56 protein-coding genes, 2 rRNA genes and 1 other RNA gene (2 of these 59 only partly in view) are annotated in these 57,671 nt (G+C 37.7%); 24 read left to right on the top strand and 35 right to left on the bottom strand.

What is annotated here, in order from left to right; translation table 11 throughout:
- From R2800_02370 to R2800_02360, 3 genes are all read right to left on the bottom strand, one after another.
- On the bottom strand, positions 1 to 1,525 hold the 5' portion of the coding sequence (locus R2800_02370; GenBank protein MEZ5015867.1) for a TonB-dependent receptor. The gene continues 731 nt to the left of window position 1, outside the view; only the first 1,525 of its 2,256 coding nucleotides appear in the window; it begins with the start codon at positions 1,523 to 1,525; the stop codon falls past the left edge of the window.
- 6 nt (positions 1,526 to 1,531) lie between these two features.
- Positions 1,532 to 1,888 carry a heavy-metal-associated domain-containing protein gene (locus R2800_02365; GenBank protein MEZ5015866.1) on the bottom strand — a complete coding sequence of 119 codons (357 nt, stop codon included), beginning with the start codon at positions 1,886 to 1,888 and terminating at the stop codon, positions 1,532 to 1,534.
- Between the two features lie 62 nt (positions 1,889 to 1,950).
- The gene (locus R2800_02360; GenBank protein MEZ5015865.1) at positions 1,951 to 2,361 is read right to left on the bottom strand and encodes a hypothetical protein; all 411 of its coding nucleotides are present in this window, start codon (positions 2,359 to 2,361) and stop codon (positions 1,951 to 1,953) included.
- A gap of 63 nt (positions 2,362 to 2,424) precedes the next feature.
- Between R2800_02360 and R2800_02355 the strand changes: the two genes are divergently transcribed.
- On the top strand, positions 2,425 to 2,817 hold the full coding sequence (locus R2800_02355) for a hypothetical protein (GenBank protein MEZ5015864.1): 393 nt from the start codon (positions 2,425 to 2,427) through the stop codon (positions 2,815 to 2,817).
- On the opposite strand, the gene R2800_02350 is transcribed toward R2800_02355, so the two are convergent.
- Both R2800_02350 and R2800_02345 read right to left on the bottom strand, forming a co-directional pair.
- Positions 2,814 to 3,434, bottom strand: a complete 621-nt coding sequence (locus R2800_02350) for an SGNH/GDSL hydrolase family protein (protein ID MEZ5015863.1) — start codon at positions 3,432 to 3,434, stop codon at positions 2,814 to 2,816. The genes R2800_02355 and R2800_02350 overlap by 4 nt on opposite strands.
- A gap of 93 nt (positions 3,435 to 3,527) precedes the next feature.
- Complete coding sequence (locus tag R2800_02345) at positions 3,528 to 4,214, bottom strand: alpha/beta fold hydrolase (GenBank protein MEZ5015862.1); 687 nt, start codon at positions 4,212 to 4,214, stop codon at positions 3,528 to 3,530.
- A 167-nt stretch (positions 4,215 to 4,381) separates the two neighbouring features.
- On the opposite strand from R2800_02345, the gene R2800_02340 reads away from it, so the two are divergent.
- Entirely contained in the window at positions 4,382 to 5,617 is a 1,236-nt protein-coding gene (locus R2800_02340; protein MEZ5015861.1) for a DUF6600 domain-containing protein, read from the top strand.
- Positions 5,618 to 5,726: 109 nt separating this feature from the next.
- Positions 5,727 to 7,001, top strand: coding sequence for a sugar MFS transporter (locus tag R2800_02335; protein ID MEZ5015860.1), 1,275 nt, complete (start codon positions 5,727 to 5,729; stop codon positions 6,999 to 7,001).
- A gap of 66 nt (positions 7,002 to 7,067) precedes the next feature.
- Here the strand turns inward: R2800_02335 and R2800_02330 are convergent, their stop codons facing one another.
- The gene (locus R2800_02330) at positions 7,068 to 7,724 is read right to left on the bottom strand and encodes a hypothetical protein (GenBank protein MEZ5015859.1); all 657 of its coding nucleotides are present in this window, start codon (positions 7,722 to 7,724) and stop codon (positions 7,068 to 7,070) included.
- A 147-nt stretch (positions 7,725 to 7,871) separates the two neighbouring features.
- Between R2800_02330 and R2800_02325 the strand changes: the two genes are divergently transcribed.
- Together R2800_02325 and R2800_02320 are read left to right on the top strand one after the other, a co-directional pair.
- On the top strand, positions 7,872 to 8,618 hold the full coding sequence (locus tag R2800_02325) for a methyltransferase domain-containing protein (protein MEZ5015858.1): 747 nt from the start codon (positions 7,872 to 7,874) through the stop codon (positions 8,616 to 8,618).
- Positions 8,608 to 9,189 carry a phosphatase PAP2 family protein gene (locus R2800_02320; protein ID MEZ5015857.1) on the top strand — a complete coding sequence of 194 codons (582 nt, stop codon included), beginning with the start codon at positions 8,608 to 8,610 and terminating at the stop codon, positions 9,187 to 9,189. The genes R2800_02325 and R2800_02320 overlap by 11 nt, the downstream gene beginning before the upstream one ends.
- Here the strand turns inward: R2800_02320 and R2800_02315 are convergent.
- Together R2800_02315 and R2800_02310 are read right to left on the bottom strand one after the other, a co-directional pair.
- Positions 9,186 to 9,920 carry a DUF4476 domain-containing protein gene (locus R2800_02315; protein MEZ5015856.1) on the bottom strand — a complete coding sequence of 245 codons (735 nt, stop codon included), beginning with the start codon at positions 9,918 to 9,920 and terminating at the stop codon, positions 9,186 to 9,188. The two genes, R2800_02320 and R2800_02315, sit on opposite strands and share 4 nt — an antisense overlap.
- 70 nt (positions 9,921 to 9,990) lie before the next feature.
- Positions 9,991 to 10,734: an RNA methyltransferase gene (locus R2800_02310; GenBank protein MEZ5015855.1), complete on the bottom strand. Its 744-nt coding sequence runs from the start codon at positions 10,732 to 10,734 to the stop codon at positions 9,991 to 9,993.
- Positions 10,735 to 10,766: 32 nt separating this feature from the next.
- Between R2800_02310 and R2800_02305 the strand changes: the two genes are divergently transcribed.
- Complete coding sequence (locus R2800_02305) at positions 10,767 to 13,199, top strand: BamA/TamA family outer membrane protein (GenBank protein MEZ5015854.1); 2,433 nt, start codon at positions 10,767 to 10,769, stop codon at positions 13,197 to 13,199.
- 33 nt (positions 13,200 to 13,232) lie between these two features.
- The gene (gene rocF / locus R2800_02300) at positions 13,233 to 14,180 is read left to right on the top strand and encodes an arginase (protein ID MEZ5015853.1); all 948 of its coding nucleotides are present in this window, start codon (positions 13,233 to 13,235) and stop codon (positions 14,178 to 14,180) included.
- Between the two features lie 55 nt (positions 14,181 to 14,235).
- Here the strand turns inward: rocF and R2800_02295 are convergent, their stop codons facing one another.
- Together R2800_02295 and R2800_02290 are read right to left on the bottom strand one after the other, a co-directional pair.
- Positions 14,236 to 14,715, bottom strand: coding sequence for a hypothetical protein (locus R2800_02295; GenBank protein MEZ5015852.1), 480 nt, complete (start codon positions 14,713 to 14,715; stop codon positions 14,236 to 14,238).
- A gap of 10 nt (positions 14,716 to 14,725) precedes the next feature.
- On the bottom strand, positions 14,726 to 17,356 hold the full coding sequence (locus tag R2800_02290) for a valine--tRNA ligase (GenBank protein ID MEZ5015851.1): 2,631 nt from the start codon (positions 17,354 to 17,356) through the stop codon (positions 14,726 to 14,728).
- Between the two features lie 152 nt (positions 17,357 to 17,508).
- Between R2800_02290 and R2800_02285 the strand changes: the two genes are divergently transcribed.
- Positions 17,509 to 19,107, top strand: coding sequence for a T9SS type A sorting domain-containing protein (locus R2800_02285; protein ID MEZ5015850.1), 1,599 nt, complete (start codon positions 17,509 to 17,511; stop codon positions 19,105 to 19,107).
- A 109-nt stretch (positions 19,108 to 19,216) separates the two neighbouring features.
- Here the strand turns inward: R2800_02285 and rnpB are convergent.
- From rnpB to R2800_02250, 7 genes are all read right to left on the bottom strand, one after another.
- Positions 19,217 to 19,583, bottom strand: an RNA gene (gene rnpB / locus R2800_02280) — RNase P RNA component class A.
- A gap of 133 nt (positions 19,584 to 19,716) precedes the next feature.
- Positions 19,717 to 20,367 carry a hypothetical protein gene (locus R2800_02275; GenBank protein MEZ5015849.1) on the bottom strand — a complete coding sequence of 217 codons (651 nt, stop codon included), beginning with the start codon at positions 20,365 to 20,367 and terminating at the stop codon, positions 19,717 to 19,719.
- A gap of 39 nt (positions 20,368 to 20,406) precedes the next feature.
- Entirely contained in the window at positions 20,407 to 21,222 is an 816-nt protein-coding gene (locus R2800_02270) for a hypothetical protein (GenBank protein ID MEZ5015848.1), read from the bottom strand.
- Between the two features lie 59 nt (positions 21,223 to 21,281).
- On the bottom strand, positions 21,282 to 22,232 hold the full coding sequence (plsX, locus tag R2800_02265; GenBank protein ID MEZ5015847.1) for a phosphate acyltransferase PlsX: 951 nt from the start codon (positions 22,230 to 22,232) through the stop codon (positions 21,282 to 21,284).
- Positions 22,233 to 22,257: 25 nt separating this feature from the next.
- Positions 22,258 to 22,461, bottom strand: coding sequence for a 50S ribosomal protein L32 (rpmF, locus tag R2800_02260; GenBank protein MEZ5015846.1), 204 nt, complete (start codon positions 22,459 to 22,461; stop codon positions 22,258 to 22,260).
- Positions 22,462 to 22,473: 12 nt separating this feature from the next.
- A complete protein-coding gene (locus R2800_02255; GenBank protein MEZ5015845.1) occupies positions 22,474 to 23,034 on the bottom strand; it encodes a DUF177 domain-containing protein in 561 nt (186 codons plus the stop codon).
- Between the two features lie 154 nt (positions 23,035 to 23,188).
- Positions 23,189 to 24,094, bottom strand: coding sequence for a DUF58 domain-containing protein (locus tag R2800_02250; protein MEZ5015844.1), 906 nt, complete (start codon positions 24,092 to 24,094; stop codon positions 23,189 to 23,191).
- Between the two features lie 141 nt (positions 24,095 to 24,235).
- Here R2800_02250 and R2800_02245 point away from each other — a divergent pair, with 141 nt between their 5' ends.
- From R2800_02245 to R2800_02205, 9 genes are all read left to right on the top strand, one after another.
- Complete coding sequence (locus R2800_02245; GenBank protein ID MEZ5015843.1) at positions 24,236 to 24,484, top strand: hypothetical protein; 249 nt, start codon at positions 24,236 to 24,238, stop codon at positions 24,482 to 24,484.
- A gap of 63 nt (positions 24,485 to 24,547) precedes the next feature.
- Positions 24,548 to 25,498: a hypothetical protein gene (locus R2800_02240; GenBank protein ID MEZ5015842.1), complete on the top strand. Its 951-nt coding sequence runs from the start codon at positions 24,548 to 24,550 to the stop codon at positions 25,496 to 25,498.
- A 28-nt stretch (positions 25,499 to 25,526) separates the two neighbouring features.
- A complete protein-coding gene (locus R2800_02235; protein ID MEZ5015841.1) occupies positions 25,527 to 26,609 on the top strand; it encodes an RluA family pseudouridine synthase in 1,083 nt (360 codons plus the stop codon).
- 142 nt (positions 26,610 to 26,751) lie between these two features.
- Entirely contained in the window at positions 26,752 to 26,973 is a 222-nt protein-coding gene (locus tag R2800_02230) for a twin-arginine translocase TatA/TatE family subunit (protein MEZ5015840.1), read from the top strand.
- Between the two features lie 65 nt (positions 26,974 to 27,038).
- Positions 27,039 to 28,166 carry a lytic transglycosylase domain-containing protein gene (locus R2800_02225; GenBank protein ID MEZ5015839.1) on the top strand — a complete coding sequence of 376 codons (1,128 nt, stop codon included), beginning with the start codon at positions 27,039 to 27,041 and terminating at the stop codon, positions 28,164 to 28,166.
- Positions 28,167 to 28,242: 76 nt separating this feature from the next.
- Complete coding sequence (gene rpsT / locus R2800_02220) at positions 28,243 to 28,497, top strand: 30S ribosomal protein S20 (protein ID MEZ5015838.1); 255 nt, start codon at positions 28,243 to 28,245, stop codon at positions 28,495 to 28,497.
- 165 nt (positions 28,498 to 28,662) lie between these two features.
- The gene (locus tag R2800_02215; protein MEZ5015837.1) at positions 28,663 to 29,049 is read left to right on the top strand and encodes a BlaI/MecI/CopY family transcriptional regulator; all 387 of its coding nucleotides are present in this window, start codon (positions 28,663 to 28,665) and stop codon (positions 29,047 to 29,049) included.
- Between the two features lie 17 nt (positions 29,050 to 29,066).
- Complete coding sequence (locus tag R2800_02210; GenBank protein MEZ5015836.1) at positions 29,067 to 31,109, top strand: M56 family metallopeptidase; 2,043 nt, start codon at positions 29,067 to 29,069, stop codon at positions 31,107 to 31,109.
- Between the two features lie 255 nt (positions 31,110 to 31,364).
- On the top strand, positions 31,365 to 31,499 hold the full coding sequence (locus tag R2800_02205; GenBank protein MEZ5015835.1) for a hypothetical protein: 135 nt from the start codon (positions 31,365 to 31,367) through the stop codon (positions 31,497 to 31,499).
- Between the two features lie 134 nt (positions 31,500 to 31,633).
- On the opposite strand, the gene R2800_02200 is transcribed toward R2800_02205, so the two are convergent.
- The 4 genes from R2800_02200 to R2800_02185 form a co-directional block, all read right to left on the bottom strand.
- Positions 31,634 to 32,401 carry an exodeoxyribonuclease III gene (locus R2800_02200; GenBank protein ID MEZ5015834.1) on the bottom strand — a complete coding sequence of 256 codons (768 nt, stop codon included), beginning with the start codon at positions 32,399 to 32,401 and terminating at the stop codon, positions 31,634 to 31,636.
- A 10-nt stretch (positions 32,402 to 32,411) separates the two neighbouring features.
- Positions 32,412 to 32,870: a heme-binding domain-containing protein gene (locus R2800_02195; protein MEZ5015833.1), complete on the bottom strand. Its 459-nt coding sequence runs from the start codon at positions 32,868 to 32,870 to the stop codon at positions 32,412 to 32,414.
- A gap of 80 nt (positions 32,871 to 32,950) precedes the next feature.
- On the bottom strand, positions 32,951 to 34,972 hold the full coding sequence (locus R2800_02190; GenBank protein ID MEZ5015832.1) for a S9 family peptidase: 2,022 nt from the start codon (positions 34,970 to 34,972) through the stop codon (positions 32,951 to 32,953).
- A gap of 29 nt (positions 34,973 to 35,001) precedes the next feature.
- Positions 35,002 to 36,504 (bottom strand): Ig-like domain-containing protein, encoded by a 1,503-nt coding sequence (locus R2800_02185; protein ID MEZ5015831.1) that lies wholly within the window; start codon positions 36,502 to 36,504, stop codon positions 35,002 to 35,004.
- Between the two features lie 192 nt (positions 36,505 to 36,696).
- On the opposite strand from R2800_02185, the gene R2800_02180 reads away from it, so the two are divergent.
- Complete coding sequence (locus R2800_02180; protein ID MEZ5015830.1) at positions 36,697 to 37,239, top strand: glutathione peroxidase; 543 nt, start codon at positions 36,697 to 36,699, stop codon at positions 37,237 to 37,239.
- 8 nt (positions 37,240 to 37,247) lie between these two features.
- Here R2800_02180 and R2800_02175 read toward each other — a convergent pair whose 3' ends face one another.
- From R2800_02175 to R2800_02150, 6 genes are all read right to left on the bottom strand, one after another.
- Positions 37,248 to 37,577: a hypothetical protein gene (locus R2800_02175; GenBank protein MEZ5015829.1), complete on the bottom strand. Its 330-nt coding sequence runs from the start codon at positions 37,575 to 37,577 to the stop codon at positions 37,248 to 37,250.
- A 121-nt stretch (positions 37,578 to 37,698) separates the two neighbouring features.
- Positions 37,699 to 39,180 (bottom strand): acetyl-CoA carboxylase biotin carboxylase subunit, encoded by a 1,482-nt coding sequence (accC, locus tag R2800_02170; GenBank protein ID MEZ5015828.1) that lies wholly within the window; start codon positions 39,178 to 39,180, stop codon positions 37,699 to 37,701.
- 38 nt (positions 39,181 to 39,218) lie between these two features.
- Entirely contained in the window at positions 39,219 to 39,620 is a 402-nt protein-coding gene (locus R2800_02165; GenBank protein ID MEZ5015827.1) for a DUF983 domain-containing protein, read from the bottom strand.
- 90 nt (positions 39,621 to 39,710) lie between these two features.
- Entirely contained in the window at positions 39,711 to 41,525 is a 1,815-nt protein-coding gene (gene uvrC / locus R2800_02160; protein ID MEZ5015826.1) for an excinuclease ABC subunit UvrC, read from the bottom strand.
- 14 nt (positions 41,526 to 41,539) lie between these two features.
- On the bottom strand, positions 41,540 to 42,112 hold the full coding sequence (locus R2800_02155; GenBank protein MEZ5015825.1) for a hypothetical protein: 573 nt from the start codon (positions 42,110 to 42,112) through the stop codon (positions 41,540 to 41,542).
- Positions 42,113 to 42,153: 41 nt separating this feature from the next.
- A complete protein-coding gene (locus R2800_02150; protein ID MEZ5015824.1) occupies positions 42,154 to 42,735 on the bottom strand; it encodes a YqgE/AlgH family protein in 582 nt (193 codons plus the stop codon).
- 155 nt (positions 42,736 to 42,890) lie between these two features.
- Here R2800_02150 and R2800_02145 point away from each other — a divergent pair, with 155 nt between their 5' ends.
- Both R2800_02145 and R2800_02140 read left to right on the top strand, forming a co-directional pair.
- The gene (locus tag R2800_02145; GenBank protein ID MEZ5015823.1) at positions 42,891 to 43,625 is read left to right on the top strand and encodes a ZIP family metal transporter; all 735 of its coding nucleotides are present in this window, start codon (positions 42,891 to 42,893) and stop codon (positions 43,623 to 43,625) included.
- 14 nt (positions 43,626 to 43,639) lie between these two features.
- Positions 43,640 to 44,518, top strand: a complete 879-nt coding sequence (locus tag R2800_02140; protein MEZ5015822.1) for a TraB/GumN family protein — start codon at positions 43,640 to 43,642, stop codon at positions 44,516 to 44,518.
- A gap of 13 nt (positions 44,519 to 44,531) precedes the next feature.
- On the opposite strand, the gene R2800_02135 is transcribed toward R2800_02140, so the two are convergent.
- The 5 genes from R2800_02135 to R2800_02115 all read right to left on the bottom strand — a co-directional run bounded on the left by R2800_02135 (position 44,532) and on the right by R2800_02115 (position 51,445).
- The gene (locus R2800_02135) at positions 44,532 to 44,927 is read right to left on the bottom strand and encodes a response regulator (GenBank protein ID MEZ5015821.1); all 396 of its coding nucleotides are present in this window, start codon (positions 44,925 to 44,927) and stop codon (positions 44,532 to 44,534) included.
- 3 nt (positions 44,928 to 44,930) lie between these two features.
- On the bottom strand, positions 44,931 to 46,022 hold the full coding sequence (locus R2800_02130; protein MEZ5015820.1) for a hybrid sensor histidine kinase/response regulator: 1,092 nt from the start codon (positions 46,020 to 46,022) through the stop codon (positions 44,931 to 44,933).
- Between the two features lie 5 nt (positions 46,023 to 46,027).
- Positions 46,028 to 48,229: a 7TM diverse intracellular signaling domain-containing protein gene (locus R2800_02125; GenBank protein MEZ5015819.1), complete on the bottom strand. Its 2,202-nt coding sequence runs from the start codon at positions 48,227 to 48,229 to the stop codon at positions 46,028 to 46,030.
- A gap of 127 nt (positions 48,230 to 48,356) precedes the next feature.
- Positions 48,357 to 50,657 carry an Rv1355c family protein gene (locus tag R2800_02120; GenBank protein MEZ5015818.1) on the bottom strand — a complete coding sequence of 767 codons (2,301 nt, stop codon included), beginning with the start codon at positions 50,655 to 50,657 and terminating at the stop codon, positions 48,357 to 48,359.
- Positions 50,658 to 50,737: 80 nt separating this feature from the next.
- Positions 50,738 to 51,445 (bottom strand): hypothetical protein, encoded by a 708-nt coding sequence (locus R2800_02115; GenBank protein MEZ5015817.1) that lies wholly within the window; start codon positions 51,443 to 51,445, stop codon positions 50,738 to 50,740.
- Between the two features lie 416 nt (positions 51,446 to 51,861).
- Between R2800_02115 and R2800_02110 the strand changes: the two genes are divergently transcribed.
- Both R2800_02110 and R2800_02105 read left to right on the top strand, forming a co-directional pair.
- Positions 51,862 to 52,326, top strand: coding sequence for a response regulator (locus R2800_02110; GenBank protein ID MEZ5015816.1), 465 nt, complete (start codon positions 51,862 to 51,864; stop codon positions 52,324 to 52,326).
- A 64-nt stretch (positions 52,327 to 52,390) separates the two neighbouring features.
- Positions 52,391 to 53,164, top strand: coding sequence for a glycosyltransferase family 2 protein (locus tag R2800_02105; protein ID MEZ5015815.1), 774 nt, complete (start codon positions 52,391 to 52,393; stop codon positions 53,162 to 53,164).
- Here the strand turns inward: R2800_02105 and R2800_02100 are convergent.
- On the bottom strand, positions 53,161 to 54,198 hold the full coding sequence (locus R2800_02100; GenBank protein ID MEZ5015814.1) for a glycosyltransferase family 4 protein: 1,038 nt from the start codon (positions 54,196 to 54,198) through the stop codon (positions 53,161 to 53,163). The two genes, R2800_02105 and R2800_02100, sit on opposite strands and share 4 nt — an antisense overlap.
- Before the next feature lie 105 nt (positions 54,199 to 54,303).
- Here R2800_02100 and R2800_02095 point away from each other — a divergent pair, with 105 nt between their 5' ends.
- Positions 54,304 to 54,714 (top strand): hypothetical protein, encoded by a 411-nt coding sequence (locus R2800_02095; GenBank protein MEZ5015813.1) that lies wholly within the window; start codon positions 54,304 to 54,306, stop codon positions 54,712 to 54,714.
- Positions 54,715 to 54,724: 10 nt separating this feature from the next.
- On the top strand, positions 54,725 to 55,603 hold the full coding sequence (gene rluF, locus R2800_02090; protein ID MEZ5015812.1) for a 23S rRNA pseudouridine(2604) synthase RluF: 879 nt from the start codon (positions 54,725 to 54,727) through the stop codon (positions 55,601 to 55,603).
- A 146-nt stretch (positions 55,604 to 55,749) separates the two neighbouring features.
- Here the strand turns inward: rluF and rrf are convergent.
- Positions 55,750 to 55,857 (bottom strand): 5S ribosomal RNA (rrf, locus tag R2800_02085).
- Between the two features lie 106 nt (positions 55,858 to 55,963).
- Positions 55,964 to 57,671: ribosomal RNA gene (locus R2800_02080) — 23S ribosomal RNA — on the bottom strand (it continues 1,158 nt past the right edge of the window).

The raw sequence follows: 57,671 nt of genomic DNA, 5'->3' as shown, positions 1-57,671 counted from the left end.
AGATATTGGCAGTACGTTGTGCCCTACCTACTGATGCGCGTATTGCTGTCAGCTCAAAAGGGGCATAGCGAACATGTAATCGCGGTGTTAAAAAGCCACCAAATATATTGTGATAGTCACCTCGCAAACCTGCTACCACATTAAATATAGAAAGGTGATTATAAGTATACTCTACAAAAGCACCCGGCACGAACTCATTACGAGTGAAATTCCTTAACTCAAACTGTTCGTCATAGTTATCTACCAACGCACTAGCACCTGTCTTTAAAATATGGTTCGTATTATTCAGGATGGTTTGGTAGATCAAATTAGCATAGAAGCTGGTTTGGTTCGCATCATAATTACGTTTGCCATAAAGACTGGCTTGTTCATGACGTGTACCTGACAACTGTAGCCCCACACTTGTTCCCGGCTTTTTAAACACTCTACCGATCTTTGCCCAACCTTCGTAACGTCTTATATTCATTTGATAGCCCCATGGATTACCTGCTACTTGCTCTGTACCCTTATCAAAATTCAGCTGCCCTCCAATTTGGTCTAGATAAGTACCCTTCACACCCGCTTGCATTTCCCAACCATTGGGGTTGAAGTAAAACCACCTGTTGATACCGATATAGCTACTGTTCAATGGCTGATCCATAAAACCATCACTATTCATATCGTTCTTGCGCCAACGCCCACTAGCATGTGCGAAGAAATTGGTAGAGAGTTTTTTATTGAACTTATGCTGGTATATCACATTAGCTTCACTTCTACCTTGTACATTCTGATATAGATTAACATTCCACTTTTCGGCCTTCTCTGCAAAAGGCTTTTTTAGCTCTATATTGATCTGACCGGCAAGACCTTCGTAACCATTCACTACACTACCCGTACCTTTACTCAACTGCATACCTTGCAGCCAAGTACCCGGCGTAAAGGTTAACCCTGTTACAGAAGACAGACCTCTCACATCAGGAATATTCTCTCTGGTAATTAATGTGTATGGCCCAGCAAGACCAAGCATTTGTATTTGCTTATAACCAGACACTGCATCGGTAAAAGCAACGTCTACAGAAGGTGTGGTTTCAAAGCTTTCACTTAAGTTACAGCAGGCTGCTTTTAGAAACTCTTTTTCACCTATTTCTTCTGTTTTACGAGGGTCTAGCAAACTAAGCTCATTACCTTTTCTACGGTAGGTTACCACAGCTTCTTCCAGTTGCTTTACAGTTTTTAGTATTACCCCTATTTGGTTAGCTCCTGGCTTTAATGCTACAGTGTCTGCTACATAACTTAGTTGACTTACGATTATGGTCTTATTGGCTTCAGGGATGGACAATCTAAAGGTTCCATCGGCATCAGTTTGAGTACCTATAGCTGTATTAGGCACCCTTACAATAGCTCCTGCAAGTGGCACTTTTTCGCCTTTAACTTCTTCGAAAATAGTACCGTATACTGCCCGCTCCTGTGCAAAGACAGTATTAGTATATAAGATGCTCATCAGCATTATTAGTGCTGACCAGCTTATTTTATCAATGATTCTCATTTTGTTCTATTTATCTTCACTACAAGTGCCCGTTCTGTAAAGGCAACAAGCTGGCAATTTTGAATAATCCTCTTCTTTAGCAGTAAATCCTTCAGAATCGTGGCCTGAATCGGCAACGCTCTTTAAGATATGCTCCTTTGAGGTTTTAGAAGGACGGTAGGTTACTGTAAGCATTTTGGTCTTCTTGTCCCATTCTGCTCTTTTAACACCTTTTACATAAGCTGCTTTTTCGATGCGTTCTTCACACTCACCGCAATTGCCACTTACCAAATAGGCTTCTGTAACAATATCCTTCTTCTTGTCTTGTGCCAACAAGGAAGTAGAACAAATGATTATAGAAAGGAAAATTATTAATTGTTTCATTTTTACATTTTACTGGTTCATTAAAATAAGAATAACATGTCAAAAAAATTGAGATTCTTACCTTAACCGTAAAATGTAAAACTAGTATTTAACTTATATAGAGGGATATTCTGCCATAACCCTGGCGGGGCATTAGCATTATAAAACAACCCTTTTACCTCGCATTGTTTATATGTAAAATCATATAAACAATTATGCTGTGGAATAATAGCTATATCTAAGAAACTGAAATCTTGATAAAAGCTTGGCGTGCTTTGATAATCCTGCGCTATCTTAGCTTTAATAACTTTATCACTGCAGCAACCATGACTTTCAGGCATTTTATCACAGCCATCATCTCCACAACTATCTGCCTTCATAGCGAAGACATTCCAAGAATCTAACTTCTGACCACAATAATGCAACTGTATGATCACTCCTGATGCAGCGATCATGTAGATGAAAAGTAATGGTATGGATATGAGCTTTCGCACTATTTGCAAAGGTACTAACTAATACGTTAATGAAATAATAAGACCGTTTTGTAACTTTCCCGCATGAGAAACCCATTTCAAATAGGTGATATAAAAACATTTACACACACTGTACTTAAAGCAGATAGTGCCACTTTTGAAAGTGGTGAGGTGCACCCTGTTTATGCCACATTTGCCCTAGCAAGAGATGCAGAATGGAGTGGACGCCTCTTTGTTTTAGAAATGAAAGAAGAGGACGAGGAAGGTATAGGCACAAAAATAACCGTTAACCATCACTCCCCTGCTCTTATAGGTCAGGAAGTTGTCTTTACGGCAACTCTTGTATCTGTCAATAAAAATGAAGTAATAACAGATTATACCGCAAAAGTAAAAGGCCGCCTGATAGCAGACGGCACTCAAATTCAAAAAATAGTTAATAAAGAAAAGATCAATAGACTTTTTCAAGCCTTAACTTAACCCTTCTTTAGCTCTGCGCCTATCATAGCCGACAAGTGCTTTGCCCATATAGCATACTCTTTTGCAGAGTAGTGTAATTTATCTTCTACTAAATACTCTTCCTGAGTACCATGCAACCTTGAACTTTCTGTTATCTCCAAATAGTTACACTTATACTCTGATGTTATTGAACGCTTTACTTTATTAAAGGCATCAATATCCTTAGCTATAGCTTCTCTATCTTTCCCTTCGGCAAAAGGAGTTACCCCCCAATCAGGAATAGATAATACAAATACTCTATCAGGATTTCCACCTGCAAAAGCAATTGCCTGCTTTAATAAGTCGGTATACTCTTCTTTGAAGTTATCCGTACTTCTTCCTCTGTATTGATTATTAACTCCTATAAGTAAAGTAACAAAAGAGAAAGTATCGGTAATGTTATGCTCTCGGATAGAAGTAGCAAGCTCGTCGGTTGTCCAGCCAGTAGTAGCAATTACTACAGGATCGGTAATATCAAGACCAGATCTTCTAAGGTTAGCGGTTGTTTGGCTAGGGAAATTATCGGCAAAAGGAACCTTTTCGCCTATTGTATAAGAATCCCCTAAAGCTAAGTATGTGTACATTGATTTTGTTTTCATTTTTGCATTGGCACCTGCCCGTACAAATAAGACGGCGCAAGATACAATAAAGGTGATAACAGTAAACCTATTTATTAATATTTGATATAACAACTAGCTAAAATGTTTTTTTATCATCAACCCCAAAAACCCTATATCTACCTGCTCTATAGGATGTTGAGTATTAGGCAGCACACCCATATGAGCATTGGGTAAGTTTTTATACACATCCAAAGTTTCCTCAAGTGTCACCATTTTATCCTTATCCCCAATCAATATTAACACGAAGTTATTAACCAATTTGTAATCCTCTATTGACATGGCATTCTGCTCTCCCAAACCTTGCAACATTTCTTTGGTCTTTTCTAATACTTCCTCCCAACTATTGGGTGCATGTCTCTTAGCCAACGTTGCGGCAAAAGCAGGCACTTTCTCTTTAATGACCAAGGCGTTCATCATCTTCGACTCTTTTTCAGCCGTAGGTACATCCCAATAAAACTTAGTAGCTAATGTCACTATTTTGCCTACCCTATCAGGATAATGTTTAGCCATATATAAGGCCACATAGCCCCCCATACTATAACCAAAAATATCAATGCTTTGTATTTGCTCTTTATCAAGATAATCCACCACTTCTTTAGCGAATAAACCTATAGAAAATGGTTCTTGAGGAAATGGCTGACCACCATGACCCGAAAAATCAAGTGTATGTACATTGTAGCTATCTGCTAATATTTCTTTCAATGGTAATAACTGGTCGGACGCGCCTATTGCGCCGTGTAGTAGTAATATCGGTTGCATTTTGTGAAGATAAAGAAAGAGAAATTACACTCCCAAACCAATACATATACTTAACACTCATCTGTTAAAAACAGCCCGATCCTTTAACAAAATACCCTGTTTAACAGTTCTTTGGGAAAAAGAGGAATCAGTTTTGGATTACCCTAGTTGAACAAAAACAAAGTGTTATGACCAGATATATTAGACTAGCAGGAGTATTGATGACAGCTCTTTTATTAGTAGCATTCATTACCCCAATAGAAAAAGCAAAGGCACAACCTAACGTTTCTGTTTCCTTCAATATGTTTTATGACAACCTTTCTCCTTATGGAGATTGGATAGACTATCAAGGTAATGGATATGCATGGATACCAAGAGGTGTAGGCAGAGATTTCCGCCCTTATTATACTAATGGTAATTGGGCAATGACAGAGTATGGTAATACCTGGGTATCTGACTATGATTGGGGCTGGGCACCCTTCCACTATGGTAGATGGACCTATGACAACTATTATGGTTGGATATGGTTACCGGATACACAATGGGGACCTGCTTGGGTAACTTGGCGTAATGGAGGTGGTTACTATGGTTGGGCACCTATGGGACCAGGTGTAACTGTAAATATGTGTGCAGGACCAAACTTTCAAGTACGTAGCGACTGGTGGGTATTTATACCAAATAGATACATACACACAAGAGGTTTCCAAAGATATTATAGAGGCCCTCAATACAACACTACTATCATTAACAATACCACCATCATTAATAACACATACAGAAACGCTTATGTGTATGGCCCTCGTAGAGCTACAATACAAAGACATACAGGAAGAAACGTTCAAGTATATGCGCTACGTAATGGCAATAGAGCTGGAAGAGCAAGGGTTAGAAACGGTGCATTAAATATGTACAGACCAAATGTAGGCCAAAGACAAGCTAATACGCGCCCTAGAAACGTAGTAAGTACTAGGAATGGTAATAGAGGGCAACAAGGCGTAAGACAAGGACAGAGAAGAACAGTTGCTACTCCACCACAGCAAAACAGACAACATGCTGCTGTGCCTAACAGAAATAATGGACAAAGAGTAGCACAGCAACAAAACCGTCAACAAAAAAACATAACACAGCAAAGACAACGTAGCTGGCAACAACAAAATACGAACAGACAACCTTCGGCGGTTCAAAACAGAGCAGGACAAACACAACAACGTTCTTATAGAAACACACAAAGAACAAGACCAGCATCACAAAGTAGGCCTACTGCACAAAGAAGCAATAGCTATAGCAGAACGAGACAAGCTACTCCACCTGCTAGGGCGCAAAGACAAAGTAGACCAACAAGCCAAAGAGCTACTGCACCTGCAAGACAATCAACTCAAAGGAGTTCTGGAGGTGCATCAAACAGGAATAGAGGAAAAAGATAAATAGCGATGATCAAAAGAGTCCCGATTTTTCGGGGCTTTTTTTTGCCCCTTATAAACTATTGAGCAATTAGTGTATTTTAGTTCTTTATCCATTTTCAACTTGTAACTCATGAATGATAAAGGCAAAAGCTCTTATATTGTTTCCATTTTTTTAATCGGGATACTATTTTTCATTTTTGGTTTTATCACATGGCTGAATGGAACCTTAATTCCTTTCTTAAAAACCACTTGTCAGCTAACTAATACGCAAGCGTCATTAGTCACCTTTGCTTTTTTTATATCCTACTTTATAATGGCGATCCCGTCATCGATCATTTTAAAGAAAACAGGTTTTAAACACGGCATGGGACTTGGCTTACTTATCATGGCTGTAGGTTGTATCATTTTCATACCAGCTGCGTTGCAGCGCAACTACAGCTATTTCTTATCAGGACTATTTATACAAGGTCTTGGCTTAACAATACTTCAAGCGGCAGTGAACCCATATGTAACCATTATAGGCCCTATAGAAAGTGCTGCTAAACGTATCAGCATAATGGGGATTTGTAACAAGGTAGGTGGTGCTCTAATCCCTTATATACTAGGAGCTGCATTATTAAAGAACATGGGGACGCTTAATAAAGAGCTAGAAGGCTCTATTAGCGGTGCAAGAAAAGAAGAGATACTGGACATGTTGGCCACTAGGATCATCAACCCTTATATTATCCTTACTGTCGTATTGGTCATTGTTGCCATATTTATACGTTTTTCTCCCCTGCCCAATGTGAGCAATGAAAATGAAGATACTAGCGACCAAACCAACAAGAGACCTTTAACCAGCTATACTTATTTATTCTTAGGCGCTTTTGCCATATTTGCCTATGTAGGTGTAGAAGTACTAGCAGGCGATTATATTATCAGCTATGGCAACTATTTGGGGCTCCCTTCCGACTTTGCTCCTTACCTCACTTCGTTTACGCTATTCTCCATGATAGCAGGCTATTTAATGGGTGTATTACTGACTCCTAAATACCTCTCTCAAGAAAAACTATTGAGAATATGCCTTATACTAAGTTTGGCACTCATAACGGGGGTATTGCTAACCAGTGGAAAAGTTTCTGTAACCATGCTTTTCCTTTTAGGCTTCACCCATGCTATAATGTGGCCAGCCATATGGCCTATGTCTATTAAAGACTTGGGAAGGCATACAAAAACAGGATCAGCCCTATTGATAATGGGTATTGCAGGTGGAGCTATTATACCTCTTATTTACGGATGGCTTAGTGACATGAATGGAGGCAATCTAAAACAAGCCTTCTGGATTATGATACCATGCTATCTCTATATCTTATTCTTTGCCATAAAAGGACATAAGATCGGACATAAACCTTCTAATGAAGAATAACACCAAAAGAAAAGAGGATTGTATTGAACAATCCTCTTTTTATAATATCAAATTAGATAACTACTATTAACCAGGTATGCGAGCAACATATTTGGTCATTTCCTTTATCTGTGCTACCACCTCAGGATTCTTAGGCTTACAAGCTTTTGCTTTATTAAAGTAGAACTTAGTGCCTTTAAAATCGCGACGTTGCATAGCAATACCAGACAGCTGAAGATAAGCTGTTGCTTCACTATCCTTATCCGGCAAACCGATTTTTACCGCTTTACGCATATTCTCCGCTGCCTCTTTCAAATTGCCCTTTTTAAAAGCAATTGATCCTAGTTGCAAATAAGCTGTTCCTTCATATTCTTTTTCAGGCATACCTGCTTCAAGCCCTTTTTTCAAATCGGCCTCAGCTGCTTCATAATCATCAGACATAGTAGAGAAGTTAGCCTTCAGCATATAATATGAAGAACGCACTGGCTTATAAAGCAATTTAGGGTTCTTCACTTTTGCCAACATAGCTTGCGCTCCTTCAATATCCCCATCTTCCACAAAACCTTGCACCAAAGTCATTGGCCCTATTAGGAAATGTGCTACTACCATTAATATAGCCACCAACAAAGGAATCCAAGCTACCCACCATGTAACCTCAAAACCTAAATAAAGACCTAAAAGTAATAGTGCACCAGCTAACGGCAAACGAAAATTGACGATAAAACGACGTATGTTCCTATTCATGTATTTTATTCTATTGGCTGCAAATATAGCTTTTCATTACGACAGCCTAAATATCTTATTTAAATTAAAGAGTATTCCTCTAAATAGTACATAATAAAAGGCTTTTCCACTATTTCGTATTATTTTCGTTGTTCGTCAATACTTTATATGGAACAAAAGAATTGGTTTGAAAGCTGGTTTGGCTCTCCTTATTACAAGGTCTTATATCAAAACAGAGATAAGCTAGAGGCTCGTGCATTCATTGAGAATATCATTGAATACTTGGAACCTTTACCCTACAGCAATATGCTAGATATAGCCTGTGGTGAAGGAAGGCATGCCATACAACTTGCTGAGCATAAGTTTGATGTAACAGGGATCGACCTTTCGCACCGTAGTATTGAAAAGGCTAAAGAATCAGAAAGAGAGGGATTACAATTCTTCATCCATGATATGCGCTTCCCTTTTTATATCAACTATTTTGATTATGCCTTCAACTTCTTTACCAGTTTTGGCTATTTCAACAAAGACAGAGACCACCATATGGCAGCCAAGTCTTTTGCAAGAGCATTGAAACCAGGTGGACTATTAGTGATCGATTACCTCAATAGAGAATATACGGTTAATAGTCTTGTACAAGAAGAAACAATAGAGCGTGGAGGCATTAGCTTCAACATAAAAAGAAGACTAGAGCGAGACCATATTATTAAAGACATCTCTTTCAAAGACAATGAAGGCAAGGAGCATTGCTACAATGAGTCGGTAGCAGCATTTTCCCTTTCCGACTTTATAAAGATATTCAAAAAGGCAGGGATGAAACTAGTGAGTAATTTTGGAGATTATCAACTGAACAACTATGATCCAAGCACTTCTCCCAGACTAATCATGATATTCAAGAAGCAAAATGTGGGATAGTATTTATACACTACTTTTAAAAATAGACTACTGGCTATGGTATTATATTAATGCTATAGGCCACAATAGTTTTTTGGATGCTATTGTCCCCTATTTTAGAAACCAATGGACATGGGCACCTTTATATCTATTCTTGCTCATTTTCATGCCACTCAATTTTAGAAAAAAAGGCCTAATGTGGTTGGTGTTTTTTCTAATGACCTTTGCTTTTTCAGACTATATAAGCGGTAGTTTACTTAAACCGTTTTTCCATAGAATACGCCCTTGCAACAACCATTATCTTATAGCAATGGTACATAATATTGTGCCTTGCGGTAGCGGATATAGCTTTCCTTCCTCTCATGCAGCTAATCATTTTGCATTGGCCATATTTAGTGGGTATACATTAAAACATTTTGGTAAATGGATATGGCCTGTAGCTCTTTTTTGGGCATTCTCTGTTGCCTATGCGCAAGTATACGTAGGCGTCCATTTCCCAGGAGATGTTATTGGAGGCGGATTATTAGGACTAGTTTGCGGTGTAGTCACCAGTAAAGTATACAACAGAGTTTACTCCCTAAAGGACTACTAACGCTGTTTCTTTATATAGTCATGCAACTCATCTGTTGAGCTGGAAAAATTGAAGGCATCATCAAGTTTCCAATAACTTTCAGGATTAAGCACTTTGTTATAAGACCATTTGGCAAAGTCAAGTCGGCTACTCTCAAAGCTCAACCATGTCATCATTGTTTTTACATCCATAACATAATAACGCTCATCTTTCAAAGCCCTCTTTAGCATTTTCAATTTATCTGTATCTGTAACCTTACCTTTCACAAGTGTTTCAAGCTCCTTTATATCATTCATGCTCACAGCTTCATCACTCCTATTCACCCGCTCGTCAGTAGGTTTATCATGTTTAGGCGGCACATTTTCATCTACACTATTTGCATTATCATAATCTACATAAAGATCACTTATATCCTCAGTACGAATACGCATTCTTCTCGTATTAGCATCTACCACACAGTACATCATAACACCTGGCTTTACCCTTACAGAACCTGTATAGATCAACTTCGCCCTACCTCCTCCTTTGCGATACTCTATAAATTCATATACCCGAATATTATGCCAGCCCGCTGGGAGATTCCCTAATGTAAGCGACTTGCCATGTCTATCATAGTTTCTCCCGTCTATGGATATTGTAATAGGCCTATTATCATTAAATCTTATTTTTATAGCACTGCGCATGCGCTCAGCTGCTAGTACTTGTGAAACTGACAAGAGAAATACCAATAAGAAAATGGATGCTTTTTTCATATCACTAAGTATTGAAACTATAAATTAGAGATTATACCTCTTATTATCAAACAAGCAACGATTCTTTAACTTAAGCTTGTGTTAGCAAGGCACATACTATACCTGCCGAGACCCCTGCATTTAAAGATTCTGCTCCTCCTAGCTTTGGTATCGTAATCTTATGTGTTGCCTTTTCAATTAAAACAGAATCCAACCCTTTAGATTCATTTCCGATCAAAATAACTCCCTCCCCTTTCTTTTCAACAGTATGTATATTCTCTCCATTCAATACAGCAGCATATATAGGCCTATTTACATTGTCTAAAAAAGAAGACAACTCTTCTGTATAAACATTCACCCTAATATGAGCACCCATAGCAGATTGTACCACTTTAGGATTATATATATCTACACAGTCAGGTGACGCCACTATATTGTCAATACCAAACCAATCGGCAATACGCATTATTGTTCCCATATTGCCTGGGTCCTGCAGCCTATCCAATGCTATACTCCACCCCTTAAGGGTTTTCAGATCCAGTTTCTTGGGTTTCTGAGGCAGTACTAACAATATGTCCTTAGCGGTAGACAAACTAGACATTGCCGCTAGTTCATGCTCTTTTACAATAATCAATTCAGCCTCATTGTGCTGCTGAACAAGCTCCGCATGTTCAAAATACCAACTTTCTGTAACAACGACCATATCAATAGCCTGAGTAGACTTTAACCACTCTTTAGCTATTTTGTCTCCTTCCGCTACAAATTGGTTGCATTCTTTACGGTATTTTTGCTGCGATAACGCGCGAATATATTTACTTTGTGCCTTTGTAAGCATAAGTACAAATCTAAACAATTGTATGCACGTACATGAGTATTAATAAAAGATCATACAGGCTATTTTCTCCTTTGGTCTTACTCGCCATTATCTTTGCAAGTAGTTGTAACCTAACAAAAAGCTTAGATAAAGGAGAGTATTTGCTCAAAAGCAACTCTATTCAGCTAAAATCAAACGAAGGCATTTCCGAAAAAAATGAATTACAAGACGACTTAGGTAGTCTTGTTTCTCAAAAACCAAATACCAAAGTATTAAATGTATTTCCTTACAAACTATGGCTATACAACCTTCGGTATAAAAAGTATCAAAAAGACGAAAATAATTTCCAACTAAAATCAAAAACTGTAGAAAGGCCTGTTATTTATGACAGTACCGCCGCTAAAAAGTCGAGAGAATACATGAAGCAATACATGTATCAAAAAGGTTATTTCTATTCTACAGTAAAGGACACGGCTATCCTCAATCCCAAGACAAAAAAAGCCAAAGTAACCTATACTGTTAATGCAGGATCAAGCTACCTGATCAAGAATATAAACACAAAAATATCCGATAGTAACATTAGAAATATTGTACAACAATCCATTGACAATACTATATTAAAAAAGGGCAAACATTTTTCCTTTGGCCTTGCAGAGCAGGAAAGAAACAGGATAGTTACAGAGTTAAGAAATCAAGGTTATTATCATTTTTCAAATGATAATGTATCTTTTCAAATAGACACTTTAGAGAAGGACTACTTAAAAGATGCAGACAACCCTTTCGAAAGTGCTATCAACTTCATAGCAACACAAAAGGAGAACAAAAAACCTACTGTAGACATACAGATACAAATAGATACCGGAGAAAATAAAAAGTCTTTTAGTAGATATGGTATCAGCAATGTTATTGTTGTACCTGATTTTCGAGATCAAGAGGACTTATACGACAGCACAATGCATGTTGTAAAAAAGCATAACATCACCTTCAGATATCGTGATTATTACATAAAAGAAAAGGTTATTGCTAACCATACCTTCTTGCAAGCAGGTAGGTACTATGCACAAAAAGATTACGACAAAACAGTAAGTGAACTTAATCAACTGGGTATTTTCCAATCGGTAAGAGTGGTTATAAAAGTTGACACAACCATAGGCGACTGGATCACATGTTATGTATTAATGAACCCCGGCGACAAGTACGAAACCAGTACCAACTGGGAGATATCAAGTGGTACAACTTATGATGTCGGCTCTGCACTTACCCTAAGCCTTAGAAATAAGAACTTTGCCAAAGGTGCAAACTTACTCACGGTTTCATTATCAGGAGGTTTAGAAAGCTCAATGGATACTGCCGCTAGCAAATCTTTTTTCAATCGCTTCTACTTACTATCTCAATCTGCCGGCACCAATGTTAGTATCGAGTTCCCTAAATTCTTATTACCTATTAGCACTAAAAGATATAGCATAAGAAATGCACCACGTACAAATATAAGCGTAGGTGCTAGTTTATTTGATAGGATAAATAACTTTAGACTGATCAACATTTCTTCAAAGTTTACGTACAAGTGGAATGAAACAAATACCAAAACATGGGAAGCATCTCCTGTATTCCTAAATGTTATTAGACTCCCTGAAGAATACAAATCAACAGACTTCAAAAAGCGTTTAGAAGAAAGTGAGTTTTTAGCAAATAGTTACCGTGAAACGTTAATTGAAGGAGAGAGTGCCACATGGACATTTACCGACAGAGTAAAAAAGAAAGGAAGAAGTTATTCCTATGTTCAAATAGGGCTTGAAGAAGCAGGCGCATTAATGTCTGGACTGTCAGGCTTGAATCTACTAGGTCAAAAACTTGATACATCTTTCTCTCAATACCTAAAGCTAGACTTCAACCTACAACACTTTTTCAAACTTAGAAGTTCCACTTTAGCCTTCCGTTTTCATGGAGGTGTAGGTGCTCCGTACAACAAGTCCAAAACCTTACCTTATATCAAGCAATATTTTGTTGGTGGTGCATATGGCATGAGAGGATGGCGTGCCAGACAATTAGGGCCCGGCAACTATTACAACCCCGATCTTGAAAATTCGTCAACAGCTTTTATAGACAATACTGGCGATATAAAATTAGAATTAAACGGAGAATATCGTTTTGAGGTAATTGAAGTATTTGCAGGTGTAATGATGCTTCACGGAGCACTATTTGCAGATGCTGGAAACATTTGGTTAGCACAACCTTCAACTGGTTTTGAAGGTGGAGATTTCCAATTCAACAAGTTCGCCTCAGACCTTGCTGTAGATGGAGGTATAGGACTACGCCTTGACATTGCAGGCTTCTTCCTAGTACGTTTTGATGTGGCTACTAAATTGAAAAACCCTGCCACTGCTACTAATGGCAACGGGTGGGCAATAAAAGATTTTGACTTTGGCAATCCTGATTGGAGAACCAAAAATGTAATAATGAACTTTGCTATAGGTTATCCATTCTAATGGTTACCCTGCAATTAATATATTTGTGCTGATATGCGGAATATTAAAATAATAGAAGTAAACTCGGAAATAGGAGCAGGAACAAGAGGCGCAAGTCTTGGTATAGAAGCTATGAAAGTGGCTGCGCTTGATTTCATGAGTAGTTTTTTTGTCAATTTTCCTTCAGAAAAAATAGAAACAGAGAACCACCTACTTTACGAACCTATCACTTCTCCATACGCTAAACGAATACAAGGTATCAACACCATGTATGATCGTGTTTCTCAATCAGTAAAAGAGACGTTGAATTCAGGGCTATTCCCTCTTGTTTTGGCAGGGGATCATAGTACTGCTGGAGGTACTATTGCAGGAATAAAAATGGCTTACCCTAAAGATGAGCTAGGTGTAGTTTGGATAGATGCACACGCAGACTTACATACGCCATACACTACTCCTTCAGGCAACATGCATGGCATGCCTTTAGCAGCATCACTAGGAGAAGACAATATAGAATGTAAGGTGCACAACCTTGATAAAGAGACTGCTTCTTTATGGGATAAACTAAAAAATATTGGCGACATCAATCCTAAAATAAAGCCCGAAAATATTGTCTTTATTGCATTAAGAGATTATGAAGAACAAGAGAAAGAGATCATAAAGAAATACGGCATAAAAATAATTACCGTACAAGAGGTAAGAAGAAAAGGTATAGAGAACGTAGTAAAAAACACCTATCTACACCTAGCTCATTGCGAACATATATACGTATCTTTTGATGTAGACTCTTTAGACAGCTCTATCTCCAGAGGTACAGGCACACCTGTGAGCAATGGTCTAAAACTTCGTGAAGCCGACGATATGATCGCTGCTTTTGTACAAAACCGTAAACTATGTTGCTTAGAAGTAACAGAAGTAAACCCTACGTTGGATTCGGAGAATCTTATGGCAGAAATGGCCTTTAATATATTGCAAAGAAGTGTAAACCTTCTACTTGTCAACTAATAAAAAAGCTCCCTTTATGGGAGCTTTTTTATTCAAGTATATTTCATGACCAAAATTATTTGGTCAATACAATTCTCATCGGCTTACCATCTATAGCTTTACCTTCAGGAGATGTAGCTTTGATCTGATCAAAATAGATAGTATCACCATACTTTGTTCTATCTGTAATTGCACCTAGCAGCCAGCTTGTCATAGTATCTCCATAACAGTATTCTGATAATAGATCCGTTACCCACATTAAGTTTCCTACGGAGTCTTCATATAAGTTACGCTCACCGTATGTAAACAGATAACCGTGAATTTGATATGCTCTACCATTAGAATCTCTTGCAGTAATCTTAGTAGCTAATAAAGAATCAAAGACGTAGTGAGGTATTGCGGTATCCTTTATATTGGTATTACCTAAATATACAGGTACTTTGTACACCTTCTTTTTCTTCTTTTCTTTATCCTCCTTATTGTCTTTCTGAGCAGATACACTATAGACCACCCCCAAGGACAATAACAACGTTAATAGATAAACAGCTTTTTTCATTTTCTTAAAGTTACAATAAACTAAGACTTTCTTCAATAGCTTTCATCTTTGCTTCTGCATCTGCTTTTTTGCTACGCTCAATCTCTACTACTTCAGGTTTAGCATTCTGTACAAAACGTTCATTACTCAACTTCTTCTCTACACTCATCATAAACCCTTTCAAGTAATCTAACTCCTTCTGTAGCTTCTCTTTCTGTACGGCCACATCTACTTCTGCATTAGCTTCGATATATAGCTTATCAGTACCCACTACTACAGAAATCGTGCCTTGTTTAGCCTCTTCTGTAAATCCTATATGCTCTGCATTTATTTGCCTGCGTAGTATTTCCTGAACCAAATCATAGAAAGAATTATGCTGCGTATCGATCCATAGCTTTATAGTATCCTTAGGCTTCAGCTGGTTTTTATTACGAGCATCTCTTATACTGGTAATAATTTGCTGTAGCATACTACCCTCTTTCAACATCTCTTCGTTCACAGTATCGTGTACTGGTAGCTGCCTTACTATTAGGTCATTACCATCCTTTCTAGATCTAAGAGCATGATATATCTCTTCGGTAACGAAAGGCATATATGGATGCAATAGCTGCAATAACTCTTCAAACAAATCAACCGTACGCTGATAAACATGGTGCGATATAGCTTCATCTTGCGCTGGTTTTACCCATTCTAAATACCAAGAGCAGAAATCATCCCATATCAAGGAATAAATGGTCTTCAAACCTTCACTCAACCTAAAGTCTTTAAGCAACTCTGCAATTTGCTGTGATGCTTTTGCAATGCGCTGCTCCATCCAATCCAATGCAAAATGTAGATCTCCGTCTTCAACACTATCGTCTGTTCTGCCTTCCCAGCTCTTTATTAGCTTCAAGGCGTTCCACATTTTATTAGAGAAATTGCGGCCTTGCTCAAGAGTACTCTCATCATACAACAAATCGTTACCTGCTGGCGACGATATCATTACACTAAACCTAACAGCATCAGCACCATGATCTTCAATTAATCCAAGCAAGTCAGGAGAGTTACCTAACTGTTTACTCATCTTCCGCCCTTGCTTATCTCTTACAATGCCTGTAAAGTATACTTGATCAAAAGGTTTCTTTCCTAAAAATTCATACCCTGCCATAGCCATACGCGCCACCCAGAAGAAAATGATCTCGGGAGCGGTAACTAAAGTTTTTGTTGGGTAATAATAGTTGAGTTCCTCGTTATTAGGATCTTCATTCCAACCAAATACTTGCATAGGCCATAACCAGCTACTGAACCATGTATCCAAAACATCATCTTCTTGTCTTAGCTCAGGCTTTTCAGCAGCTAAATCGGGTTTCTGCTGTTTATATTGCTCATGCGCTTCTTCCGCAGTTTTAGCCACATAAATGGTATTCTCACTATCATACCAAGCAGGTATACGCTGCCCCCAAGAAAGCTGACGGCTAATACACCAATCCTTGATATTCTCCATCCAGTGACGATACAAGTTTTTAAACTTAGCAGGATGAAACTGTATCTCATCATTCAATACATTAGCTAAAGCAGGTTTAGCCATCTCTTCCATATTGCACCACCATTGCATAGATAATCGTGGTTCAATAACAGCATCCGTACGCTCAGAGAAACCTACTTGGTTACTATAATCTTCTTGCTTTACTAAATGCCCCGCTGCATCTAGATCCTTTACTATTTGCTTACGCACCACAAAACGATCCTGCCCTACATACATACCTGCAGCCTCACTTAAAGTACCATCCTCATTCAAGGTATCAATTACTTGTAGGTTGTGTTTCTGACCTAGATTATAGTCATTGATATCGTGTGCAGGTGTTACCTTAAGAGCACCCGTTCCAAATTCTATATCAATGTAGTCGTCAAAGATGATAGGAATCTCCCTGTTCACTAAAGGCACATAACATTTACGGCCTTTCAAATGAGCATAACGCTCATCCTCAGGATGCACACAAATAGCAGTATCCCCCAATATAGTTTCAGGACGTACTGTCGCTATTGTAATATATTCTTCCTTATCTCCATCAAGCTTATACCTTACATAATAAAGCTTAGAGTTGGTTTGCTTATGTATCACTTCCTCATCACTAAGTGCCGTCTTCGCCATCGGGTCCCAGTTGATCATCTTCACACCGCGATATATCTGGCCCTTGTTATACAGTTCAACAAACACTCGTATTACAGCAGCGTAATACTCCTCATCCATGGTGAAATGTGTACGATTCCAATCGAGCGCACAACCAAGCTTTTTAAGTTGTTGCAGAATAATACCACCGTACTTCTCTTTCCACTCCCAAGCATATTCTAAAAACTCTTCTCTAGAAAGCTTATTCTTATCTATACCACGCTCTTTAAGCATGTTTACCACCTTAGCCTCTGTTGCAATAGAAGCATGGTCAGTACCGGGCACCCAACAAGTATTGTAGCCCTGCATTTTGGCTCTACGAACTAGTATATCCTGTACAGTATCATTCAAAGCATGCCCCATATGCAGCACACCTGTAACGTTTGGCGGAGGAATGACGACGGTATATGAAGGGCGCTCGTCAGGTACTGATGTGAAGTAGCCTGAATCATTCCAATGCTTATACCATTTTTCTTCAGCAGCGTTGTGTTGAAAGTTCTTTGTCAATTCCATAAAAATTATTCTGTAGTCTATTCTTTTTTGAACAACTGCAAATATAACATCTATATCCCTAAGCCAAGCACTAGTATTGAATTACAATGTAATTTCTACGCTAGTTATATTTATAAATATTCTATAAATTACAGTCAAATCATACGACACTAATGAAACTACGTATTTTAGCTACTCTGGCTATCACTGTCACTTCCATTACTGCAAATGCGCAAACCCCTGTTTGGAGTACAGATATAGCACCTATTCTGAATAATAATTGTGCTACTTGTCACCGCCCCGGAGGTATAGGTTCTTTTAGCCTATTAACCTACAATGATGCTGTGAACAAAGCTTTGGCTATAGCTGGAGCTGTAAACACAGGCTATATGCCTCCTTGGCCTCCAGATGTAAACTATAACAGACTAGCACATGAGAGAGTACTGGCTCAATCGGATATTGATAAAATTGTGAAATGGGCTAATGGTGGCACTCCACAGGGAGACCCTAACTTAGCGCCACCAACGCCAACATTTAACCCAGATGGTGATTTACCAGGCACACCTGATTTGGTAACCCAAATACCAACATACACCTCAACGGCTACTACAGGAGACATCTATCAATGTTTTGTAGTACCAAGTAATCTAACAGCAGATAAGTTCATTACCGCTTTTGAAGCTATTCCCGGCAACAGAGATATTGTACACCATGTACTGGTTTATGCAGACACTACGGGTACTTGCGCCAACCTTCAGGCCAACTCTTCTGACCCTGTAGGCTACCTTAACTTTGGTGGTGTGGGTACTGATAAGGCTATACTTTTAGGTATATGGGTACCTGGCACACAACCTACTCAAATGCCTAAAGGCTTTGGATTACGTATACCAAAAAATGCAGATATTGTTCTTCAAGTACACTATCCACTTGGTTCTAACGGTAAAAAGGACAGTACGAAGATCAAATTCTATTTCTCTCCTACTTCTAGTGTAAGAGACCTTCGTTTGGATCCTATACTTAACCATACGGGCAATTTCTGTAAGCAAACACCAACCAACCTTTACATCCCTGCTAAGCAAACACAAAAGTTTGTTCAAGAGTCTACCATTTGGGGACTAGTTGGCGATGTATCAATACTTGGGGTTGGACCTCATATGCACTTAATAGGCAGAAGCATTAATTCTTATGGCGTATTACCTAATGGAGATACAGACAAATACATCAACATACCTAAATGGGATTTTGGCTGGCAAGGGATCTATAATTTCCGAAAGATCAAAAAAGTACCTCAGGGGTCTAAAATAATATCTGAAGCATTCTACGATAACACTTCTAGCAATCCTTTCAATCCTAGCAACCCACCTAAAGATGTATCATCAGGAGAAGCCACAACAGATGAAATGATGTTAAGCTATTTCTTGTGGACACCATACCAAGCAGGTGATGAGAATATTATTATTGACAGCACCTTCCCTGTATTTGTAAAGCAGACACAAACTTACTATAACGAGCAAGAGTTTTTTGCTCCATACCCTAATCCTGCCAGCAATCAACTTACCGTCAAATATTACTTCAAAAAATCAGACAAAGTGAGTATTGATCTGGTAGATATTCAAGGTAGAACAGTAAGAGTTTTTGAAAACAATAAAAAAGTGAATGTAGGCTATACAGCAACTACTTATAATACTGCAGATATTCCAAACGGAGTGTATACACTAAGAATGCTTACTTCCGAGCAGCAAATGACACATAAGGTCATTATCAATAGGTAAACACTCAAAGCCGCTTTGAAATAAAATCCCCCGTAGTAATTCTACAGGGGATTTTGCTTTATACAAAAGAACGCCGGGCCAATACCGACGTTCAATCATTTAACCAAAACAACTAATAAGATCAATAAGCCGGATTCTGTTAGTCTCATATGGCCCTGAGACCGGCTATCATTTATCTGGGATACTACTCACGTAGTACCTCTAGCTGCCAACCCACGAACATCGAGCGAGCCGCCCTCAAGCATTCGCCTATTTGGCATTTCAGCACGCAAGGTTTACCCCAATACTATGTTACCATAGTATCGCGTAGGCTCTTACCCTACATTTTCACCCTTACCCCATAATACGAGGCGGTTATTTTCTGTGGCACTTTCTGTATTCCGTTTCCGAAACCCCACCCGTTAGGTGGTGCGCTGCTCTGTGCTGTCCGGACTTTCCTCCCTTACCTAAGTAAAAGCGATAGCCTGACCTAAATAGTTAACACAAAATTAAAGAAAAAACTATTATGAAAATACGGAGCAAACAAAATTGCCCTAAAGTTTTAACGATTTTTCTTACTTATAAAATAAATAAGCTACTATAAAGCGCTATCAACCAAAGAAATAAAAACTACAATAAATAGGAAATTTCCTTATTTATTATTTCGCTTATTTCCTTCGCTCTATTGTACACCATCATATGTGTACCCCCCTCTATCCAATAGGATGCCTCAATCTTATCAGGAGGAATGATCTGATCTGCAGTACCGTGTATATGCGTTACATCTTGAGGGAGGGTCATGTTTTGCCACTCTAGTATAGATTTCATAGCCCAGCGCACAAAATACCCATCAGAATCTTTAAGGATAGACTTTAGAAGCTCTTTTTCTTCCTCTGTATGTGCACCAAACATATTATACATTACAGAGTTGGTCATTTTATATATAAAACTGGGGAGAATTTGACTAACTAATGCTTTCTTGACAATCCAGCTAGGGGGCTGTAATTCCGCTTTTGTTTTAGCACTAGAAACAATAATTGCCTTCTTAAGTGGCATAAGCTTGGTCAACTCTATGGTCATCATACCTCCGAAGGAAAGCCCCAAAACCATAGGGTTCTCTTCAGGTATTAGTGCGGCAATTTTTTGAGCATAACAACCCATTTCATCATATACGTCGTATTCAGGCCATGGTATATGTACCATGTTTACATTGTCTATCTGTAGCTTTTTGAAAATACGCTCATCAGCACCTAAGCCTGAAATACAATATAAATTCTCCATAATAGCGTACTAAAGATAAAAGAATAATAGTTGTTGTGTTTATCTATCCTTATATGCTGTATATGTAAAATTATAAGGGGATAAGTCGTCATCCTCTTTCTCGCAGCTAACAAACTGCCTGTATTTTGTTAATTCTACCGCTTCTTCAAGACTCAACCCCTGCTGGCGCAACTCTTCCATAACTATTTCTGTAGGCTGCGACAAATTGATACTCCCTTGTGGGTTGTAGATAAACACCTCTTCGTTCTCTATATCTAAACGTGGCATTGTTCTCCATTGGGAGTTACCTCCCCATCCGTCAGACAAGTCCGCACTATTCCTGTTTTTGCGCCAGTGCGCCCAATACATGGTAGCTTTATTGATATTGCCAACATTATAGCGATCGGCATCTAGCGCTACATGTACCCCAGCCCTTTTTATCATAACATCACCAAATTTCACTGCCGGGAATAAGCAGTTTACGATCTCAGCGGCTCCACTCTTTTTTTTTGCTTCAAATATTTCGCAGTTAAAAGCATGGTATTCCGAAGGGAAAAGCACCTCTAAACCTAACAATTCAACTATGGCAATATATTCTTCTATTGATACCTTAGGCTCTGACTTATTTGCACTATTAGCATTATCATCTTGAAAACTCAAGGTCAACACATCCAATACGCGAGTCAGCGCATATAGCTCCCATAATTCATTTTGAGGAAAGTCTTTATTGTAAGCTACTGCATATTGTTGTAAAGACTCAGTAAGGTATTCCTTATATTCATTTTCAATCACCCATTTTTTTATAACGTCATTATATAAATTGGTGTCCTTACTAGCTAATATCTTTTGATATAGGTCTCTAATACTACTATTCATAATTTCTTATAGGAAGCCTTAAAGCTACCCATAAAAAGACATGATAAACAAGGAAAAAGTTAGTTTGTAGCAAAGTGAGCTTTAAACTCACCAATAAGATTGGATTGTACCATTTTGCGCGCAACGTCAATCATATTATTGAACGCAAGCGCATGTGAGATACCATGACCAATTACAACAGGCGCATTAACACCTAGTATTGGAGTACCTCCATATATTTCATAGTTGAAGTTATCGAGGAATTCATCTTCAACTTTACGATCTTCTTTAAAGATGTGATAAATGGACTCTGCCATTTTCAATATCACATTTCCCAAAAAGCCTTCGCAGACAGTAACATCCACTCTATCTCTAAACACATCTCGACCTTCCACATTACCAATAAAGTTGATACTCTCATCAGCTTTTAATAATGGATAAGTAGCTTGTGCCAGCAAGTTTCCTTTACCTTCTTCTTCTCCTATGTTTAGCAAACCCACCTTAGGGTCTTCAACACCATATACGTGTTTTACATATAGAGAACCTAGCTCAGCAAACTGCTGTAGATTTTCTGGCTTACAATCTGCATTAAGCCCTACATCTAATAATAGATTGAACTTACCATCTACACGAGGTATTGGTGAAGCTATTGTAGGACGTTGTATCCCTTCAATATTCTTAACAGTATACATAGCACCTACCATCATAGCACCAGTGTTACCCGCGCTAATGAAAGCATCAGACTCCCCCTTGTGCATCAAGCCAAACCCTAAGGCTATACTTGAGTTAGGTTTTTCCTTAAATGCTTTTGTAGGATGTTCATTCATACCGATTTCTTCGTTGGTATGAATTAATGTATAACGACTACTATACTCCTCTATGTAATGAAGATGGGGGGCAGCAGCATCTTTGTCTCCAATAAGTAACAGGTGCACAGAATCATCTGCCACCTGCTCAAAAAACAGACGTACGCCCTTTATAGCTTCAAGTGGAGCATAATCTCCACCCATAATGTCTATCCCTATCTTCATTCGAAGTATTCAGATTTGGGATTTACTATTCTCCTTCTTCAGTAGCTGGTGAATTGTCAACCACAACGTTACCCTTGTAGATCAACTTCCCCTCTACCCAGTGAGCACGGTGACGTAAGTGAGATTCACCTGATGTCTTGTCTGTACTCCAAGTCTCTGCAACTGCTTTGTAGTGAGTACGACGTTTAGCACTACGCTGTTGAGATTGTCGACGTTTCGGATTAGGCATTGTATATAATTTTTATTTCGATTTACGTTTATTGTCTTCTTTATTCTTAAAGCTTTCCAAACCCTTCCAGATGGAGTTTTTCACCTCGTCGGTTTCGGTAAGTTTATTTAATAATTCTAATACTTTAGGGTCGCAACCCGGCTCTCCCTTAGCATTATCTGGATGTACTTTTTGCAAAGGTATACTTAACATTACAAATTCGTACAACCAATCACTTATATTTAATACAGTTTCAGAGCGAGCGATATAAACCACATCAGCATCCTCATCTATTTCTTCCGCTTCTTCCGCTCCTGTAAGCTTTATTATAAGATCAAATTCATCCCATAATCTAAGCTTGAAATCTTGCCCACATCTATCACAAGACGCTGTAACGCTGCCATCTATATCAAAATGACACATAAAGAAGTTGGTCTTTTTATCAAACTTCAGCGTTACCTGAGCATCCAAATCACTAAAATCTCTAACTACCTCCCTGCCTTCAAACAACTTATCATCAAGCTCATATTCATAAATATGAACCCCGGGTTTTAACCCCTGCCAAGCTATTTCAAATTCACGATTGTACTTCATTTTAGCTCAATTGTCTACTACCTAGCGACTCTACACTTACATATAAAAACAACCAATACGTAACTGACTGTAAGAATATGCTTTAAACTGTCTTAAATACTCCTAAGGTTTCAAAAAACTTCAACGGGGTGCAAAGGTACTAATTTCGTTTTAATTAGAGTAATTTATTTCTTTTCAATAAAAAGGCATTGAGCACCTGCCCCACATCCTTGGTCAAATCCACAATATTATAGTCTATTCTGTATTGCAAACACTTCTCCTCCACTGTTTTCCTAAACTCTTCCACTCTTTGGATATAGTCTTCCTTTATTTGCTGTGGTTGTAGTTTTAATTTTTCTCCTGTCTCCATATCTACAAACTCATAGGGTCTGTTCTCAAAATCAAAATGTAGTTCTTGATCTCCATCTATTACATGAAATAAGATAACCTCATGCTTGTTGTAGCGCAAATGCTGTAGGGCTTCAAAAAGCTGTTCTGAGTTCTCTGCATCATCGATCATATCACTAAAAAGAATAACTAAAGAACGCTTATGTATCTTCTCTGCTATATTGTGGATAGCTTCTATAGCATTAGTTTTCTTTTGCTCAATGTCTTTTTTCAACTCCGCTTCCAGTTGGTGTATCAACATCCTGTAGTGGCTTTGAGCCGACCTAAACTCTGAAAAATAGTGGATATGTTCATCAAATAGGGCTAGAGAAGCTGCATCTAATTGTTTTTTTAGCAACTGCATGATAGAAGCAGCAGCAATAGCAGAGAATTCTAATTTGCTATACTTGCCTTCTATTTTTGGGAAACGCATAGAAGTAGAGGTATCTACCACCAAACAGCACCTTAAATTGGTTTCCTCCTCATATCTTTTTACAAACAGCTTATCCGTCTTACCGTATATACGCCAGTCAATATGTTTTAAAGAATCCCCATCGTTATATAGTCTATGTTCGGCAAACTCAACTGAAAAACCATGAAAAGGGCTTTTATGAAGACCAATTATAAACCCCTCTACCGCTTGTGTAGCCAATAGCTCCAAGTTCTCAACGATCCTATGTTCCTTAATTTCCATGCAGACGATACTTATTACACCTTAAAGGTAGCCGAAAAACACATTGACAATGCTAGAGAAGCGTTAATTATTGAATTGATGAACAATAGCTTGCTGAATTAAAAATTTACTTTTATCTTCAACCGTTAAATTACTTTATTCATGATGTTACGTTCAGGCCTTTTTATTGTTGCAGCACTATTCGCTATGGCTTTTATGAGTTCTTGTACTAGAGAATATATTTGCGAATGCGAAATTTCATATAGTGGCAAGCCAGGCCTTCCTGACACTTCTTTGAATAGATATACCATAGAGGACACTAAGAAAAACGCTGAAAGTCTTTGTAAAGAAAACTCTAGCGAGTCTGTAAAAGATGGTATCAAAACAGTGGAAAACTGTTATTTATTTTAAAGCCCTTAACTATACTGGTTAAGTAGCACGGCACTATAGTGTAGTTATTCAAGCAAGTTTTTAATGGACCTTACTGAAACCAATAATGTAAAGTCTCCAATATTTTACCTTAAACGTACTATTGGCATACTGCTCATTGTAGCAATGGCCGCAGTATTCTTCTACTCTGGTGCTACTAAGCTATACACAATAGAAGCTTTTGAATGGACCTTTGTTGATATTGGCATTAGCAACTATGCATTAGCATCTGTACTGGCGCGCTTACTTATAGGCTTAGAATTCACAATAGGAGCGTTCTTACTATTTCATATTGGGTTGAAACGTGTAACCTACCCTATTACAATCGCCCTTCTACTAGTTTTTACTATTTACTTAATAATACTTATAGCTACTAATGGCAATAGTGGCGACTGTGGCTGTTTTGGGGAAGAACTACCCATGACACCCCTTCAAGCCATTATTAAAAATATTATCATGCTAGCTGTCACTTTTATCTTGATGGCAATTCACAAGGTAAAAATTAGAAACTGGCAATTATATGTTGGCGGATTTTTATTAATGGCTTCTTTAGTCATCCCTTTTGTCATTTACCCAATGAGTGTAGGGAGCATACCACCTAGAATAGACAGGGCTATTGACCTAAACCCTCTGTATGAAAACGATACAACTCCTGAAACAGAACTTCGTACAGGTAAGCATATAATAAGCTTTATGAGTCTTACTTGCCCACACTGTCGCAAAGCAGCTCATATATTCCATATCCTCAAAAAAAGATACCCTGAGCTACCCATACAATTTGTACTGATGGGACATGAATCATTGGAGCAAGAGTTTTTTGATGAGACGGAAGCTACTAATATTCCATATATCTTGCTAAAGGACAAAGAAGCCTTTAAAGAAATGGCTGGCAAAAGTGTACCTGCTATCTATTGGATCAATAATAGCGTAATAGAATATCAGGGCAATTATCTACAACTAGACCCTGCAGTTATAAATGACTGGCTAAAACAGTAACTTTGCTGTTTCAATTCATACTACAAGCATGAGTAATAAAGACATGGACGACATTTGGGAGAATGACGATGATCTGGAAATGGATGAAGACAAAAGTAATGAAGCTCCTTCCATCAGATTACAGTTTACTGTAGACAAAAAACAAACTGCCTTAAGGATAGATAAGTTTCTATTAACCAAAATAGAAAATGCTACCAGAAGTAAAATACAGCAAGCTATTGAAGAAGAGAAGGTGCTTGTAAACAATGCAGGTGTAAAGACCAATTATAAAATAAGACCGGGAGATGAGATAACTGTCTTTGAAACTAGAAAGCCAGAATCTACTGAAATAGTAGCAGAAGAATTACCGCTCAATATAGCCTATGAAGATGATGAACTACTCATCATTAACAAAGATACAGGCATGGTAGTACACCCCGGATGTGGTAACTATAGTGGCACCTTAGTGAATGGGCTTGCTCACTACCTCAAGAAAGACAAAGACGCACCTGAACTGCCGAGAGTAGGACTAGTACACCGTATTGATAAAAACACCAGTGGCTTAATCGTTGTTGCAAAGACAGAAGAAGCTATGGCTCATCTTGCTGCACAATTTAAAGACCATACGGCACACCGTAGATATATAGCACTAGTATGGGGAGATGTAGCAGAAGATGAAGGAACTGTAATAGCACACATAGGCAGACACCAACGTTTTAGAAAAAAGATGGAAGCTTACCCTGATGGAGAGATCGGGAAAGAAGCAATTACACACTATAAAGTGATCGAGCGGTTTAATTATGTAACCTTACTGGAGCTAAGGCTGGAAACAGGACGCACGCACCAAATAAGGGTACATATGAAACATATAGGACACCCTTTATTCAATGATTCTACCTATGGAGGTGATAGAATAGTTAAAGGCACTATATTCTCCAAATACAAGCAGTTTATAGAGAACTGCTTTAAAATACTACAACGCCATGCCTTACATGCCAAGGAATTAGGCATCACACATCCTAAAACAAATGAACGTTTGATGTTTGATTCTGAGTTGCCAGAAGACATGACATCTGTTATAGAAAAGTGGAAAAGTTATACAAAAGGTATAACAAAAAGAATAAACATGTAATGATTATATTAATCAACAACTTATAGCATAAAAACTAATAGCAAAATGTTATTTTTTTTTATTTTGTGGATTAATCCTGATATTTTAATCTGTTAATGATTTTTTAACCTTATTTTTGTTAGACTAATTTAAATAAAAAGATATGTCTTTATTAACGATAGATCCAATGTTGTTGTTGTCTTTACCTAGTGGAGCTGAGTGGATTACTATTCTTATTGTAGTTATCGTGCTTTTTGGCGGTAAAAAAATTCCTGAGCTTGCAAAAGGTATCGGTAAAGGTATTCGCGAGTTCAATGACGCTAAGAAAGGTGTTAAAGACGAGATCGAAGCAGGTATGAAAGAAAAAGAGAATACTGCTTCTTAATTTTTTTCCTTAACCTAAATACGATACACTGATAGAAGTGATACTATTGATTACAATAGTGTGTAATGAAACTTGTGCCTATTAAACATATAATATTTACTACGATAGTGTTAGCAGGTATGCAAACCTACCTTGCTAAGGCTCAGGACAGAGCTATACCTAGTCTTGATGCCCATGAAATGTTGGTGACCCAAGCGGACACCTACATTATTAAAAAGGGAGTGAAACCTGCTGATAAGCCATTGGCAGAAGTAGAGCAGGCAAAGGCCTTCAAACCTGTGCCATTGGCTAGTAACAAAACTTATTTTGGCACTAAAAGTTTTACTGTCAATAAATTTGTTCGCAATTACCTTAAATCTCATAACAAGACCCTATCTGTTGTTCAAGAACGTAGCCTTGAGCATTTCCCTGTTATAGACCAAGTTTTAGATGAGTATAAAGTTCCTAGAGAATTAAAATACTTATCTGTTATCGAATCTGCATTGAACAATAATGCACGCTCCCCTGTAGGTGCGGTTGGTCCTTGGCAATTCATGGCTTCTACAGGCCGTTTAATGGGGCTTAGAGTAAATAGATATAAAGACGAGCGAAAAGACTGGCTAAAATCTACACATGCAGCGGCTAAGTACCTTACAATGCTATATGAGGACTTGGACGACTGGCTATTAGTAGTTGCGGCCTATAACAGCGGCCCTAGACCAGTAATAAGAGCAATTAATAAAACCGGTAGTACTAACTTTTGGGATATAAAACCCTACTTGCCTAGAGAAACTCAAAATCATGTGCTAAGGTTCGTAGCTACAGCTACCATATTTGAAGACCTAAGCGAACTTATCGGTTCTTCAGATATACCAGCTGTTATTAATTACGCCGCTATTAAAGCTGCTAAACAAGCTGCAATAGAAGCAGAAAAGAACAAACCTGTCTCTCCATATACTGATGAAGAACTTGCCAACATGGCTATAGTGCGTATTAATGCCCCTATTAGCTTCGACTTGATGGAAATGGAGTTAAATATTGACAATAAGCTATTACGCAAGTGGAATATAGGTTATGAAGACTTTGTTTATAGTGCCCAGGCAGATAAGCAATATCAGCTAAGAATACCTAAAGACAAGCTAAACAGCTTCTTAGAAAAGAAGGAATTCCTCACCAAACGCTCGATAAAAGTATTTAGTAGTCAAAATATGTAATTACATAAAAAATATTTTTTGTGTTAACTATGTTTTGATTACCTTTGCAGTCCTTTAAAAATATTTATTTAATACAATGGCAAATCATTCAGCTACTAAGAAACATGCACGTCAAGCTTTAGTACGTCGCGATCGTAATCGTTACTATGGTAAAACTACTCGTAACGCGATACGTACTCTTTTAGCTACTTCTGATAAGAAAGAAGCTACGGAGCAGTTACCTAAGGTTATCTCAATGATTGATAAGCTAGCTAAACGTAACATTATTCATAAGAATAAAGCTAGCAATATCAAGTCTAGCATAGTGAAGAAAGTATCAGCTTTAGCATAAGCCTTAAGCTTTTATATATTATTCAGTCCTGATTTACTTCATGTAAGTCAGGACTTTTTCATGCCTACCACCCTCCCCTTTTCTTAAAGAAATCTAAAAATACAAAATTCAATTTGTCCGTTACGAAAACATTCGTACTTTTGAATACGAAACACTTCGTAGAATATGAGAAAAGACAAATTGAAGCCGACTGAAAGTGAGCTGGAGATATTGAACGTAATATGGCAAAAAGGTGCAAGTACCGTAAGAGATGTGCATACTGAGCTAGAAAAACGTAAAGAATCCAAATACACCACCACCTTAAAACTGATGCAAATAATGCATGAGAAGGGGTTGCTGATACGCGATGCTAGTGCAAGAACACATATTTTTAGTGCTGCTATTCCCAAAGAAGAAACTCAGGGAGAACTATTAAAAACCATAATAGAGAATGTATATAATGGATCGGCATCCCAACTTGTAATGCAAGCATTGGGTAACCACAAGTCTTCCGCGGAAGAACTGGAAAAGATCAAGCAATACTTAGAGACAATAGAAAACAAGGATAAATAATATAATAACCTGAAACTATGAGTAACCTACTAGTAAACAACTCTGCAATGGTACATGCTATAGGCTGGACAATTTTGCACTCATTATGGCAAGGGCTAATGTTATTTTGCCTGCTAAAGATCGTATTACGTTTTATAACACACGACAGAGCAAAGCTTAGGTATAACATATCTTTGGCCGTATTAACAGCACAAGCAGTTTTAATAGTCAATACCTTTATCAACCAACTTCAAAATGCAAGCAACTCTTTAGCTCAGCAATTATCTACAATTGAACTAAGTGCTTCATCTGCACTTACACAAAATACGAATACAGCTACCTCAGACGGAGGTTTCCTATCCTCTGCAATGCTATGGATAGATAAGAACACAAACATCATTGTCATTGCGTATATACTTGGTATTGCATTTGTAACAGCAAGGCTTGTATTCAATCTCTTCGCATTAAGAAGTATAAAAAATAATAGCCAGTACAATAAGAATATACTTTGGAATAATATACTAAACCTACAGGCCAAGAGCTTAGGTATAAGCCGCAGTATAGACCTATTAGTATCCAAAAAAATTACCACACCAATGGTAATGGGTGTTTTCAGACCAGTTGTCATATTACCGTTAGCAACTATCAGCAATTTAACAACAGAACAGTTTGAAGCAATATTATTGCATGAACTGGCTCACATTAAAAGACATGACTATCTGATAAACATTCTGCAAACCATATTGGAGACCATACTTTTCTATAATCCTTTCGTGTGGCTAATATCTAAAACAATACGTATTGAAAGAGAACACAGCTGTGATGATATTGTAACCAGCAATGCTAATAACAAAGTACCTTATGCTAATGCACTAGCAACTCTTGCCATTCATGCTCAAAACACGCCTAAAACAGCGCTGGCTGCTACAGGTAATAAATATCAATTACTCAACCGTATTAAAAGAATAATAGAAATGAAAAAATCACCAATTACCAAAATACAAGTAACGGCTGTTATTGTATTGGTGTTATCACTAGTACTATCCATAACAATAGCCTCTCCTACTCTATCTGCTCAAACTAAAGAGGACAAAAAGAAGAAAGCAGATAAAAAAGAATCAAAAACTACTCAAATACGCACTATTTCACTAGCCTCTGAAAAGATCACTATTACTGATGATAAGGGCAATACTAAAACATACAGCAAACTAGAAGATGTACCTCAAGAGGACAGGGAAAAGCTGCAAAATACTTTTGGCAAAAACACAACAGTCTACTATGGTCCTAAAAAGAAAGTATTAGTAAAAACAAATGGTAGTTATGATATCAAAGTGCTAAATGACGATGATGACATTGATGTTGAAATAGATGAACTAGGAGAAGAGTTTGGCAAGAAAGTGAGTGTTGCTGTTTTGTCGGCGCTGAATGAAGTTGACTGGGAAGAACTAGGCTCAGGCTTACAAGAAGCTATGAAAGGCATAGGTGAAGCAATGGAAGGGACAGGTACGGCACTAAATGAAGTAGGCACTGCCTTAGACGAAATAAATTGGGACGAGATAAAGGAAGAAATAAACTCTTCTATCGAGGAAATGAGCCCCGAGGAAAAAGAAAAACTTAAACAAGAATTAGCTAAAGCCAAAGTAGAGCTTAAAATAGCAATGGCCAAAGCAAAAAAGGACATGCATGCTGCAAAAAAAGAAATAATAATAGAGCAGAAAATTGCAGACGAACAACATGCTAAAGCTATGGTAAAACACCGTATAGCAATGGCTAAACATAAAGAGGCATTAGCCAAACACGACGAAGCAGTAAAGAAACATCATATTGCAGTCGCAAAACATAAAATGCAAGTGGAAAAACATGGCGACTTTGACGATATGCTAAAGATGATGGACAAAGACGGCTTAATAGACAAAGACGGTAAGTATATCATAGAGAAGAAAGGAAAAAGGGATCTATATATAGATGGCATCAAACAATCAACAGAAGTTTATAATAAATATAAAAAGTACTTAACTGCTGATGAGCTACTCATCAAAGGCAAGAAAAATAGCTTAACTATCACGGTGAAGGATAATTAGCATAAGCATTTCTTTGTTAACCAGAGGCCTCTTGTTTTCTAACGAGAGGCTTTTTCTTTGTTAATAAGTGGCAAACCGTTAACAAACTTCCTGTTAACCAGTTCTAAACATAGCGTTAAGCAAACATGATTCTTTGGAGTGAGGCTTGTTCTTGTTGCATCTTTGTGTCAACAAAACAAACAACAACGTCTCGGGCGTTTCAAAACAAAAAATAACACACACAAAACAAAAACACACACAGTAAAAAACACAGTCATGCAAAACACGATCACTCTTCAACAACAAGCAACTTTACACATCGGAAAAGCTGTAGCTAAAAAAGATGCACTTAAAAAGAATGCACTCTTTGTTGCTATCATCACTTGCATTGTTTTAGCAGTTAACTTTTAAGTTTTTTACTATATGCCTGTATGCTACAGACACCTGTGTAGTAGAATATAGATAGCGGCAACATGGCATCATAACAAGTTCTCTCTTATCCTCTATATGTAACAATAAAGCCTCCAGTCTTGGAGGCTTTTGTTTTATATATCAATTTCTAAAATCGAAGGGCAATGATCAGAATGTTTTACATCAGGATATATTGCAGCTGCTTTCAATTTATCTCTTAAAGGTTCTGTAGCACTAATATAGTCAATACGCCACCCCTTATTCTCCAATCTTACGCTTGGGAAACGTTGACTCCACCAAGTATAATGATGTGGGTCTTCATTAAAATATCTAAATGTATCAATAAATCCGCTATCAAAGAATTTATCCATCCAGGCACGTTCTTCCGGTAAGAAACCACTATTCTTCTTATTCCCCTTGGGATTATGGATATCTATTTCTCTATGACAAATATTATAATCACCAACTACTATTATATTAGGCCTTTCCTTTCTTAGCTCTTGTAGATAATCATAAAACTCATCTAACCACTGATATTTGTAATCCTGTCTTTCTGTACCACTGGTACCACTTGGGAAATAGGCGTTTATTAAAGTCATATCCCCAAAATCGGCACGTATCACCCTACCTTCAAAATCACTTTGCTCCATACCATTGCCCTCTATTACATTATCGGGTTTTATCTTTGTAAATATAGCCACTCCACTATACCCTTTTTTATTAGCAGAGAACCAGTAGTTATGATAGCCTAGTGCTTCTATCGCTTCATGATCCACGTTTTCCTTCATAGCCTTCGTTTCTTGCAAACATATAATATCTGCCGGATCTTCAGCCATCCATTCCATAAAGCCCTTCTTTATTGCAGCTCTTATTCCATTTACATTGTAGGTTATAATACGCATGATCGTGTCTCTATTTTTTTGTTTCTAATTGATGTTGCAGATCCTTTGCCCAAGAAACAATAAGCTCCTTCTCACTATCTGCAAGTTTAGCATCAGCATGCATCCATGTATAATTGGTCAGTGGCATTTCTCCTTCCTCTACCTCTTCAGCTACTTCTTCCATTTTATGAGCGGCTTTCTTTATAGAATATGCACCGAATTCAGAGAAGTTAAAATGCTCTTTCCCTTCATCAATATGATGCTGTATCCACCACCCAATAGGTTGTATATTAGTATACCAAGGGTAGGAAGAATTATTACTATGACAATCATAGCAAGCCCTTTTTAGTATACTAAGCACATTGCCCGGCACATTATAATGCACCCTTATATCGTGTTCACTTGCAAGCTGAGCAGTGTTTTTCTCTGGTCTTATAAACTGGGCAACTAGTAACAATACCAGTAAGCCTAATAATATCTTTTTCAACATAGTCTTATCAATAAAGTACAAAGTAAAAAAAACGCTGCAACTAATTGGTAGTGCAGCGTTCTATTCTTATAATTTCAATATTACTTAACAGTTTCTTCCAGCCATTTAAAGAACTCTCTATGCCAAGTTATACCATTCTGTGCATGTAATACCCAGTGGTTCTCATTAGGGAAATAAAGCAGCTTACTTTTGATACCTTGTAACTGTGCCGCTTGAAAAGCCTCTAGTCCTTGCTCTATACCTACTCTAAAATCAAGTCCACCTTGTACGATCATTATTGGAGTGTTCCACTTATCTACAAAATTTATTGGGTTAAAACGCTTGTAGCTTTCAGCTTGCGGCTTATCCCAATAAGCACCACCTATGTCCCAATTAGCAAACCATAGTTCTTCTGTAGTACCATACCAACTTTTCAGATCAAACAAACCATCATGAGCTATAAATGATTTAAAACGATTCTCGTGCATACCAGCTAACATGAATACACTATAACCACCATAGCTGGCTCCGATACAACCTAATCGCTCATTGTCCACATAACTTTCTTTAGCCACTTCATCTATTGCCAAAAGGTAATCTCTCATAGGCTGTCCACCCCAATCTTTACTAATAGCTTCATTCCAATTAACACCCCAACCCGGCATACCATGACGGTTTGGTGCCACTACAATATATCCTTGTGCAGCCATCAATTGAAAATTCCAACGGAAGCTATAGAACTGAGACAATGCAGACTGTGGACCTCCTTGACAATACAGAAGTGTTGGATATTTCTTCTTAGGGTCAAAATCAGGAGGATAAATAACCCATGTACCCATTTCACCACCATCACTGGTACGCATCATACGCAACTCAGTATTGCTCATTTTTAGATTATTATAGATATCATCATTCTCATGAGTCAATTGCTCCATTTTACCATTAGATAACGTAACAGCATATAGCTCACTAGCATGATTCATATCTCTTCTAGACACAATAAGCTGCTTGCCTGTCTGCCCTACTATTCCACCAACATCAAACTTACCTTCTGTTATTTTACTAACCATAGGTAAGCTTTCTGTCATCAAATTAGCAGGCACAGCTATTTTGAACAATTGTACCGTACCTCTGTGTGCTGCAGTAAAATATATTTCCTTGCCGTTATTGCTCCATGCAAAGCCATTTACCGTTCCATCCCATGAGCTGGTCAAGTTTCTTTTGAAAGACTGTTGGCTTTCAATATCCATCACTATTATATCATTCTTATCAGCCTCATAGCCGTCACGTTTCATACTTGTCCATGCAATACGCTTACCATCAGGACTGAAAGAAGGACTCATATCAAAACCCATCATATTAGCCGACCAGTTCACCGTATTTTTTGTAGCAAGATCATAGTAGAAAATATCGGTATTGGTACTTATGGCATATGCTTTACCAAATTTCTTTTTGGTAACATACACTACGCCTTTACCATCAGGAGCCCACATAAGATCTTCTGCACCACCAAAGGGTTTTTGAGGACAATCAAACGGCTGATCTTGCATGATATCGGTTTCACTACCATCTATCATATTGGCTACAAAAACATGAGAGAATTTTCCATCTTCCCAAGTATCCCAGTGTCTATAGTTTAGGTCTGTATATACCTGAGCTGTAGATTTTGGCAAGTCTGGATATATATCTGTACCCATCATTTTTTTCACCAATACCTCCTTAGAGTAAATGACCTTTGTACCATCAGGTGACACTTGTACATTCTCAGCACCGTCATTCAACTGATATAGTTCTTTCCAGTCAGCACCTTTATCCTCGCTTCTAAAGAGCTTATTACCATCAACACCATACCAAACCTTACCAGCTCTTTGAATAACAGATATATCGCCACTATTTAACAACGTAGCTTGTCCTGACGCTATGTTTAATGCATATTTTTCAGACTTTGAAGTTTCTGTTTTCCAGTCGTACTTTCTTGAAGAGAAAAATAATGTTTTACCATCGTCACTGATACCCTCAGCGCCCACACGTTTAAGGCTCCAAAGCAATTCTGGTGTCATATGGTCTTGTGCTAATAAGCTACCTGATGTTAGTAGCATTATTGGCAATAAAAGATGCTTCATATTAAAAAGATTATTTTATAAAAATATATTTATTTACGAATAGTCGTATCCCTCATAGGGGGTGATTGTTCTACAGGCTTTATTGGCAAAAAAGGATCAAAGTCCTCCGTGTTTTCCCAACCGGCCTTCAAAGGTATTTCTGCTTTATGGGGCAATACTATTTCAGGCTGTAACCTATCAAGCAAGCTACCTGTATCCCACTCTCCATTCTCATTCTCATCTATGATTAAAAACACCCTGTATGTTCCAGGATTTAAGCGTTTTATTTTCACTACGGTGTCAATAATCGGCTTTTTATACAAAGTGTCATCACCTTTGTTTAATTGTAGCAAATACTTCGCCCCCTTATATTTTGAAGGCATGTTGATGTTCAGCTTTGCATAATCATCATCATTCTTAGTTCTAAAACTATGCTTGGATGGCATAGCTTCCTGAAGCGTAGAGTCTTTAGCAAATCCCTTCTGTAACCTTAAAGTATATAGAGTATTCTCTTTCCATGTCGTGTACACATTAAGCCTTGTGCTGTCAGTGCTATCAATACGAACATTTGTCAATGCCTCCACTTCTATCCCTAAGCTATCACAGCTTAGGAATACTTTACTATCGTCATAACTGTTGATTTGTGTACTGACAGTTATTAATATAGGCTCATTAACATCATGTGTTCTTCTTTCCTTATCCGAAGTGTCTACTACTACTTTGTAGCTTATAATTTGGTTATCTTTTTTCTCTCTACCACGCTTACCCGTACTAGTAGCCTTATCCTTTTCTTTTGTAGCCTTTAAGGTATCAATAGGCTTTTCTTTAAATATATATAATATGGTAGGAGTAGCAACAGAATCCTTAGGCATCAGGCTAGTATTCAAAAATGCAATTTCCTCATCATCACCATCAAATATCATGTTATCATTGGCATCCTTCAATGCGTAGATAAACATTTCTTTTTCTGGCATACCAGGCAATAAAAACTTGCCCCCTCCAGATGTCTTTGTTACGTATAAAGGCTTCTTTTTTACTACCGCAGAGTCACCATCTTTTGCCAAGTAAACCATTACATTCACACCATCAGCAGGTGTACCTGTATTGGCATTAATAACCTTACCACTAAGCATTAAAGAATCGAAGTAATTACCTGTGCTAAAAATGTAACTGGAACCTTTATAAGCATTTCCTTCATGCAGATCTCTAATGGCTGTTCCAAAGTCTATCCTGTAGGTGGTATTTTCATTTAGTAAAGAGTCTGGTATCAACACTTTTACTTTCTTCCCAGAAAGCCTCACATCTAAGGGGAAAGGCAATACAGGTGATACTCTTACTTCCGATGTCGCATCTTTTAATTCTAAGAATTCATCAAAACGCATTTCTATCTCTGTAACTCTTGTGTTTATTAAAGAGTCTTTAGGGGTAATAGACAGTAATTTAGGTGGCGTTACGTCCTTATCACCCCCTTCTGGAGGTACTATATTGGCACAGCTATAGAATATAGCAACTAGTAAGAATATAAATAAAACTCGAACCGTCTGTTCTTTCATTTGCTGCCAAAAATAACACTAAAGATGTTTATTCTCTACTGTTTTGGTATTTGTGTCTACATCTGAGCTTTTTTAACAGTTTTTAGGCTAATAAATAGCGTATATATGCCAATACCATATATCTACAAACCGTATAGTCATTTGTGCCTAACTTTGCTATTCAGAATAACACTTTAATTAAACACATTAGATATGCTAACCATTATGTTGTCATTTTTAAGCTTTTTATTTCCTGCTCCAGCACCCTCCGAAAATATACCAGCTAGTATTTACGATTTTAAAGTAGAAGCACTAGATGGTGGCACTATTAACTTTGCCGACTACAAGGGCAAAAAAATACTAATTGTCAATACGGCTTCTAAATGTGGATTCACACCACAATATGAAGACTTAGAGCAGCTTTATACTAAATATAAAGACCAACTAGTTATTATTGGTTTCCCTGCCAATAACTTTGGTAAGCAAGAACCTGGTTCAAATGAAGAAATAGCTTCTTTCTGTAAGAAGAACTACGGCGTATCTTTTCCTATGGCTGCCAAAATATCTGTCAAAGGGAAAGACATGGCACCTATATATCATTGGTTAACCAATAAAGACTACAATAAGGTTAAGAACAGTTCTGTTAAATGGAATTTCCAAAAATACCTTATTGATGAGAATGGACAACTAATAGATGTATATGGCTCTACAGTAAAACCAATGAGCGATAAAATAATATCTGCTATAAAGAAATAAACCTCTTGTTAATGAGGGCAATCTAATGCCGAGGCTTTACGAAGTCTTGGCATTTTTATTTTAGGCACTTGCAATCGAGGCATCTCAACAGCCACTTCTTCTTCTGGCTCTTCCTTTTCAATCAGTTTAGGTTGTTCTTTCTTTGTCTTTGATCTTTTGGGGAGTTTTATTTTAGACCAAAAAGGAGGTTTCTTTTCTTTAAACATCTTTTTGTAGCACTTTGTGTTGTGCTTAACTATATGCTTACTAGCTCTATTACAACTATTAGTTTGCGCTAAGGAGTTGGTTGGCGTGGTGATACACAACATTAGTATGATCACTATTATCATTCGCATCATAATCTTCAGTTTTAGTGACTCTATTATTATAGACCACTTTTCGCGCCAAAACGTAAGTATAAAAACAAAAAAGCCTGCTAATAGCAGGCTTTTTACTTATCTATTACAATAGTATAATACTTTATCTTCTTCTTAGCTTCCAATTATTAGCTGCTGCACTTACAGTTTTAGGCTTAGCAACTGATTTTTTGCTGTTGTCCCAAACATAAGCAGCTAATAATGCAGCTGCTTCTTCAGCCTCTTTATTCTCGGGAGTTAGATACTCTGGTTTGTAATGCTTTTCAATAAACTTTGTATCAAAATTACCTGTACGGAACTGTTCTGTTTGCACAGCCCATTTACCAAAGCCAAGTGTAGTGGTTATCCCTTTAATATGATACTCATCAACTGCTCTACAAAGGCGAGCGATTGCAGCATCTCGGTTATCTGCATGCACCACCAACTTCGCTATCATAGGATCGTAGAATATTGGAATGTCTTGCCCTTGCTCATAACCATCGTCCACCCTTACTCCTGGCCCTTTAGGCACTTGATACATTTCAAGTTTTCCGGTATCCGGCAAGAAATCATTTGCAGGATCTTCAGCACAAACCCTCAACTCTAAAGAATGTCCGTTTATCTTTAGATCGTCTTGGCCAAAAGATAGCTTTTCACCTCTAGCAACGTTGATCTGCTCTTTTACCAGGTCAATGCCTGTGATCATTTCTGTTACGCAATGCTCTACTTGTAAACGAGTATTCATTTCTAAGAAATAGAAATTCAAATCTTCATCTACTAAAAACTCAACAGTACCCGCCCCATAATAATTACAAGAACGAGCCACATTAACAGCACTCTCCCCCATTGCTTTGCGTATATCAGGAGACAGGCAACTAGATGGTGCCTCTTCTATTAGCTTTTGGTGGCGACGCTGAATAGAACACTCTCTTTCGAAGAGATAAACATAGTTTCCATGTTGATCTCCAAGCAACTGTATCTCTATATGACGAGGAGCACCTACATACTTCTCTATAAAAACATCATCATCGTTAAATGCATTTTTAGCCTCATTTTTAGCCATTTGCATTTGCTGTTCTAGCTCATCCTCACTATTAACCACACGCATACCTTTACCACCACCGCCAGCTGACGCTTTTATCAAAATAGGGTACCCTACCTTCGCTGCAATTTCTTTTGCCTCTGCCACGTCTTTTAACGGATCTTCCGTACCAGGCACCATAGGCACATTAAACTTCTTAGCTGCTTGCTTAGCTGCTATCTTGCTTCCCATTGTTTCTATAGAGTGAGCCGACGGACCAATAAATATCAACCCAGCATCAGAAACTGCCTTTGAGAACTCGGCATTCTCACTTAAAAAACCATACCCAGGATGTATGGCATCTGCTCCGGTAGCTTTAGCTACTTCTATTATTTTATCTGCTCTTAGATAAGATTGTGCTGAAGGTGCAGGTCCTATGCAAACAGCTTCGTCTGCATAGCGTACAAAGGGCATATTTCTATCAGCTTCAGAATAAACTGCTACTGTTTTTATACCCATTTCTGATGCAGTGCGCATAACACGCATTGCTATCTCGCCACGATTGGCAACCAGTATTTTTTGCATAGTGCGAATATACAGTGGAATAATCTAATACGCCAAACCTAAGACTTTCTCTTAGCGCCTTTGCCGTATTTTACAAATATATTAAGGTATAATACACGAGATATTCTCATGATCCAAGGCTGTAGCAACGTTACAATGGCTATACTAGACCCTAAATAGTAAAAGATGCTATTATCCTTATAAGAGATGCCAAATATTAAAGAATACCATACAAAGTTGAACAAAAACAAGCCTACAGTAAGCGCATAGCTAACATAGCCTGTACCATAATAAAACCCAACTTCTAATTCAAACTCCTGACCGCAGACATTACATCGCTCCGGCATTTTCAGCAGCTTGCTAAGGGGAAAAATACTTTTATTGGAAAACATATGCCCTTTACGACAATTGGGGCATTTCATTTGTAACATACTGGGCACTAACCCTGGGACTTTTGACATAACTGTCTAGTTTTCGCAAAGATACGTCTATGTACTTACAACTTGTGTAACAAATGTATCAATAATGACTATACTGTTTACAGTAGCCTTTTAACTATCATTATTCTCATTAAAATAACTCCATACTATTCTTGCCTTAGATTGTCCTATAACTCTTGTCAGCTCTCTTTGTGTTAGTGTTTTGATATTCTTTACTGACCTAAACTCCTTTAAAAGTTCAGTTGCAGTCTTCTCTCCTATCCCTTCAATAGCTTCCAGTTCATTTTTAAAGGTCCCTTTGCTTCTTATCTTTCTATGAAAGGTAATACCGAACCTATGCACCTCATCTCTAATATACCTTACTAGCAAATGTGCTTTGCTGTCAAAAGGCAGTTGTAAGGGTTCACTATCTCCCGGAAAGAATATAGACTCTTCTCTTTTAGCTAAACCTACTATAGTCATTCTACCTGTTAGCCCTAATTTTTCTATACTCTCCAATGCAGCACCTAACTGCCCCTTACCTCCATCTATAATAACTAATTGTGGTAATGGCAATGACTCATCCAATAGTTTTTTATATCTACGATACACCACTTCAGACATAGAAGCAAAGTCATTGATACCCTTCACTGTCTTAATATGATAATGCCTATATTCTTTATTAGAAGGCGCTCCATCCCTAAAACATACCATAGCTGATACAGGGTACGCTCCTTGGAAGTTAGAGTTATCGAAACATTCAATATGTGTAGGCAGGTCTGGAAGTTGCAGCGAATCTTGCAATTCTTCTATAGCCTCCATTTTATTGATCATTTCCTTATTCGTAAGTACTAAAGACTTGCGTCTTCTTTCTTCACTTCTATATATCTCTACATTCTTTTGGCTGAGCTCAAGTAATTTCTTTTTATCTCCTGCTTTAGGTACAGTCACCTTTACATTATCGTCAGATACAGCTATGGATATTGGGCTAACTATTTCTTTTGCTACACTCTTATAACGCTCACGTAATCTATCTACAATTAGGGCCAAAACATCCTGATCTTCTTCTTCTATTTTCGTTTCTACCTTCACAGTATAGGTCTGTACAATACTACCATTATCCACCATCATAAAATTGACAAAGGCCTCTTTCTCATCAGATACTATACTAACAACATCAAGTGTACCCAACCTCTGATTAACTACTGTAGACTTACTCTGATATTTCTTTAGCGCATCTATCTTTTGCTTTAAAACAGCTGCCTTTTCATATTGCATGTTTTCAGCCAGCTCATTCATTTCCTTCTTCAAAGCAGTTGTCACTTCTCCTACGTTACCTTTTAGAATATGCCTTACATGTTGCAAGTTTTCACTATAAGCTTCTTCTGTCTGTAAACCTTCGCATGGTCCTTTACAGTTGCCCAAATGATACTCAAGACAAACCTTGAACTTCCCGCCCTTTATGTTTTTGGGAGTAAGCTTGAGGTTACAGGTCCTAAGAGGTATATTGTTTTTTATTAAAGCCAAGAGATCCCTTACATGTGCTACTCCTGTAAACGGCCCTAAATATTCCGAACCATCCTTTATCACTCTACGAGTGAGGAACACTCTGGGATATGGCTCTTTTTTTATTACTATATAAGGATAACTTTTATCATCCTTAAGGTCTATATTGAACTTAGGTTGATAGTGTTTTATTAAAGAGTTCTCTAGTAAAAAAGCATCGTGCTCAGTATTAGTAACGGTATACTCAATACGAGCTATAGTATTTACGAGTTTATGGGTCTTATAATTATCTAAGGTTTTGTTGAAATAAGAGCTAACCCTTTTACGAAGGTTTTTGGCTTTACCCACATAAAGCAACTCTTCCTCACTACTAAAATATCTGTAACATCCTGGCTGTGTAGGTATGGTTGGCGCTATATTACTAAACTCTTCCTTTGTCATCTACACTATATTTATCACAAAAAGATATAATCAATTTTCACTTCTTTTTGTGGCCCTACTTTTGAATTTTCAAGCTCGTATATACTTATTCTCTTTGTGGGCTGATAGGTTAACTTCTGTTGTATTACATTGAGTCTTGTTTGCTTTTCAGTTTCAATGTATATAGACTTTACAACTTTAGTAAGATCATCTGCCGATATTTGGAGTCTTCGGGTATATAGATCGGGAGACTTTGCCTCATAAAAATAGTTTACAGACATGGTAGGATAGTCGCCAAAATTAGAGAACTCGTATTGGCCTAAATACTTTGCATCGCTGATATCTGTTTCAATAAAGATATCCATTAGCTTACCCAATTCAATATCAAAAGCATTTGTATAAACAGTATCTACCTTGTCGTTCATACTAACCACTTTTATGATACCAAATGGCTGTCCTCTATAAGTATTCCATTGGTCTTTTATATAGTCTTTAATGGAAAAGTAACCTGCACTCTTCTTATTGTTCTTCGGCTGTTTTTGCTGCACATCTATACAAGCAGAAAAAATAAACAGGGGAATAAATAGCAGGTATTTAGACTTATTCATAACTGTAAAAATAAGCCTTCTTTAGCTTTAGGGAAAACTTATTAATTCAATTGAGGATCCGTTGGCATATTAGCAAGGTACGCGTACTCCTTACCTAAGGAAAGTATGGCTTTTCGCCACATTTCATTGGGGTCTGTTTCAAAAATAATATCATCATTTATATCAGAGATCAACCAAGAGCCTTCTTTCAGTTCATCTTCTAGTTGCCCTGGCGACCATCCTGCATACCCCACAAGTAGTTTTACAAGGTTATTTTTAAGGGTAGTATCTGTTATTAAAGATTGTAACACTTCATAAGAGCCACCCCAATAAACACCATTGGCTACTTCACTACCCCCTAGCTCTTTGGGCAAACCATGCAGCATATGCAAAGTATCCAACTGTACGGGACCTCCTTTATTAATAATAGTAGTTGGCGCATATAGTTCGGGCAGCAGATCCCCTATAGTCATCTCTGTGGGTTTATTAAGAATAAACCCTAAGGCACCTTCCGAACCGTGCTCGCATAACAAAACAACAGACCTTGCAAAACTAGAATCCTTTAAAAAGGGCTCTGCAATAAGTATCCTACCTGCTTTCAGCAGTTTTTTATCGGATAACTTATGTAGGTCTAGGAATTTCATTTATAAAACAAAATAATAATTCGTTTGCCCAAAAGCAAATAAATATGATAAACTATCTATAAGTATAAACTATTGGTTATCCTTATTCATTCTTTTTTTACCTGTTGTAATAAAATCCGTTTACTTTTGCTGGATAATTTAAGTAATCAAGCTACATGTTGTCTTATTATAACATTTTTCTTTTTGCCATAACCTTTTTAGGCGGAAGTATACCTTTATGGGGCAAAAAGATAGAAGACAACAACATGAAGTACCTTTTAGCATTTTCAGGGTCTTTTCTGTTGAGTATCACCTTTTTACACCTTTTACCAGAAACCTTTGAAGAACTAAACACTAAAGCGGGGCTTTTTCTATTACTAGGTTTCTTTATACAGTTATTGATACAAAGACTTACTCATGGAGCTGAGCATGGTCATACCCATATAGACCATAATCATGGACACGACCATAAAACACCGCTTGCATCTATATTATTAGGTCTATCCATACATGCATTTATGGAGGGACTTCCTTTGGGCTTTAATTATAGAGAAATAGCAACAGAACCATCTCTATACATGGCAGTAGCAATACACAAATTGCCCGAAGCTATGCTGGTAGCTGCTATTGTAAACAAAGTTTCAGGAAAAAAACAGGCTATTATCACCCTGGCACTTTTTTCGATGATCACACCATTCTCGGGAATGATAGCAACAAAGCTGGGTATGACCTACCAATTCATGTCTAATTTAGTATTAGCATTAATACCTGTAGTAGCTGGAGCATTTATCCATATTGCCACCACTATATTCTTCGAAAGTGGTACAAAGCACCACACACTTACCATACCCAAGATCATAGCTATAGTACTAGGTGTAGGTATTGGACTGCTTACATTACTATTTGAATAGCTTAACTTTATACCATGAAGTCACCAATATGGTTTTTCACTTTACTACTATTTGCCTTTGGCTTTATATATAGCTTTGATACTTATAGTCAAGAACAAGAAGAACAATCCTTGCTATGGAAAATAAGTAGCCCTGATCTTAAAGCTCCTTCCTATCTTTTTGGCACAATACATATGATCTGTAAAGATGATTATGTATGGACAAAAGAAATGCAACAAAGTCTTGCTGCTTGCAAGAAAGTATGTTTTGAAATGGATCTAGACGACCCAAGTCTAATGACATCCATTGCTATAGGAATGATAGATGCCAGCGGTAAACAACTAAAGGACTATTTTAAAAAAGAGGATTACCAAAAGCTAACAGATTACATTGCTGACAGTTTAGGTATGGACATTACAATGTTTCAGCAAATGAAACCCATGGCCTTAATATCTCTTTTTTCTACTCAAGCGGTAACATGCTCTACCCCTCTTGCCTATGAGACCGAGATCATGAAAACCGTGAGTGAGAAAGGAGTTGAAATAATAGGACTTGAGGAGGCTAAAGAACAACTAGCACTTTTTGACCAAATGCCGGTAGACTCTGTTATTGCAGAACTACTTTCTGTGATTAATAATGAGGGTAACTCAGTAGAAGAATATGAAGAAATGGTTGCTGCTTATAAAAGGCAGGACATCAACAAGCTGAGTAGCATCATAGAAGCATCTCGTATTAAAGGAGACCAGATAGCTATTTTTCTAGATAATAGAAATATAAGATGGATTGAACGTATGACAGAAATGATGGAACAAAGTTCTGTTTTCTTTGCTGTTGGCGCAGGGCACTTGGTAGGGCCTAATGGTTTAATAACCTTATTAAGGCAAGAAGGATATACACTTACACCTATAAAATAGGTGTAAGCACTTTTTATATTTCACTTAATACTGTAGAGATAGTGTCGTTTGTGAGCGGCTTATTTAAAAAACGTTTTACAGAAGCATAACCTTTTACTTTAGCTATATCATTTTCATTAATAGAAGAGGATAGCATGTAAATATTATGATTCTTAATTTTTTCTTCTGGCAATGCCTCAAAAGCTTCCACAAACTCAAACCCATTCATTACCGGCATTTGTATATCTACAAAAACAATATGCTTTGTTGTATCAGCTTCCTTATCATTGATAAAGGCCAATGCATCACTCGCCTGCTGAAATACATTGCATGTATTTACTCTGCCAGTATTCTTAATAATTTTTTCGGCAATAAAACAATCAAGTTTACTGTCGTCTACTACGATAAAGTTTAGATTTTCGCTGCTCATTTATTATTTGCTTGGTATTGTTACTGTAAAAGTTGTTCCTTCATCCAGTTTCGAAGTCACATCTATTTTCCCATTTAGTTTTGTCAAAGCATCTTTCACGTTATAAAGCCCAAAACCTGAACCTATTTCATCACTAGACGCTCGGAAAAACATATTGAAGATCTCACCTAAATTGCTTTCTTTAATACCTATACCATTGTCTACCACTTTTATTGTAGCATTAGGCCCTTTCTGCTCAATGCTAAGCGACACATGCTTATCGCCAGTCTTCTTCAGATACTTGAAAGCATTAGACAAAAGATTGTTCAAGATGATCTTTATGGATATATCATCAGATCTAAAACCTCCATCCTGTTCTAATTTTGTCTCGAAGGCTACATTTTTAAGTTTGCTATTAATATCATAGATATCTGTCATATCCTTCATTACGTCAGCAAAATCTATATCTGTGATATTAAGCTCACCTCTTCTTATACTATAATGATCGTGTAAGTTTTGTATATAATTATCCAACTTAAGCATTGCGTTTTCCATCATGCCCACCATTTCCTTCATCTCCTCTATATCCTCCGCATTTTTGGCTAGATCTATTATACCCACAACACTTAATATTGGGCCTCGCATGTCATGAGTGGCACTATATGCAAACTTGTCTAACTCATTATAAGCCTTTTGCAGCTCTTCATTCTTTATTGCCAACATGGAGTTGGTGATGTAAAACTTATGAGCTTCGTCTATCGCTGTTTGTACATCAACATCTATCCAAGGCTTTTTGATATACCTAAATACATGCCCTTTGTTTATAGCATCTATTACAGACTCTATGTCTGCGTATCCTGTAATTAGTATCCTTATGGGATTAGGATATTTAGACCTTATTTCTTCAAAAAACTCAACACCTGTCTTATCAGGCATTTTTTGGTCACTAAGTATTACGCTGATATCAGGATGGTCTTCAAGATGCTTTTTAGCTTCCTCTACATTATTAGCAATATAGATAGTATAGTCAAACCTAAAGGACGCTTTAAAACTGATGAGGTTATTAGGCTCATCATCTACATATAATATCTTTATTTTTTTCTTGCTAGTATTCAAGACATTTAATTTTCGGTATTCTCATGAACAATAGGGAGTGTAATTATAAATTCAGTTCCAACACCTACCTCCGATTTTAAATCGACCTTGCCATTATGCTTATTAAGCGTATTGTATACTATTGACATTCCTAAACCTGTACCTTCTCCTACATCCTTAGTGGTAAAGAATGGCTCAAATATTTTCTTCTGGGTCTCTGCATCCATACCAACACCATTATCTTTCAAGCTAATACAAACATTGTCATCAGATTGATATGTTGTTATTGCCAATTCACCTCCTGGCTCACTACCAAATCTTTCTGTAATAGCATGTGCAGCATTAGATATCATATTCAAGAACACTTGGTTGAGTTTACCAGGATAGCACTCTACCAAAGGTAAGTTACCTAAATTCTTAATAACTTTTATCTTATCACCCAAAACATTATTAGCTATGATCAATGTAGAGTCAATACCCTCATTTAGATTTGCCTTTTTCAAGTCATCTTCATCTAACCTTGAGAAGACACGTAATCCTTTAACTATTTCTGCCGTTCTACTAGACCCTTCGTTTATGCCTTTTAGTAAATAGTCTATCTCCTCTTTAAGATAATCAAAATCCAACTCCTCCTTTATTTCTTCTATTCTAGCCTTTTTGTCTTCTGCGCTACCATCTGCTACGACCAACTCTTCTATCTGGCCCATCAACTCCACTAGCATATCGACGTCTCTTCTTAAAGGCTTCACATTGGAAGTGACAAAGTTGATCGGATTATTGATTTCATGTGCTATGCCCGCTGTAAGCTGACCGAGAGAGGCCATTTTTTCAGATTCTACTAGCTGAGACTCTGCTTCCTTCAACTCTGTCAGTGTTTTACTCAGCTCTTCATTAGATTGCTTTAATTCTATAGTTCTTTCGTTGACCTTAGTTTCTAGTATTACGTTTTGTTGTCTGGTTATACGGGCATTCTCCTCTAGCGCAGCAAGAGCTTGTGCTTGCGACTCCTCCTTCTCTTTCCTGAACATATTTATCTTATCGGCTAGTGCAAATGATAGTAGTACAATTTCAATAACCGAAGTGATCTGTATAGCTGAAGATGTCGTGTAGTTATATGGCATAACGCCTACATCTTTAAGCACAAAGACTATTGCTCCTAATAAAAGAATAGACCATGCTAATAAGAAAAACTTAGCAGGTCGATAATTCATCTTATATATTTTATAAGATATAAATAATGCATAAATAGAAGCTAATGCAGTACCTGCTTGCATCAGTTGAAAACCCGCTACTCTCATTCCTGTAAGATTAAGAATAGCACTTACTACAAATACCCCAATGAACACATGTAAGCCAATATGTAACCTTGGCACATGTTCTTTGGTACGTAAGAACTCCTTTATGAATTGTAATGCGGCAATACTACTGATACAAGAAAGTAATACAGGTCCTTGTAATGCTAACCATGGGCTATTAGGCCACAAGTATTTGAAAGTAAAATCCTGCAATGTTACTTGCGTTAAACCTACAGTGAGAATGTATATCACATATAGTATATAACTCTTGTCTCTAACAGAGAAGTATACAAATATGTTGTAGATACACATAACGAGTATGATACCACTATAGAAACCTAGTATCAACTCTTTATTGGTCGCTGCTTTAAAAACCTGCTCCTCATTACCCAATTTTACCGGAAAAACTAGAGGAGCTGCATTTTTTACTTTAAGTATTATTAGTCGCTTTTGACCAGATGGTATGTTTATATTGAAAACATAATCCAATTGCTCATGCTTTCTAGTTTTATACGTTTCACTTTTCGATATTGTAGATTTTGTTAGCCTTCCATTAGGTTCTACTTCGTATAGTTCAGCAAAGTCTATTAGAGGTTGTTGCAAAACTAAATACATATCATTTTGTGCAGTATTATTTTGCACATAGGCCTTAAGCCAAAAGGTAGATTTAGAAACGCCTAAATTTATGGTCTCTTTATCTATAGGGTTAAATCCTTTTGTCTCTATAATGTCTCTAGGTACTAATATGCCATTTTCGTCTTCTATATAACCAAAATAAGTACCGGACATAGCATTCAGATGCTCCCCGTCGTTATAATGGAAGGTATCTACCTGAGCAGTAGCAACAAAACTGCAAGCACTAAAAACAATAGCAAGTAGTAATGTATATATACTATACCCTAGAAAATGATTGCTATTATTGTTTTCATTCATTATTGAAAAAGTAGTTGCTTATCATACGGTTTACCACGAGTAGTAGTCATGTAATAATAGCAAAAAATATATTGTAAATGATTGTGGTTATTATATTCTTACTGATTTATAAACAAGTATTCCACATTTACACTATAAACAAGATATCATCGATAGGTTTTCTAAACGGCACTATTTCTGGAGGCGCTGCTTTAAATAACCTGAACAGGTATATTTCTTCTTGGCTGCTATGACCAAATATCCCTTTAAATTGCTCATACAAGTTTGCTATCTCTGCATTTGAGTTCTCAGGCAGCTCGTTAGGGGCATACTTTAGCCTAGCAAAATAAGCCAAAGGCACGTTCATCACATGAAAAGCAATACCTAGCTGGGTGGCTTTTAACCATATTCTTTGTGATGCACGACCTCCATTAATAAAATCCATCGCACTGTTTGAAGGCATGGTCAATAATCCGAAAGCCGAAGCAGAGACGGCATTTTTCACAGATGCATTTCTTAATATATAGCCACCATCAATCTCTTTTATAAACTTAACCACATTAGGATCCTTTACAAACTTAAGTCCTAATAGTTCTGACTCCCTAAGTTCTAAAGTACCTATATGCATACCTGTCTTTCTTCTTTCAGCCTCTTCCTCAGTCCATCTCATCTCTTGATAGGTAAAGTCATGATGGCTTGCAGGGGTTAACACCCTATATCTATCAGTAATACCGATCATTTTACCCAACTGCATCAGCTGGTCCGGATTATCAGAATAAGTAACTTGGGCATGTTCTACAGTCATTCCAGCATTTGCTATCTCTGCCAATATTTCTTGAGGCAACTCCTCACGAACGGGCACTTTCCTATTGGTATGCCTATCCATAATTGTTGAAGACAGGTCATCCAATATATGAGGTTCTATTCCTTCAACATTTGCTCCTTTATTATAAAAGCTAAATGTTGCGATAAGCCTTTTATCATCCTTTATAGGGAAATACGATATTGCTACTTCATAGTTTTCCTCATGAGTTTTGAGCACAAGATTTTCTACAGCCGCACCAATAGCAATATAGGATGCCGTATCTTGAAAATCCATGTAAGAGTAGCCGTAATGCTTATCGAAGAATAATGATAGCAGGCCATTCTTATATACCCACTTCCATGGCTGGGCATTACCTCCTGACGGGGCAGTACTAGCAGCATCTACTATTCGTTTTACAACCTCTTCTTCAAGTGTCACATTAGACTCCTCTATGTTAAAGGTGTGTCCACTAGCTACAGCTACTATATCTTCTTTTTCTAACGGAGCGTATGGATTCTCTATTGCTACAGGGGTAGTTTTCTCATCACCTACCAACTCTTGCATATCAATAAAATACCTTCCAGATTCATGATACTGGTCTAGAGCTATACGTCTCCATATATCAGCTACAGCACCACCACCCATTATTACAGCTGAGGCCAGTTGAGGCCATGTTGTTATAGAGTGCCCCACCTCTATAGCAGAGGCTTTAAGTCTTGCAGACATGGTATCAACCCCTACCATTGGTGCTAGATATGGGATTTTTTCTTCGTTAGTTTTTAGATCTTTAAGCTTTGTAACATCAAGATGATCTATATATCCATGTAAAATAGAACGGTCAGGTTCTAAGTCAAAACGCTCAACATCTATAGTACACCTATCACTAGCTTCCATTAAAACAGGAATTTGCAATTCCCTTGCTTTTAAACGGCAGAGGATTTTCATATCAACTCCATCACATTCATCTATCAAACCATCTAGCTTACCACCGTCTAAATAGAACGCATCCATGTTCTCCTCTTGCAACCCTTCTTCGAATATGGTTACTTTTAAATAAGGATCAATCTCTGCTATTTCTCTTGCTACAGCTACTACTTTCTTTACACCAAGATTATATAAAGGCGTCCTGATTCTATTGAAATTGGTCAACTCCAACACATCAAAATCTGCTAATCTAATTTCTCCAAACGCCCGCTCCATAGCCATTGACAATGCTACAGACTGCCCAACTGACAAACCGATAACTCCTATTTTTTTAGTAGCGAGTACGGCTTGCTCTTCTTTAGTAATCTTATATTGGTTTCTCGAGGTTCTTACTTGAACAAATTCTTCTTCATCAAGTAGGTGTATCATTTTCTTACACCAAGGATAGTATACCCACACACCATATTCATCAGGGTTAGCTCCAGACAAATGCTCCGGTATTAATACTTCATAGTCCTCATCCTTAAGCACTCTTGAAGGGTGACTGATCTTTACCAATTCTTTAAGTTGGTCGTGAAGTTCGTCATAGATGAAAGGAGCCTCTGATTGAATGATCTGCTCAAACCTACTAAGGTCTTTCTTATTGCTAAGTCTTAAAATTTCAGGCAGATGTATACTGTTGTCTACTGACGATTTATCTCTATATGCTTTAATATCCATTGTGTGATGATTATAGACGTGGTAGTAAGTTGAATAAAAGTAATAAACGGATTGAAAATACGTTTAACTAGGAATGTAACTTATAAGTTAGGAATTGCCAGCCTATACTTCACTTCCAACAACCTGCCTTTGGGGCCGGGCTCTATCTTTTCCTGAACTAAATTATTCCTTAAGTTCATGATAATGTCTCTTTCTGCAACTTCAGCTGTAGGTAAATTATGTAGGTCGTTTATACATACTGCAGTAGCAATTAGATCCTCTTTAGGGTAGTAAAATGTACCGTTGTTTCCCAAAAAGGTTGCAACCTCAAAGCCCACCCTTGCACTATTGCGTACAGTTGCTGGTGCACACAAACCAAAAAGAGTTTTAAGCTTTAGCTGTTCAGTAATGGCTACGGCTGCCCTACCCAAATACATACTACCAATACCATAACCTGCTACCGCTCTGGAATTCCATAATCCGCAAAACTCCGCAGTACCATCTTGAGCATATTCAGCTATAGTTTCATGAACGGTAGGATCCATATCAGCAACAGCTGTTTCTATTGGTAATGGTATCCTATCTCCACTTACCTGCACACGGGCACCACCATATACTTTCTCTCCATCTTCCGATTCTACAATTATGACATAGGTATTGGGATCACTAAACCATTCTACGTTGGCAGAAGTTATCATTGTTATACCAAAAATTCTAAGAACACGAGTATGCCCTTCCACAAATTTTTGACATGCGGCTAAATCGTCAGTTGCTCTAAAAGCCTTTATTACAAACTGAAAATCACTCATCCCGCTACATTTTTATTCACCATACACAATGCGAACCTACCTTTTGTCTCGTAAGGATGGAAAATTTCTCTCCTGCGAAGTAAGTGGGTGTATTGATCTATTATTGAAAACTTATTGTAAAAACTTTTTATACATGCACTTATGAATACATATAATGTAATATATATATTATTTTTTGCAGTATCAAAATAATCATGGATATAGGATAGAGCTAAAAATCCACTGATTTGTAGTTTATTAGTCATTTTTAACGATTGAGCGTATTCTCTCCCTTAGCCCTAATCGGTTAATGATAATATGTACAAATGTATGTAGTTTGTATTATAAATTTAAAAAAACAAGCTAGTATTTAAGCTAAAAAAGACACTAAATCATTTTTTTTTACTACTTTTCTACTAACCTCTGTATTGAAAAGAATGAAAGACGGGAAAATTAATATACTTTATGTTGATGACGAAGAGAATAACTTGATGTCATTCAAGGCTACTTTTCGCATAAAATACAACATACATACAGCTATAAGTGGTGAGGACGCAATTAAAATTTTAGAAAACAACCCAATTGAGATCATCATCACCGACCAGCGTATGCCCAGCATGACAGGCGTGCAATTCCTTGAGTCAATATTAGACAAGCACCCAGACCCCATGCGTATATTGCTGACTGGGTATGCCGACCTAACTGCGGTTATTGATGCAGTTAACAAGGGTAAAATATTCCATTATCTAACAAAACCTTGTAATGAAGAGGAGCTCGAGGAGACCATAAAAAGAGCTTACGATGTATATAAACTGAAGAAAGACGAAAAAGAGTTGACAGAGAAACTAGGTGTTACTAACTCTCAGTTAGAATTCTTACTTAGACAACAACTTTTATCCTAAGGTTTTATCAATAGCAAACAGTATTTTAGCCCGGTAATTCGGGCTTTTTTTATAGAATAGAACTATGCAGATAAGTGCAGTTATCATAACACTTAATGAAGAAAAGAAAATAGAGCAGTGTATTCGTTCCCTTAAGAATATTGCAGATGAGATATTAGTGTTTGACAGCTTCTCAACAGACAATACAGTATCTATTGCTAAGCAACTAGGAGCCAAAGTTCTACAACACAAATTTGAAGGTTATATGCAGCAAAAAGAGCTAGCTACAAATGCAGCTCAATACGATTGGATATTTTCAATAGATGCTGACGAAGTAGTAACTGAACGTTTAGAAAAATCTATTCTACAAATAAAAAATGGTCAGCTTGAATATACAGCTTACCAAGTATCGCGCATCACTAACTATTGTGGCAAATGGATAAAACACTGTGGTTGGTACCCTGATAAAGTGACAAGATTAGTAGATAGGACTAAAGGCAACTGGGGCGGAGGTAGTGTGCATGAGCATTGGGTGCAAAACACAACAACCCCAACGGGTCTATTAAAAGGGGACTTACTTCATTATAGCTACGATACCATTTCACAGCATATTATTAAGATCGATAAATTCACTGAATTGGGTGCCAGAGATGCCGTTGCTAAAGGAAAAGATTGTAGTAAACTAAAAGTATGGCTAGCACCCAAGTGGTATTTCTTTACCGCATATATTCTACAACTGGGAATACTTGACGGGTATTACGGCTATATTATATGTAAGTATTCAAGTTTTGGCAAAATGATCAAATATGGAAAAATACGACAGTATGCCAAAATGAAAAGAGAAGGAATACCCTATTAAAGCCTGTTGAATATATCTAAATACTTATGGCTTATAGCATCCATACTATGATTTTCAATAACATACTCATAAGCTTTTTCTGTTATTGAGCTCACCTTATCCGAATTATCAAGCAACATGTTAACCCCCTCTGCAATATCTTGAGCAGCTTTTACCTCACAGCCTACACCTCTATCGTTTTCTATCAGTTCTGCCATACCACCAGCTTTTGTCGCCACTACAGGAACTTTATGAATAAATGCATCTAAGACAATGCTACCTAGTCCTTCTTGTTCCGAACTCATTACAAAAATATCGGCGATAGATAAGAAATCTTCAACGTTTTCATAAAAACCTACAAGTTGATATACATCAGTGATTTTATATTCTGTGATTTTTTCTTTTATCACAGGCTCCATATCTCCACTACCAAAATGAAGGAAAACAAAATCTTTTCTTTTTTCTGACAAGTATCTAATAGCCTCAACCATTGTCAAAGGATCTTTATCTTTTGATAATGCTGCCATTGTAGCCACTACCCTTTTCCCTTTTATCTCTTTCTTAAACTCCTTCTCTGCCCTAAGTTTATCAAGAGATCTTGGCATAACGATATCCGAGATTACAGAAACCTCTCTTATCCCAAAATTGTGCAAAACACGCTTTACAGATTGACTAATAGCTATTACTCTGTCAGACAATTGATACTTCAACCTAGTAAAAAAACCGTGAGGCTGGAAATTAACCCTTCTGGTAAATACAATTTTACTTCCATGAAAAGGCTTTGTGTATGCAGCATAAGTAAGCATGTGTGAAGTTTGAACATGGATGACGTCAAACCCTCTACCTTTTAATAAAAGCAAGCCAACTACGCCAAAAACATTATCATACTCATTAACCTTAAAACCATCCTGCTTCGCCTTGACAGACATGGGTGTGCCTTGCCTACAAGCTAAAACAACTTCAAGTCCCAACTTCCTAAAACCTTGCATATTATACAAAGTTTGCCGCTCGCCACCTCTCCATGTTTTCTCAAAATTTAGTACCAGTACTTTCATATATGTTACTTACATCCTCAGCTTAAAACCAAACACAATATACTTATCTAATGATAATAGTATTGTATGATGATATAAAGTATTTTTGTGGCTAAAACTTAAATTATGAAAGAAACATTCAAAACTGCGTCTATTACATTAGTGACAGCACTTATTGTTATTTCAATATTTGCCTTTAAACCATCTCCTGCTCCACAACAAATTACCTATGAGTATTTTCAATTTTCAACTATTGAGTCTGTTATTCCAGGTGGCTTAGGACGTTCAAGAATATTAACGACGGATAGTGAAGGGCAGCTTTTGGAAAAAGATCTAAAAAACTTCTACAGTTTAGTAGGCCTCAACTTTAAGAACATCTCAAAAAATGACCAGGCTATTGTAGAGCGTATCAATATGTATAGCAACGAGGGATGGGAACTAATGAATGTTGTTACAGGCTCTCATGCACAAACATCAGACGGCAGTAGCTCAGGTGGGTTATTTATTTCTCGTTATCTTTTCCGCAGAGCAAAATAAAACAGCTAAAATGAATCAAGAGGATCAAGAGTTGATAAGCTTAAATAAGTTTATCAGCTCTTCAGGTTTCTGCTCAAGAAGAGAAGCAGATAAATATATTGAAGAAGGACGTGTTACCATTAACAACGCTGTTGCTAATATAGGCATGCGTGTATCTATTAACGATGTTGTTGCTGTTGATGGCGAAAAGCTAAAGCCTAAGAAAAAGCAGCCTACAATATATATGGCCTTCAACAAACCAGTTGGAGTAACATCTACTACCGACCCTACTGACAAGTCAAATATAATATCTTACATCAACTACCACAAACGTATTTTCCCTATTGGAAGACTGGATAAGGATTCTGACGGGCTGATATTCCTAACTAATGACGGTGATATTGTCAATAAAATTTTACGTGCCGGCAATAATCATGATAAAGAATACATTGTTACTGTCAACAAAGCAATTACTCCTGATTTTATAAAGCAAATGAGTAATGGTATACCCATTCTTGGGAAAATGACTAAGAAATGTACCATTAGAAAAGAAGGGAATAAAAAGTTTCGTATCATACTTACCGAAGGGATGAACAGGCAGATACGTAGAATGTGCCGTCATTTAGACTATAAAGTAATGAGTCTTACACGTGTACGGATAATGAATGTGAGTTTAGGTAAACTGCACGTAGGTAAATGGAGATTACTTACAGCTGCAGAAGTTGACACACTTAATAAGCTAGTTGCCTCATCTTCCAAAACAGAAGAGGCTTCATCTAAAACAAAAAATAGCCATCCTTCAAAATCAACATCCAATAAAAGTAAGATTTCTACTAAGAGAAGTAACGATAAAAAATCTGGGGCATCACCAAAAAATAATAGCTATAAAGACTGGAGAAAGAAACGATAGAATAGTTCTTCTTTATTATTAAGCTACCACCTCAGCCACTACTCAAAATAATATCCATTGTTGCAATATAGGGCTAAACAGTTTGATCAAAGTTCTTGGCATAAAAAAAGCCTCTGACTAGTATTAGTCAGAGGCTTATAAAATAAATATGGCGGCTACCTACTCTCCCACAATTGTAGTACCATCGGCCATGAGGGGCTTAACTGCTCTGTTCGGAATGGGAAGAGGTGAACACCCTCGGCAAAACCACCATAAGGTCTTTAAGTCCGTGTTCTAAGACTTATAATAAGATCGACATATCAGGAAAATCAACTTCTACTATGTAGAAGTAATAACAATAAAAGTAAATGATAAATAATAAAGTTAAAGCTTACGTGCAATTAGTACTACTCGGCTTTGATGTTACCACCTTTACACCTGTAGCCTATCAACGTCATAGTCTCTGACGGCACTTAAAAGTAAATTCATCTTGTAGAAGGTTTCGCGCTTAGATGCTTTCAGCGCTTATCCTTGCCGTACATAGCTACTCAGCACTGCACCTGGCGGCACAACTGATACACCAGCGGTACATACGATCCGGTCCTCTCGTACTAAGATCATGTCTACGCAATTTACTAACGCCCACCACAGATAGAGACCGAACTGTCTTGCGACGTTCTGAACCCAGTTCACGTGCCACTTTAATGGGCGAACAGCCCAACCCTTGGGACCTTCTCCAGCCCCAGGATGTGACGAGCCGACATCGAGGTGCCAAACCTCCCCGTCGATATGAGCTCTTGGGGGAGATCAGCCTGTTATCCCCGGAGTACCTTTTATCCTTTGAGCGATGGCCCTTCCATACAGAACCACCGGATCACTTTAGCCTGCTTTCGCACCTGCTCGGCTGGTCAGCCTCACAGTCAAGCACCCTTATACTAATGCGCTCTACGTACGATTACCAACCGTACTGAGGGTACCTTTGCGAGCCTCCGTTACGCTTTAGGAGGCGACCACCCCAGTCAAACTACCCACCATGCAATGTCCCTTATGGTTAGACTCTAAATAACAGAAGGTTGGTATTTCAAAGGTCGACTCCACACTACCTGGCGGCAATGCTTCAAAGTCTCCCAACTATGCTACACATCTGTTATTCAAAATCAATGCAAAGTTGTAGTGAAGGTTCACGGGGTCTTTTCGTCCCGTGGCGGGTAACCGGCATCTTCACCGATACTACAATTTCACCGGGCTCGTGGAGGAGACAGTGTTCAACTCATTGGACCATTCGTGCAGGTCGGAACTTACCCGACAAGGAATTTCGCTACCTTAGGACCGTTATAGTTACGGCCGCCGTTTACTGGGGCTTCAGTCGCAAGCTTCACCCGAGGGTTGACAAGCTTCCTTAACCTTCCAGCACCGGGCAGGTATCAGGCTCTATACGTCTTCTTTCGAATTTGCAGGGCCCTATGTTTTTGCTAAACAGTTGGTTGAACCTTTTTGCTGAGTCCTACCGAAGTAGGATGGCTTTATCCCGAAGTTACAGCCAAAATTTGCCTAATTCCTTCTCCACGGCTCACCCGAGCGCCTTAGAATACTCATCTCGACTACCTGTGTCGGTTTACGGTACGGGTTGTTATAGCCTAACCTTAGAGGTTTTTCTCGTGAGCAGGTTTAGGGCCACTATCTCGCTGTCCGAAGACTTTGAGTACTATCACGTTCAGCATCAACGGCGGATTTGCCTACCATCGATATACCTACACGCTTTAACGAGGACTTCCGTCGCCTCGCGGGCCTTTCACTTCTCCGTCACCCCATCGAAACTATAACAAGTGTTGGAATATTAACCAACTTTCCATCGACTACCCCTTTCGGGTTTGCCTTAGGACCCGACTAACCCTGATCCGATTAGCGTTGATCAGGAACCCTTAGTCTTTCGGCGAAGCAGTTTTTCACTGCTTTTATCGTTACTTATACCTACATTTTCTTTTCTAAACGCTCCAGCATACCTCACAGTACACCTTCGGCGCAGTTTAGAATGCTCCCCTACCACTCATTGCTGAGTCTATATCTTCGGTACTACGTTTATGCCCGA

Origin of the sequence: Flavipsychrobacter sp. (genome assembly GCA_041392855.1) — a bacterium.
In the GTDB taxonomy this organism is placed as follows: Bacteria; Bacteroidota; Bacteroidia; order Chitinophagales; family Chitinophagaceae; genus UBA5543.
Note: the sequence above shows the minus strand (reverse complement) of the source record. Positions and strands in the feature narration are given on the sequence as shown.

Excerpts from the sequence above, each read along its gene's own strand:
- R2800_02365 (MEZ5015866.1), bottom strand. The coding sequence starts at position 1,888 with ATGAAACAATTAATAATTTTCCTTTCTATAATCATTTGTTCTACTTCC.
- R2800_02355 (MEZ5015864.1), top strand. The coding sequence starts at position 2,425 with ATGAGAAACCCATTTCAAATAGGTGATATAAAAACATTTACACACACT.
- R2800_02350 (MEZ5015863.1), bottom strand. The coding sequence starts at position 3,434 with ATGAAAACAAAATCAATGTACACATACTTAGCTTTAGGGGATTCTTAT.
- R2800_02345 (MEZ5015862.1), bottom strand. The coding sequence starts at position 4,214 with ATGCAACCGATATTACTACTACACGGCGCAATAGGCGCGTCCGACCAG.
- R2800_02340 (MEZ5015861.1), top strand. The coding sequence starts at position 4,382 with ATGACCAGATATATTAGACTAGCAGGAGTATTGATGACAGCTCTTTTA.
- R2800_02335 (MEZ5015860.1), top strand. The coding sequence starts at position 5,727 with ATGAATGATAAAGGCAAAAGCTCTTATATTGTTTCCATTTTTTTAATC.
- R2800_02330 (MEZ5015859.1), bottom strand. The coding sequence starts at position 7,724 with ATGAATAGGAACATACGTCGTTTTATCGTCAATTTTCGTTTGCCGTTA.
- R2800_02325 (MEZ5015858.1), top strand. The coding sequence starts at position 7,872 with ATGGAACAAAAGAATTGGTTTGAAAGCTGGTTTGGCTCTCCTTATTAC.
- R2800_02320 (MEZ5015857.1), top strand. The coding sequence starts at position 8,608 with ATGTGGGATAGTATTTATACACTACTTTTAAAAATAGACTACTGGCTA.
- R2800_02315 (MEZ5015856.1), bottom strand. The coding sequence starts at position 9,920 with ATGAAAAAAGCATCCATTTTCTTATTGGTATTTCTCTTGTCAGTTTCA.
- R2800_02310 (MEZ5015855.1), bottom strand. The coding sequence starts at position 10,734 with ATGCTTACAAAGGCACAAAGTAAATATATTCGCGCGTTATCGCAGCAA.
- R2800_02305 (MEZ5015854.1), top strand. The coding sequence starts at position 10,767 with ATGAGTATTAATAAAAGATCATACAGGCTATTTTCTCCTTTGGTCTTA.
- rocF (MEZ5015853.1), top strand. The coding sequence starts at position 13,233 with ATGCGGAATATTAAAATAATAGAAGTAAACTCGGAAATAGGAGCAGGA.
- R2800_02295 (MEZ5015852.1), bottom strand. The coding sequence starts at position 14,715 with ATGAAAAAAGCTGTTTATCTATTAACGTTGTTATTGTCCTTGGGGGTG.
- R2800_02290 (MEZ5015851.1), bottom strand. The coding sequence starts at position 17,356 with ATGGAATTGACAAAGAACTTTCAACACAACGCTGCTGAAGAAAAATGG.
- R2800_02285 (MEZ5015850.1), top strand. The coding sequence starts at position 17,509 with ATGAAACTACGTATTTTAGCTACTCTGGCTATCACTGTCACTTCCATT.
- R2800_02275 (MEZ5015849.1), bottom strand. The coding sequence starts at position 20,367 with ATGGAGAATTTATATTGTATTTCAGGCTTAGGTGCTGATGAGCGTATT.
- R2800_02270 (MEZ5015848.1), bottom strand. The coding sequence starts at position 21,222 with ATGAATAGTAGTATTAGAGACCTATATCAAAAGATATTAGCTAGTAAG.
- plsX (MEZ5015847.1), bottom strand. The coding sequence starts at position 22,232 with ATGAAGATAGGGATAGACATTATGGGTGGAGATTATGCTCCACTTGAA.
- rpmF (MEZ5015846.1), bottom strand. The coding sequence starts at position 22,461 with ATGCCTAATCCGAAACGTCGACAATCTCAACAGCGTAGTGCTAAACGT.
- R2800_02255 (MEZ5015845.1), bottom strand. The coding sequence starts at position 23,034 with ATGAAGTACAATCGTGAATTTGAAATAGCTTGGCAGGGGTTAAAACCC.
- R2800_02250 (MEZ5015844.1), bottom strand. The coding sequence starts at position 24,094 with ATGGAAATTAAGGAACATAGGATCGTTGAGAACTTGGAGCTATTGGCT.
- R2800_02245 (MEZ5015843.1), top strand. The coding sequence starts at position 24,236 with ATGATGTTACGTTCAGGCCTTTTTATTGTTGCAGCACTATTCGCTATG.
- R2800_02240 (MEZ5015842.1), top strand. The coding sequence starts at position 24,548 with ATGGACCTTACTGAAACCAATAATGTAAAGTCTCCAATATTTTACCTT.
- R2800_02235 (MEZ5015841.1), top strand. The coding sequence starts at position 25,527 with ATGAGTAATAAAGACATGGACGACATTTGGGAGAATGACGATGATCTG.
- R2800_02230 (MEZ5015840.1), top strand. The coding sequence starts at position 26,752 with ATGTCTTTATTAACGATAGATCCAATGTTGTTGTTGTCTTTACCTAGT.
- R2800_02225 (MEZ5015839.1), top strand. The coding sequence starts at position 27,039 with ATGAAACTTGTGCCTATTAAACATATAATATTTACTACGATAGTGTTA.
- rpsT (MEZ5015838.1), top strand. The coding sequence starts at position 28,243 with ATGGCAAATCATTCAGCTACTAAGAAACATGCACGTCAAGCTTTAGTA.
- R2800_02215 (MEZ5015837.1), top strand. The coding sequence starts at position 28,663 with ATGAGAAAAGACAAATTGAAGCCGACTGAAAGTGAGCTGGAGATATTG.
- R2800_02210 (MEZ5015836.1), top strand. The coding sequence starts at position 29,067 with ATGAGTAACCTACTAGTAAACAACTCTGCAATGGTACATGCTATAGGC.
- R2800_02205 (MEZ5015835.1), top strand. The coding sequence starts at position 31,365 with ATGCAAAACACGATCACTCTTCAACAACAAGCAACTTTACACATCGGA.
- R2800_02200 (MEZ5015834.1), bottom strand. The coding sequence starts at position 32,401 with ATGCGTATTATAACCTACAATGTAAATGGAATAAGAGCTGCAATAAAG.
- R2800_02195 (MEZ5015833.1), bottom strand. The coding sequence starts at position 32,870 with ATGTTGAAAAAGATATTATTAGGCTTACTGGTATTGTTACTAGTTGCC.
- R2800_02190 (MEZ5015832.1), bottom strand. The coding sequence starts at position 34,972 with ATGAAGCATCTTTTATTGCCAATAATGCTACTAACATCAGGTAGCTTA.
- R2800_02185 (MEZ5015831.1), bottom strand. The coding sequence starts at position 36,504 with ATGAAAGAACAGACGGTTCGAGTTTTATTTATATTCTTACTAGTTGCT.
- R2800_02180 (MEZ5015830.1), top strand. The coding sequence starts at position 36,697 with ATGCTAACCATTATGTTGTCATTTTTAAGCTTTTTATTTCCTGCTCCA.
- R2800_02175 (MEZ5015829.1), bottom strand. The coding sequence starts at position 37,577 with ATGATGCGAATGATAATAGTGATCATACTAATGTTGTGTATCACCACG.
- accC (MEZ5015828.1), bottom strand. The coding sequence starts at position 39,180 with ATGCAAAAAATACTGGTTGCCAATCGTGGCGAGATAGCAATGCGTGTT.
- R2800_02165 (MEZ5015827.1), bottom strand. The coding sequence starts at position 39,620 with ATGTCAAAAGTCCCAGGGTTAGTGCCCAGTATGTTACAAATGAAATGC.
- uvrC (MEZ5015826.1), bottom strand. The coding sequence starts at position 41,525 with ATGACAAAGGAAGAGTTTAGTAATATAGCGCCAACCATACCTACACAG.
- R2800_02155 (MEZ5015825.1), bottom strand. The coding sequence starts at position 42,112 with ATGAATAAGTCTAAATACCTGCTATTTATTCCCCTGTTTATTTTTTCT.
- R2800_02150 (MEZ5015824.1), bottom strand. The coding sequence starts at position 42,735 with ATGAAATTCCTAGACCTACATAAGTTATCCGATAAAAAACTGCTGAAA.
- R2800_02145 (MEZ5015823.1), top strand. The coding sequence starts at position 42,891 with ATGTTGTCTTATTATAACATTTTTCTTTTTGCCATAACCTTTTTAGGC.
- R2800_02140 (MEZ5015822.1), top strand. The coding sequence starts at position 43,640 with ATGAAGTCACCAATATGGTTTTTCACTTTACTACTATTTGCCTTTGGC.
- R2800_02135 (MEZ5015821.1), bottom strand. The coding sequence starts at position 44,927 with ATGAGCAGCGAAAATCTAAACTTTATCGTAGTAGACGACAGTAAACTT.
- R2800_02125 (MEZ5015819.1), bottom strand. The coding sequence starts at position 48,229 with ATGAATGAAAACAATAATAGCAATCATTTTCTAGGGTATAGTATATAT.
- R2800_02120 (MEZ5015818.1), bottom strand. The coding sequence starts at position 50,657 with ATGGATATTAAAGCATATAGAGATAAATCGTCAGTAGACAACAGTATA.
- R2800_02115 (MEZ5015817.1), bottom strand. The coding sequence starts at position 51,445 with ATGAGTGATTTTCAGTTTGTAATAAAGGCTTTTAGAGCAACTGACGAT.
- R2800_02110 (MEZ5015816.1), top strand. The coding sequence starts at position 51,862 with ATGAAAGACGGGAAAATTAATATACTTTATGTTGATGACGAAGAGAAT.
- R2800_02105 (MEZ5015815.1), top strand. The coding sequence starts at position 52,391 with ATGCAGATAAGTGCAGTTATCATAACACTTAATGAAGAAAAGAAAATA.
- R2800_02100 (MEZ5015814.1), bottom strand. The coding sequence starts at position 54,198 with ATGAAAGTACTGGTACTAAATTTTGAGAAAACATGGAGAGGTGGCGAG.
- R2800_02095 (MEZ5015813.1), top strand. The coding sequence starts at position 54,304 with ATGAAAGAAACATTCAAAACTGCGTCTATTACATTAGTGACAGCACTT.
- rluF (MEZ5015812.1), top strand. The coding sequence starts at position 54,725 with ATGAATCAAGAGGATCAAGAGTTGATAAGCTTAAATAAGTTTATCAGC.